Origin of the sequence: Novosphingobium sp. PC22D (genome assembly GCF_002556635.1) — a bacterium.
Classification (GTDB): Bacteria; Pseudomonadota; Alphaproteobacteria; order Sphingomonadales; family Sphingomonadaceae; genus Novosphingobium.
This window is the reverse complement of the sequence record NZ_MWMO01000002.1, coordinates 1-56,651: the sequence shown is the minus strand read 5'-3', so window position 1 is coordinate 56,651 and position 56,651 is coordinate 1. Positions and strand designations below refer to the sequence as shown.

The following is a 56,651-nucleotide window of genomic DNA, read 5'->3' as shown; positions in this document are numbered from 1 at the left end:
AACATGTCGCCGATGAGCCGCGCGCATTCCCAAGGTGCCCAGCGCTCAGGGGTAGAGCGCACGGCATAGTGCCGCACGTCGAAATGGTCGGGATAGCATTCGCCGACTTCGGGATTGCCCTCTTCGTCGCGGCCGGTCTCGCGAAAGCGCTCGGTCCTGAGGATCAGGCGATCGTCTTGGACCTCGAGCTCGATGTCGCGGCGGATGGCCTGGACATCGAGCGTATCATGCGGGTTCCACGCATGGATAGCGGTCTCGTGCGCGGTGGTCGGCGAGGTGAGCTCGTCGATCAGCGCCAGCAATCCGCCCGGGCGCAGCTCTTGCGCGTGGAGTCCGAGCGAATGGAGCATGCCCATCAACCCTTCGCGGCATTCGGAGAGTTCGGCATCGGTCACGCTGCCGGGCACCGGCACGCCAAGCGAGACGATCAGCCGGACGTTGCGCGCGTGGAAGGGCGCATGCGCTGAGCCCGAATTCCAGACGAGATCGTAAAGGCGCCTGGTGCGCGCCCTGGCGATCGCCTCGTAGATACCGCCCTGCTCGTAGCGCGGAGCGAACCAGGGGCCGACCACGCTGCCGATCCGCGGCGATGCGAAGTTCAGGACCTGGAGGCAGGCGCCCTGCGGCAGACCTTCGGAGAAGAACTGGCCAAGGATCTCGCCGGTCCGTTCGTCGGCCCCGATCAGCGGGGTGACTTCGAGCACGAAGCCCTTCGAGCGGGCATTGCGGTAGAACTTCGCCCCCTCGTCATAAACCCGGTAAGGCAGCCAGTCCGAGAGCATGTCGAGCCCGAAATGTGCTTGCGGATTTTCAGGCCGAGCCGTGTCGGCAAACAGGCCCCGCGAGAGTGCGTCGCGCGCGGCAGCAAGGGATAGCGTCACTGGCTCTCTCCTTCGGTCATGTCAGGGTGGGGGACCGGCTCGCGGGGAGGGGAAAACGAGCCAGGTCCCCCGGGTTCCGGCACGTCAGCGCCGGGCATCGCCGGAACGGGCTGCGAGGGGATGAACAGCTGTTCCGGCAATGTGTCTGTTGGTTGGAAATCGGTTGCGGGGTTGCTCTCGCGCGTCGCGGCAATAGTCGATGCCAGCGAGCGAAGGACTTCGCGGCGGCCCTGCGGGGCGCGCCAGCCTGTCCCTGCTTGTTCGGGCAGCGTCAGGTGAACGACGCGCGCCTCATGGTCGCGGCCCGCCGCGTCACGGTAGCCTGTCAGCACGACCTGCAGGCGGCGAACCGCTTCGCCGGTCGGGGTCACCGTCCAATGCGCGTCAACCGTGTCAGCCTTTTCGATGCCGGTCGCCCCGGCATCGATCGCGGAAGTCGGCGCGCAGGTCCCTTCGGGAGCGCGGCAGGCAAAGCTGCCTTTGACGTTGCCGCCAAGGCTGGCGCAGCCACTGGCCAAAAGGAGCGGCGCAGCGAGCACCATGGTGCGAAGGATCGGAAGCCGGCTCATTGCGCCACTCCCTTGCCTTCGGCGACGAAGCGGCGGATCGCCGCGGCATCGCGGTAGCCATGAAGCACCGCCCCATCGCGGGCGCGCACGATGACCGGAGTTCCGGCAAACCCGTTGGCTCTCGCAAAAGCTTCGTTGGCATCGAGCGCCTTGGCGTCCTTGCAGGTTTTGCCGGTCGCCGGCACCTGGCCGGCGTAGGCCGCATGGAGCGCCTTTGGCGGATCCTTCGCGCACAGCACCGCCTCGGAAATCTTGCGGCTTGCCGCGCCGAAGATCGAGATCGGTCGCTCTTCGACATGGACCCTGGCCTTGGCGAGTTCGCCCGCCAGGCGCTGGCAATACCCGCACTGGAAATCCGAGAAGACGACCAGGCGCTCGCCCTTGGGGTTGCCCCAGTGGATCGCGCCCGCAGCCGGAAGTGACGAGAGGTCGACATGGCTGGCGGCCGCCTGGATCGGTGCTTCGTCGCGTCCCGCCGGCGCGTCGCTGGCTACGCGTGCCGCACCGGCCGCAAGCAGGTCGGGATTGAGTTCGAGCAGGCGGGCGGCGGTCACGTCGCGCCGTTCTTCCATGTCGTAGAGACGGCCCACAAAAAGGTAGCGGGCGGTCTCGTCGATGTAGAACAGCGTGTCGCCCGAGACGACTTCGCACCAGGGGCCAAGCGTATCGCAGCTGATCGCATCGATCGGGGTCTTGGGCAGCCGCAGTTTCAGCGCCTGCGCGACATCGCTTGCCATGCCGGCGGCGCTCGCAGGCATGGCTGTGACGGCCGAGACGCCGAGCGTCAGCACGGCGGCGGCGCTCGAAAGGGCAAGGGCAAGGTGGGCGGCGCGGGCCTTCAGGCCCGGCCGGTGGTTATTGTAGTTCATTTGGAGGGGCTCCTGACGTGGACGCCGTCGAGAAAGACGATCTCGACCTCGATGCCGGTCGGCATCTCGACGACGGGTTGGTATTGTTCGGCGCGTTCGATGAGGTATCGGCTGACGGTGTCGGCGGCTTCGCCGGCACCTTGGCCAAAGCCGCCGGCGAGGATGTCGGTCGGCGACAGCGCCTCGCGCTGACCGTTGGCGCCGACCTGGCCGGTGAAGATGCTGTTGGCGTTGGCGGAAAATCCGCGCCCGAAGCCGCCAACGATCCCGGCCAGCAGCGCCTGGCTGACAAGGCTACCTTCGCGGCTGACCACGCGGCCACGCACACCCGACTTTCCGGCAAAGGAGATGAACCCCTTGACCTCGCTGACCGCGAAGCGGCCACCGGGCTGCGCGCAGGTCATGCGCACCAGCTTGACGTAGACCTTCTCGGCCGAGAGATCGCCGCGCGCCGCGCCATTGACGAGGCAGCCGGTAATGTCGGTGGTGAGCAGTTTGTTGCCGCGCATCACCGAGCGGGCCGGTCCGGTGATCCGGAGCACCACGGGAAGCGGATCGCTCTGGCTGGCAACGCCGGTCGAGGCGTCGACGCCCACGATGACCGTTGCCGGTGCGTAGCTGTTAGGCGGCAGGTAATCGCGGCTCGCTTCGAGCAGCAAGGCTGGCGCAGTCTCTGCCGCACGCGGCTTGCCGTCCTTGCCCGTCTCCGCGCCGAAACTCATCAGGCTGAGCTGCCCGCCCTGCGCCTCCGGTGCTCCTTGCGGAGGCTGGACAGCCCCGCCGGTGCCGACACCGGGGCCATAGGCCGGTGGTGGTGGCAGCGGCGGCGCAGCGGCCGGCGCCTTCGCAGCGTCGCTCAGCTGTGAACGCAGATTAGCGTTCTCGGCCGAGATCGCGTCGATCGCCGCCTGGCCGTCGGAGCGCATCTGGGCGTTCTCGCTGCGCAGGGCTTCGAGCTCCTGCTCGATTTCGGGGCGCGGCAGCTGGGCTTGCTGCAGATCCTTGATCGCGCGGCCTTGTGCATCGAGCCGGTTACCGTAACTCGCGACGAACTCGCGCTGCGAGAGGTTACGATTGACGAGGCCGCCGGTGTCGATCGTCGCCGCACCATTGGCATCACTGCCGCCCTCGTCGCCGTCGCCGCCGAAGATGAACATCCCGCCGCCGATGAGCGCGATGGCCCCGATCCCGGCGAGCAGCATCTTCTGGCGCTGCGCGATCTGCGAATTGAGGTTGCGCCGTCCGCTTTCACGCGCTTCCGGCGAGCCCGGCAGAGGCCTCTTTTCGGCGTCCTTCTGTGTTGCCTCGGCCATCAGTCGAGCCCTCCCTTGGCAAAGACAAGGAAGGCACTGGTCGCTTCACCGGGAGCGAGTGCATCGCGGCCATAAGCAAAGGCGAGCGCGCCTGCGGGACCCTCTCGCTCGGAGCCAAGCGCAAGGCTCTCCTTGCCGAGGTTGCGCACGAGGAAGCGCTGTCCGGTGAGTTCATCGCCCTGGTATTCGGCGACCAGCTGGACCTCGATCCCGCCGGTGCGGCGCGGAGCGGAGAGTTCAGCGCGAGCCGTGAACCCGGGCAGGACGGCATCGCTTGCCATCGCCTCGATCAAGCGGATCGCGGCGCCCTCGAGTCCGGTCTCGGTCTCCCATTCGGTAGCTGCGGATTTAGCGAGCGCGGGATTGGTGATGAAGAGCTGGGGCGCTTCTTCGCCGCCGAGGCGGCAGGCGAACTTGTAAACATAGCCCGCCTTGCTGGTCGCAAAAAAGCTGACCCGGGCAGCGGCAAATTGCGGGGGCACGGAGATATAGATGTCTCCGCGCACCGGCTCGTGCGTCACCTGGAAATCGTTGTAGGGAAAGCCGCTCGCGATCTTCGAGACATTGGCAAAGCCGTCATCGATGAGCGCAATCCGGGTGAGTTCGCCGCGGGCGAGTTCGCAGTCGATGGTCGCGTTGTCGGCCGCTTCGACGAACTGGTCGGCATGTGCCGGGACCGGCGCGAGCGCGAAGGCAAGGAAGGCGAGGCCGGTCAGCTTGAGCCCGTGATCGGGGCGCCGTGTCGCGCCGATCGCGAAACAGGCAAGGCCGGTTCCGGCAAGCGCAGCAGCGAGGGGAGATGGGAGAAGGCTCATTGGCCGGGTTCCTCCTTATCGGTGGGAAGTTGCTCGAAGCCGGCGAGCGCGAGGCTGAGGCCACGCTTCGCCCAGCGGAAACGGAAGGAGCGGCGCTGGCTCGCGATCACCTGCGCGCCGACAAAAGTCTTGAGCGTGCCGGTAACGGTCGAGGTCAGGTCCTTGGGATCGACATGCATTTCCGCGATCACGAAGGCCTGGCTGATGTCCGAGCCGCGCTGTTCCTCGACGATTCTGACGAGCTCGGCCTTGAGGCGGCCGTGCGCGGCGGGATCGGCGAGCTTCAGAATGTTCGCCATCCAGTAGTCGAGGCTTTCGGGTGCCCGGTTGAGGAGCATCAGCGCCGTGTCGCGGGTGACGAGCTCGAGATAGGGCGCGTCGATCCCGCCGCTCGAAACGGTGATCCGCTCGGCAGTGATCGGCACCAGCACAACCTGCTCGTCGCGGGTCACGGCGGCGCCAAGGCTGACCAGCGTGGTGAGGCCAAGGACACTTGCCAGCACGGCAAAGCGGTTGCGTTGTCGAAGGTAAGTCTGCGCCTGTTCGTGCGCGAATTCTGCTCGCATGGTTTGCCTCCCTCAGCCCGCCAGCAGGCGGCAGTGGGAGGGCGGCGTGGCTTTCAGCCCGAGAAAGCTCCCGGGCAGGTACCAGTACGCAGCATGCACCAGTGCCGAACCGGCGCCGCGTGCCTTTGCCTTCCGCAAGGCAAGCCAGGCCCCGGCGGCCAGGCCGATACCGATGAAGATATGCTGCGAGAGAATGCCCCAGGCGAAGGGAATGAGAATCCCTGCAAACTCGTCGATGGTCCAGAAGCCGATGAGCTCCGGGTCGTCGAGCCGCCGTGGAACGAGGTACCTGTCGGCCATGCCGCCCTCCTGTCGTGACCGGATCCGCTGATCAGATGACCGCGGTCACGACCGAGGTGACGATCGGCACGCCGGTGCCGACACCGATCCCGACGCCGACCGGCACCGCGACCTGGCCGAGCGAGAAGCGCCCGGAGGCGAGACCGATCAAACCGCCCGCAAGGCTGAGCACGGTGATGATCTTGCCGCCCGAGCCTTCGAGGAAGTCGGTGAACTTGGTCAACGCGGGGTCGAAGGTGGTGTCGGCGCCGGCAAATGCGGCACCGGCGCAGGCCAGCGCCACGCAGGCGGGAAGAATGTAGTCGCGGCCATGAGCACGGTTGAGCGTGCGCTGCTGGGCCGGAAGGGCAGTCTTGGTCATGGATGGAACCTTTCGAGGAATTGAACATCAGCCAGCGATGCGTTCGCTGTATGTTCTTTCCTCTTCCCGGAGCCGGGCTGTAGGAAATCGGGAACTGGATTTTGGGGCTGCCGATCAAGTAAAAAGCGACATCTGAAGGTGCGATGGCCGGGATTTGCGCCGGCCAATTGCGCTGCAGCGCCGACTGTGCCGGCTTTGGCGCGAAGCGTGCCGTCATATGCGCGAACACGACCGGAATTCGCGCGAATCACCGAAGGAAGCTGATTCGTTCCTTCCTCTATGTTCTCTTAATGTTCTTTTCGTTTTCCTACAGGCTTCCTTCGCGTTTAGCCGGTGATTCGATCACCTCCACCGGAAAGGATTCGCCGATGACCAACATGGCGCTCTTTGCAGAACAACAAGTTCGCGCCGACCTCGCCCGGCTGCTTTTGGCCGCCGTCGAAGCCAGCGGCCGTGCCCGCTGCGACATCGCGCGCGACGCGCAGATCCATAAGGATGCCCTGCGCCGCGTCCTTGCCGGCGAACGGTCGGCCAGCCTCGGCGAAGCCTTGCGCATTCTTGCAGCGTGCGGCGTCGCGCCGCACGCGCACTTGCTGCTGTTTCTCGTCAGCAGCGGCGATCACGCGATTGCGTGGCTGCAATCGGACCTCGCGCAATTCTTCGAGGACTTTTCCGGCGAACTGCCTTCAGCGCTCGAACGTGTCCTGGGCAACCAGGTTCACGATGTGAAGCCGCGCTGGGCTAAGGGCACGGCGCATCGTGTCGCCCGCCTGCTTTCCGATCACATCGACGAGCTTGAACGCAAGGACGCCCTGATTGGCGATGTCTTCGCCGGTACCGAAGGAGGCCATCGTGGGTGAAGAGATCGACAAGGAGGCAACAGAGCCCCGTCGGGTGACGCGTCTCGTTCGCTTGCCCGAAGTGCAGCACCGCGTCGGGCTTGGCCGTTCAACGATCTATCGCTGGATGGCCGAGGGCAAGTTTCCGAGGCCTGTGCAGCTCGGAGGATACTCGGTTGCGTGGGCGGAAAGCGAGATCGACGGGTGGGTGGCCGATCGTATTAAGCACTCGACATAGCCACCTCGACGTATCCCCTGTGACCAATAGAAAGAGCCCAGCTACCGTGCAGTAGATTGATCAGCTGGGGAGGGTGCCTCGCGAAGCCGGCGGGCGCGTTCGACAAAATGCTCCATCTGCGTGGCAGCGTGCAAGGTAAGCGGATGCGGCTTCGCATCGGCACGCGGGGATATGAATTCCGCGATTTCTTCGATTGCTGCCAGCTGATTGGCGCTGGCCTTCGACAGAAGGCCGAGCACCATGTTCTCAAGGGCGATCACCCTGATGCGCAACTGGATCATTTCGGCATCGGAAAGTGGCGGAATATCCCATTTCTCACAATCGGCAGCGAGCGCTTCCTGCGGCCCGCAGGGCAATGCCCCGCCTTCGTCTTCCCAGCGCGACAGCGCACCGGCTTTTCCCGTTTCCGACATATGCGGTTCCTTTCATAAGCACCGAGGCGATTGTCTGCGCGCTGCTCACATAGCACAAAGCCATGCCGGGACGCGCCTGGCACGGCGACAGCGAAGCCGGGCAAACGGAACCCCGCGCGTCGGGTTGGTTTGCACGCGGGGTTCCTGAACGGCCCCTTGGGGGCACCTGCGACCCGCAGGGCGTCGGGGGGAGGCGGGGCCGTCCTTTCCTGATCTTGCGATGTTCGTTTGTGTTTTTGCCGAGGGTATCTCCTGGATAGCCGTGTCACCGGGAAACGCGTCCGATCACATACCTTCCATGTCGTGATCGGCCATCGAGGACATGTCATGACCCGCATGGGGATCGGCCGGCTGGGTCGCCTCGCTCGCGGGTTGCGTGCGTGTTGCTGGAGGTGCGGGTGTGGCAGTTGCGCGTGATGCGGGAGAGGCAGCGTGCCGTGAGGCGGGCGTGGCGGCGCCATTTGTCGAAAGAGCGTCCTCCCGAGCGGTCGCTGCCTCATCTTTGGAGGGAGAGGCTGCCGGATCGGCAAGACCCGCCTCGGGTGCCGTGCCAGCCACCACCGCAGCTTCGCCCATAGGCGAAACCTCAGCAGCCGGTGTGCTCTCCTGCGCTTGGTCACAAGCGGCGAGAGCGAACGTCAATGGCGCGGTCGCGAGAAATGCTATCGCGGTGTTCGATTTCAGAATTCGCATGTTATTCAACTCCTTCAGAGCCACGAAACGCCAAGATGGTCCGGTCCGTGCGCGAGCTCGCCGCCAAGGAACCCCTGGATGAGAACGAGTGCCGCCATGGAGAAGATCGACGCGCGCAACCATGCGCGGCTCTGGCTCGGCCTGCTCGCGAGGTATGCCATCGCAATACCGAGAACCGCGATCAGCATACCGGTCCATCGATGGACTTGCATGACAGTATCGCCGCCGAACCACAGACCGGTGTGAATCCATCCGAACAGAACTGCGACGACTGCGCCGATTGCTCCGCCGTAGACGAGTACGCGCACCGCACTTTCCAGGCCCGCTCCTTTCCGGCGCATCACGAACAATTCGGTGGCCGCAGCCATGAAAAACAAGGCGATCGGGAAGTGGATCGTTGCCGGATGCAGCTTTTTCAGTACGGCCATGACGCCGGTTTCGCTCTCATCCGCATGGCCACCGGCCTCGTCATGGGCTGCGCCCGCTTCATCGTGCGCGCCGGAGGACTCGCCAGCATCCGCAGTCTCGCCCATCTGCGCCATGGCCGCCTGGTCGTGCACATCGCCATTGGTGGCAGCAGGCGCGGCGCTCGCCTCTTCGCCGTGCTTTTCGTCGCCATGAGCCTGAACGGGTCCGACGAAGAGCAGGCTTGCGGCGAGCAGCGCCAGAAATGAGGGGGCTTTCATGTCTCGTATGTCTCCCGACCCTGCAGTTAAAGTGCGACCTATGTGCCTGATACGCACGGCAGCCGCGTGCCCCTCGCATTAATTTGATAGTTCAGCGCGACTGAAGTGCGCCCGGGTGGTCACGCTTGCTGGCGGCATCATCGCGATCGTCGAACGCATTCGGCTCCTGGCCGCGTTCGGCCTGGCGAACGAGGGTAAGGCGTTCGCCCACGCGAATAAGCCCCATGGGCTCAGGCGAGCTTGCTCTTCTTTGCGCGGCGGCGCAGCCTCGGCATCCGGTTCGCCAGCAGGACGAAACCCGACAGGGCTATGATCGTGCCGCCAATGCCGAACAGCAGCAGCCACCAACTGTTGATGCGGTCGCGCTCGGTCCAGTCCATGATGTGGAGGCCCCAGATGAAATCGAACAGGCGCCATGTATCGCTGCGCGCCGCCCCGAGCGTGCCGCTGGCGGCATCGATGTAGATGCGCGTCGAAGCCTCGTCAGCATAGGTGACCTGCCAGGCCGGAAAAGGGCCGCGAAACTCGGTTCCGATGGGGTCATCGACGATCCGTGCGGCCTCGATGGTCGTGCGCGGCCCGGTCCATGCGCGCAAGGCGATGGATTTTGCCGTTGCCGCCGAGATGGGGGAGAGTTTACGCCCAGTCACCGGATCGTGGAGGCTCACGCTACCGTCAACCTTGCGGACCTCGGTCACGGCATCGCCGTCGAGCGAACGTGTCGTTACCGCTGCAAGAGTACCGTCGTTTGCGACCCAGGCCGGGAGCGGGGCATCGGCGGGCAGCGCCTCTTGTTCACGCGAAACGACATGTTCGGAGCGAACTTCTTCCAGGTCGAGAAACGACATGAGGGCGCCGGTTCCCATCCACAAGAGAACCTGGACACCGACGAAAATCGCCAGCCATTTGTGGATCTTGCTGCCGAGCACATGCAGGCGCAGCTTCAGCGACGGCGTTGCCAACCGGTGCTACCTCTTCGAAAGCCGTAATCAGTTGCGCGGCGCGCGCGACGAGGAATGGTACTGGACGATTCTCCACCCGTCCGCATCGTGAGCAAGCACCGATGTCGCCACGCCGTCGCGCTCGATCACCCGGCCATCGCTAAGTTCGATGCGATAGCCATACGTCTCATAGGCATGGGCCATGTGCCCCATCCGGGTGACGGTCAGCGTGGGGTCGGTAAAGGTGAAGCTCACAATCGCGTCGAGCTCGGGGCCCAAATGGTGCTCCATGTAATTGGCAAAGCTTCCTTCGGCCTTGCCATTCTCGAAGATCGCCGAGTCCTCGGCGAAGAGCGCGCGCATTGCCTGCGCGTCGCGCGCTTCAAGAGCGGTGCGATAGGCCTTGAGGGTTTCTTCAGCGCCCGCGACATCGTCCGCCGAAGCGTCCATCGCGTGCATCTGATGGTTCGCATGGGAAGAGTGGTCCATCTGCTGCGCGAAGGCTGGCAGCGGTATCAGCGTGGCAACAAGCGCAGTCGCCGCGATGCGTGTCAAAGGCTTGGTCATGGAAGTTCTATCCTTTTTGAGATTTCAGAACCAGAATCGCACACCGACGACATAATTGGTGACGCTCGGATCCTCTCCGGCGGCCCGCGCAAAATCCGCGCTGTCGCCGATGCGCCATTCCTGGGAAACGCCGACATAGGGCGCGAATTCGCGTGCGAACTCGTAGCGAAGACGCAGACCTGCCTCGATCCGGTCGAGGCCAGCGCCAATGCCGAGTTCGGGAATATCCTGAGCGGAAAGTGCGATTTCGGCACGCGGTTGAAGGATCAGCCGCTGCGTGATGCGCTGATCAAGTTCGCCCTCAAAACGCGCCGTCACATCGCCCTTGGTGGAGACGAAGGCCGCGGCATCGACCTCGAACTGGTAAGGCGCGATCCCTTGGATACCGATAACCGCGTGCGTGCGTTCCGGACCGGTCAGGTCCTGGCGAACACCCGCCTGGAAATCGAAGAAGGGCGCAATGGCGCGGCTCCAGAGCGCCTGGACCTCGGCGCCTTCTATGGGTTCGCCGAAGCTGCCCTCACCCTCGGACTTGAACCAGAATTTGTCGATGTCGCCGCCATAATATCCCTGGATGTCCCACAGATATCCATCCTTCCCCTCGCGGGCGCGGTACTCGAGCCGGTCGCCCTGAAACCAGAAGCGCATTCCTCCGTCGGTCTCGCGGACAAGCTCGCGGCGCGCTTCGTTCATGGCTTCCTCGCCCCAGATGGCGACCGCCGCGCGCGCTGGGCCGCTCCCTGCTTCTGGAGGAGGCGGCAGCAGCGGGATATCATCGTCCGAGCCCATCTGCATCGCCGAATGGTCCATGCCCTGCCTGTCCTGCGAAGGCGTCTCCCCATGGTTCATCTGGCTGTGATCCATCTGCCCATGGTCCATCGACGAACTGGCCTCCGCCTGACCCATCTCGCCGTGATTCATCTGCGAATGATCCATCGCGCCTTCGGCGGGCTTGCCCTGCGGCATCGAGCCGTGATCCATTCCTTCATGACTTTCGGGCGATGCCTGTGGACGGGCAGCGTCCACAGGCATTGTCATGCCAGAATGGCCATCCTGAGCGGTCATCGCACCATGATCCATGGTTGAGTGATCCATCTGCGAGCGGTCCATGGCGGCTTCAGGTTGAGCAGCCGGTTCGCATGCTCCATCTGCAACCGGATGCCCCATCGCGCGGTGGCGCTCGGCTTCTTCCTCGCACTTCGTCTTCGCGTCAGCCTGCGCCTCGGCGCTTTGCTGCGGCTCCGCCGGCGAATGACCGGCATGCTGCGCCGCCGCGGGGGAGGCGAGAACTGAGCCGGCTGCGACCGATGCGAGCAGGCTGACAATACGAATTTTCATGCTTCGCTCCCGTCGGGATTGGCGACCGTGACGATCTGAAACATCCCGGCATGCATGTGGTAGAGAAGGTGACAGTGGAAGGCCCAGTCGCCCGGCTCGTCCGCCGTCAGGTCGAACTGCGCGCTGCCACCCGGCTGCAGGATTACCGTGTGCTTGAGCGGTTGACGATCGGCCGGCGCGCCATTGACCAGCTCGAAGAAATGACCGTGCAAGTGAATGGGGTGCGCCATCATCGTGTCGTTGACGAGCTTCACGCGCACGCGCTCGTTATAGGCGAAACGGATCGGCTCGTCTGAGACGGCGGAGAACTTCTTGCCGTCGAACGACCACATGTAGCGCTCCATATTGCCGGTCAGATGAATTTCCATTCGCCGGGACGGCGTGCGGCCCTCGCGGTGTGGAGTCAGCGCGCGCAGCTTGCGATAGTCGAGCGTACGATGCGGCACATCGGCGAGACCGATGCCGGGATCGCCCATGCGGTCGACCGGGTTCATCGAGACCATGTCGAGACCGGGCCCGACCTTCACATCGGGCGGCAGAAGCGACGTGTCGCGCATCTGCATCCCCGACATGCCGGCCATGCCTGCCATCTCGGATTGGCCGGACGAACCATGATCCATCCCCGCCATGTCGCCGCCACTTCCGTGGTCCATGCCCGACATGCCGGCATCGCCAGACGAGCCGTGGTCCATGCCGCTCATGCCCATGTCGGCCATGGTCAGAAGCGGCGGATCGCGCAGCGGCGGAATGGCGGCGCGAGCGCCGGGTGCGCTCGCGAGTGTGGCAATACCCATGCCCGAGCGGTCCATCGACTCCGCGACCAGCGTGTAGGCTTGTTGCGCGCCCGGCGTCACGACGACGTCGTATGTCTCGGCCACACCGATCTGGAACTCGTCGACCTCCACCGGCTCGACGTTCTGCCCGTCCGCCTGAACGATGGTCATCGGCAGGCCGGGAATGCGAATATTGAAGAAGGTCATGGCGCCGGCATTGATGAAGCGCAGCCGCACGCGTTCGCCCGGGCGGAAGAGGTATTCCAGATTGTCGAGCGGGCCATGGCCGTTCAGAAGATAGGTATAAGCCGCGCTCGACACGTCGAGGATGTCCGTCGGCATCATGCGCATTTTCGCCCACATCCGGCGATCCTCGCCCGAAAGCGGGTAATCGTCGGTCCAGGTGTTCTGGTTGTAGTTGAAGTAGCCTTCGCCCTTCTTGAGCTTGTCGAAAATGGTGTGGGGCGACATGGCGCTGAATTCGCTCAGCACCACGATATATTCGCGGTCGGCCTGAACCGGATCGGGTCCGGCGGGATCGATCACGATCGCGCCGTAATGCCCGGCCTGTTCCTGCAGGCCGCTATGCGAGTGCCACCAGTAAGTGCCCGATTGGCGAACCGGAAACTCGGCGGTGAAGGTCTCTCCCGGTTTGACACCGGGGAAGCTCACGCCGGGCACTCCATCGAGCTGAAACGGCACGAGCAGACCGTGCCAGTGGATCGAAGTATCTTCCTCGAGCTGGTTATGGACATTGAGCCGGACGGTCGTGCCTTCCTGCAAACGCAACAGCGGACCGGGGATCGTGCCATTGACGGCGATCGCGCCGCCGCGCCTGTTGCCGGTCGCGAAGGCCGATCGGGCAACGGTGAGGTCGATATTGGGGCCGGATATCTCGTCCAGCCCCTTGCGGGCGTTACCTGCGAGGATGTCCGCGCCCCGTGCCCAGGCAGGCATCGCCCCGGCAAGGCCGAGCAGACCCATTCCTCCTGCTCCGGCTCCGAGAAACTTGCGTCGATTGACGGCGATCATAAAGGGCTCCTGACTTGGCGTTTACCGTTACTTACGCGCGCGCCCAGCCAACCCCTCAAAGTTTTTCGAAGCGCTCCTTCAGCCTGTTGCGCGCGCGATATACGCGGGTTTCGATCGCCTTTTCGGTCGTTCCGAGAAGATCGGCCGCCTCGGCCTGGCTACGCCCCTCGATGGTCACGAGCACAAGCGCTTCGCGCAGCCTTAAAGGCATTCGCGCGATCTCGGCCTGAACGAGATTGAGCTCTTCCCTGGAAACGGCCAACGCTTCAGGACCCGGCAAATCGTCGGCGATGGAATGGAGTTCGTCATCACCCGACAGTCCGAAAAAGCCTGCGACCTTGCGCCTGCGCAAACGGTCCCGGCAGCGGTTGAGGACGACGGTTGTCAGATAGGGTCCGATCGGCTTGTCCGGATCGAGCCGATGGCGCGTCAGCCACACCGAAGCGAGGCTGTCCTGAACAACGTCCTCCGCCTGAGAAGGAGAGGAAAGCATGCGTGTCGCGAGCGCGAGAAGCCGACCGGTTTCATGCTCGACGAGCTTGCTGAAAGCCCGCTTGTTACCGGCCCTCACCTGCGAGACAAGGGCCTCATCCGGATTGTCGCCCGCCCCCGACATGGCGCTTCAGTCGCGCGGGTCGCGGGTCAGGGCGTCGGAGACCTTGCGGTCGAACTGGCGTTGCTGCTCGGGTTCGAGAATTTCACGCATGTCGAAGACATGCCGTACCGTTGCTTTCTGCAGATCGCCCATACGCGCATGCACCTCGTCGATCGCGGCCGAAACCTCGGGACCGTACTCGTGCTCATTTTCCATCGCCTGGGCGAGCCGGGCATTGGCTGCGCGCGCCGATCCTTCGAGCCGTGCCCTTTCGACAGCGAAACGGGCCTCGAGCGCATCGAGACGCTGCTCCTGGTCGGCCGTCAGGGTGAGCTCGTCGTGCACGAAATCGTGGAGGCCGGAGCCGGCCTCGTGATTGGCCCAGCGATCCGCGGCAATCGCGCCGAGGCATCCTGCAAGTGCTGCGAGAAGCACCGCGAGAACGATATGCGTCGTCTTCAAACCCTATTGCTCCACATGGAGGAGCGCCGATGGGGACAGCTGTTCGCCGAGGATAAGACCCTCGCCAAATGACGCGGAAGACGTGCCATAGCCGCCGGGCCAACCGCTCGTTCCGGCGCCAGCTCCAAGCCCGACGACGAACAGACCGACGAAAAGGGCCGTCCGGCGGCGTCGGTCGGCGATTTCGCCAAGCTGTCCGGCGCGCTGCCAAACGCCATCCATGAAGTCGGCTGGGACCTCGTTGGCGGCGGTGGTGGAAAGCGTTCCGAGCACCGCATCAAGAGAGTGATTGTCACGCATCCGAAAAACTCCTGTGGGTTGCACGTGTCCTATACGCGCTCGCCTGCACAATCCCTTAAACTTCTTTTTTTGAGGGAATGTCCAGCGCCATACGTAACCGAGACGGGTCTGTCAGAATCGGGTCGAACCCGGGATGAATGGGAACCAGCTCGTGAACAATATCACCGCACCTGAAGATCACGGCGAATTTACGCCTCTTCTTGGCAAGAGCTTTCTGACGCCCCTTTACGACCGGGCGATCGGTCTGTTCACCCGCGAACATCTCTGGCGACAAAGGATTGTCGAAGAACTGCACCTTGTCCCCGGCGACCGGGTGATCGATGTTGGCAGCGGAACCGGCACTCTTCTCAAGGCCTTGATGACGGATTGTCCGGAAGCGGGTCTGATCGGTGTCGAACCCGACCCGGATGCGCTCGCGCTTGCGCGGCGCAAGTTTGGCGCGGGAGCCGATCTCGTGAAATGGCACAATGGCTTTCTCGAAAGCCTCAAGCTGCCCGCAGGGTGGCAGCCGAACAAGATCGTCAGCAGCCTCGTCCTGCACCAGGTCCCCTTGCGCAAGAAGCAGACAATCCTGGAAACCATCGAAAGCTTGCTCGTGCCAGGCGGAACCGTGTTGATCTCCGATTATATGAAGCAGGATAGCCCACTCATGCGGAGCCTCTTCCGGGCGACCGTCCAGTCTCTTGACGGCATAAGCGACACGCAGCCCAGCGCCGACGGCGAGGTCGAAAAACTATTCGCCGAAATCTTCACCGAGCCATGCCTGCTCCAACGGTTCCCGACGGCAACCGGGACGATCTCGCTATGGCGCGGATACAAGAAAGGAATTGCACAATGAATTTGAAAAAGCCTTCGCTGCTCCGGCGATCGATTAGCGGCGCGGCCTTGCTCGTGCTGGCAGCCTGTTCGAACGTGGCTCAGGCAGCGACCTATACGATGTTCAGGGACCCCGGATGTGGATGCTGTCTCAACTGGGCAGGCCATCTTGAAGATGGGATGAACGCGAAGGTGGCATCGGTCGATAGCAACGACATGGCGGCGATCAAGACAGCGCGCGGCGTACCGGAAGAATTGTGGTCGTGCCACACGATGGAGGTCGATGGATACATCATCGAAGGTCACGTGCCCGCCGAAGCCGTCGCCCGACTTTTGCGCGAGCGGCCCGACGGCGTTGCCGGTCTAGCGGTTCCGGGAATGCCTCTGGGATCGCCCGGCATGGAGGCCGGAAACCGGATCCAGCCCTATGAGGTCATCGCCTTTGGTCCGACCGGACAGAGCGTCTTCGCATCTTATCGGTGATTGTAAGGAACTGACGCCAGTGGCCGCGCGAGAAATAAGGGCGATGTCTCGTTGAAGAACAATCGCGCGGGAATAACACAGAAGCCCGGGACACCGGGACGGGCGCTAAGATGCCTGTCGATCATCCCGCTGGGTCCGGGGCCGGCTGCCCCGACGGTCCCGGACCCTTCCGTTTGCATAATTTTAGGACGCACGAAGTGGGAGAAATGCGATGGTAAAAGGATCAATCAAGAACTCGATATTCGCATGGGGCTGGACGCTCAGCGTGTTCCTGCTTGTCAGCTACCTCCTATGCATTGCCTTCGGAGTCCTCGCACCCGAGCGGTTTCACATGCACCAAGCCTGGGCTCCGTTGCTGCCATGGTTCGAATGGCTGACCCTGTCGGGATTTCTTGCAGGAGCGGTGGGCAGTTTTCTCTACGGCTGGTACATCGCACTCATCGCGGTCCCGCTGCACCGGTTTTTCCAGGCCCGGTTTTCCTGATTTGACGCGCTGAATATTAGGCGCACTCAGCGTGGACTGCCGTGCCTTGACGCGCCGCCATCGGCATCGCTGCAGGAAGAAAGAGCGCGCCGCCGGAAATCGATAGCTCAACGCGATTTCGGGGCCAGCCCAAGGATGGCTCATGCCCCGCCAGAAAATTTTTTGAGGGGTGAGCCGCTTCGCAACGTACTGCTTGTCGTGATGTTTCTCGGACGGGAGGACATCGACAGGGGAAAGACTTGCAGACAGATGGCAACGATCAACATGGGAAGAGTGCTGGATCGATAACGCTGCTTGGCGGTGTCGCAATGGGAACCGGCGTCATGATCGGCGCTGGTATTTTCGCACTGACCGGCCAGATTGCCGAACTGGCTGGACCGCTATTTCCGCTTTCTTTCATAGTCGGCGCCCTGGTCACTTCCCTAGCCGCCTACAGCTACATCAAGATGTCGAACCGCTGGCCCTCCTCTGGCGGCATCGCGATGATTCTTCAGAAGGCCTACGGACCGGGTGTTGTTGCAGCATCGGCATCGCTCCTGATGGCGCTGTCGATGGTCATCAACGAAAGCCTGGTCGCTCGGACCTTCGCGACCTATGCCTTGCGGCCCTTTGGGCTCGAGAGCAGCGGCATTCTGGTTTCCGTCGCGGCACTGGCGCTCATCGTCTTCGCCTATTTCGTGAATGCGGCAGGCAACAAATCGGTCAGCGGTTTCTCTCTCGTCATGTCGGCGATCAAGATCGGCGGCATCGCCCTGTTCGCGATTGCGGCGATCTGGGCCAGCGGCTTTTCGGGCGGCGCCTTCTCAGAGCCAGTCGCGCTTTCGGGTCTCGACGCGTTGCTCGCGTCGGTCGCCTTCTCGATCCTCGCGTTCAAGGGTTTCACCACCATCACCAACAGCGGCGGCGAAATCATCGATCCGCACCGAAATGTTGGCAGAACTATTATCATTTCGATCACAGTATGCGTGGTCGTCTACCTTCTGGTCGCGGTGGCGGTCGGAGCCAGCCTCAGCACTTCGGAAATAGCGCAAGCGCGCGATTACTCGCTTGCGGCAGCTGCGCGCCCCGCGCTCGGAGAGCTTGGGTTCTATTTCACAGTCGCAATCGCGATCGCAGCCACGACCTCGGGTGTCATCGCCAGCGTTTTCGCCGTTTCGCGAATGCTGACGATGCTGACCGAAATGAAGATGATCCCGCATAGCCATTTTGGGATGAAGGGACCGATCCGCAGTCACATGCTGGTCTATACCGTCGTGGTCGCCGGCACGCTCGCGGTCCTGTTCGATCTTTCGCGGATCGCCTCGCTCGGAGCGTTCTTCTATCTCGTAATGGACATGCTCGTGCATTGGGGCGTGCTGCGCGGTTTGCGGGAAGAAATAGGCGCGCGTGCCTGGATCCTCTGGTCGGCGCTCATGGCGGACGGCGTAGTCCTGACAGCTTTTGCCCTCGCCAAGCTCAAAACCGACCCTGCGGTCGTCGCCTATGCGGTCGCAGGTATTGCCGCAGTGTTCGGAGCCGAATGGTTCTATCTCCGTCGGAATCCTGCGCTGCGTGAAATGCCCGCCACACACGATGGAGATCATCGATGATCGCCGCACTAATTCTCGCCATTGCACTTTTCCTGGCCTCGGTCGGCGTGCATCTGTCGATCCTCGGCGCAGGGCATCGCATGCTCGACGCACCCGGAAATTTCTCCGCCAAACTTGGGGTCGCGCTTCTCGTCCTGGCATCGCACCTGCTTGTCGCGACGCTCTTCGCTGGCGGTTTCTGGCTGGGCGCGGAGCTGGGCCTCGGCGGGTTCGACAAGACGCCGGCGATGAGTGCGATGGACTATTTCTATTTCTCGCTGATCAACGTGACCACGCTGGGGCTCGGCGACATCTACCCGACCGAGCACCTGCGCGTCATTGCCGGCGTCGAAGCCTTGACCGGCTTCGCGCTCATCAGCTGCTCGGCACAATTGTTCTGGACCATGATGAAGGAAGGAGAAAACGCATGACTGAAAGCACATCCCACTCGGATAAGGGAGGGGGCGGGAACTACTGGCGATTCATGGCCATGGTATCGACCTCGACCGTGATCATGTTCTTCCTGATGTACGCCAACAGCTTCGACATGGACGACGTGTTCTGGAGCGAGACGCGCTTCTGGATGATGTTCGTCATGGGCGCGATGATGATGGTGGTCATGCTTCTCTTCATGTGGGGCATGTACAAGGACCGGACCAAGAACTTCATCATCCTGGGCGTCGGAGCCCTCGTATTCGCACTCGCGCTATGGCTCGTACGCAGCCAGACCACGGTCGACGACACCGAATACATGGCCGCGATGATCCCGCACCACTCGATCGCGATCATGACCAGCGAGAGGGCGAGCCTGAAGGATCCGCGGGTTCGCGAACTTGCGCAGGCCATCATCGTCGCGCAGCGGCGTGAGATCGCCGAGATGAAATATCTCATCGAGGACATCGAGGAGAACGGTCCACGCACCGAAGAACGCCTGCCCGAGGAGATGCAGCAATGAACAAGATCGCACTTCTGACGCTTGCAGCCCTCCCGCTGGCGGCCTGCAACACCAATACCGCGGTCGGCAATGATCGCGAAGCGCAGCTCGATCCTCCGGCGACGGCAGCTCCGATAGAGAGTGCTGCGAGCGCTCTTGCCAACCTCAGCCCCGGCCTCATGCTGCCCGAGACCATGAGCGAGGCGGACCTCGCCGCGCTGGGAGCCGAAAACACGTGCCAGTTCCGCCTGACCGAGGTCGCTTTTCCGTCATTCGTCTACGACAACAGCGGTCGCGGGGCCATCAAGATCAACGGCAAGCTGATCCCTGTTACGGCAAGCGCCTCGGGTGAGTATGCGAATGGTGAGCTTCGTATCCGTACGCGCATTCTCGATGACGAAGGAGACGCGGGCTTGCAAATGCAGGAGCTCATCGTCGCCGGCCCCCGGATGAAGGACGAGTTCGGGTTCTGGGGGTACACGACTTGCGGCAACAGCGAAGCGTGAACACGAGCGAGCGGGCGCCGGCTTCCGTCGGTGCCCGCTCCATAATCATGATCGGCCCGGCAAGCGCGGCCGAATTTACAATGAGGTGCTACAGTGGAAGCTGAGCCTGTGACCGATGCAGCCCCCCTTGCGGTCTTCGGTGCCGGAGGAAAGACCGGCACGGAAATATTGCGCCATGCGGTCCGCAAGGGCATCGCGGTACGAGCGTTCGAACACACCCTGCCCGAACCATCGGACAGGGTCGACAATGTCGAGTATTTCCAGTGCGACGTTCTCAATGACGACTTCAGCAGCGAGCTTGAAGGTTGTCGTGCGGTCATTTCCGCACTCGGTATAGGGTTCAGTCCATCCACGACGATCGATCCGCCTCCGCTTTACACGGAGGGAACCCGCAGGCTGGTGGAAGCGATGTCGACGACCGGCATTTCCCAGATCGTCGTGATATCGGCGGCGTTTGTAGAGCCGCAACCCAGCGTTCCTGCATGGTTCGAGCTCACGGCAAGACCAGCCTTGCACAATATTCTCGAACAGATGCGCGCCATGGAAGATCTTCTGGAGCGCGCGAAAGGCCTGAAATGGACGGCTGCGCGACCGGGCTGGCTCCTCGACGAACCCTATACGGGTGAAGCCGTCATTACCGACGAGCGTCTTGCCGAGGGTTGCTTTCGTTGCAGGCACGCCGACCTCGCGGCAGCCATGCTCGAATTCGTCTGCGAGAACACCTGGGTCAACGCTAAACCCGCTATCGCCCGGCCAGAAGCAGACCGCTTCGAGAACGTCTCGGCGCTCAAAGCCGAATTCGGGATCGACTAGATCGACGCGGGCTCGCGGAAACACTCTAACGACGAGGCAAAACATGCTGCTCGAGAAGATAAAGACCCCCGGCCTCTCCCACCTTTCCTATCTGATTGGTTCGCAGGGCAAGGCAGCGGTCATCGATCCGCGCCGGGACTGCGAGATTTATGTCGAGCGTGCCCGCGCCGAAGGGCTGGAGATCACGCATATCTTCGAAACGCACAGGAATGAGGATCTCATCACGGGATCGCCGGTATTGGCCAAAATGACCGGTGCCCGCGTTCTGCACGGTCCAAACCCTGCGGACGAGATTGTTTTCGCCGACACCGCGCGAGAGGGCGACGTTTTCGAGATCGGGAAGTTGCGGATTTCGGTGCTCGAAACTCCCGGTCACACCGACGATCATCTCGCCTTCGTCCTCCATGACGACGATTTTCCCGAAGGACCGGTCGGCGTGTTCACCGGCGATGCGCTCTTCGTTGGCGACGTCGGACGCACCGATTTCTATCCCGAGCGCGCGCGGGAGGTCGCGGGCCTCCTGTACGATTCACTGCAGAAGATTTGCGGTCTGGGTGACCAGGCGATCATTTACCCCGCGCATGGAGCAGGCTCGGTCTGCGGTTCGGGAATGGCGAACCGGGAATTCTCGACCATAGGCCACGAACGTCGCAACAATCCGCGGCTCCAGATAGCCGATCGCGAGGAATTCATCGAGGCGAAGCTCGCCGAGCATCATTACCAGCCACCCTATTTCAGACTGATGGAGCGTCTGAATGTCGAGGGAACATCTCCTGCGCCACGGATCCTGCGACCAAAACGTCTCATGCTCTCGGACATCCGCGAAATCGACGCCGACCATGTCGTCGACGTGCGGGATCCGCTTGCATACGCAAGCGGGCATCTGCCTGGTTCGATATGCCTTCCGGTCGGCATGATTTCGGCGTTTGCGGGCTGGTTCATCAGGGAGGGTGAAACAATCGCCCTCGTCGGATCGGCGGAAGACCAGCTGGCTTCGGCCATGACGCACCTTGTGAGGATCGGGCTCGACTCGATCGTCGGCGGCTATGTCGGTATCGTGCCGGCTGCAGCGCAAGGAATGAAGATGGCGAGCCTTCCGATGATCGGGACGAACGAGGTTCAGGATCGTCTCGAGCGCAAGCGCGACGACTGGACCTTGCTCGATGTGCGTGACCTCGATGAGCGGCGCAGCGGCGCGATCGAGGGATCGGACCACATCTACGTGGGCGAGCTCAATTCCCGCTTCGCCGAGCTCGATCGCGAACGCGCCTATTCCGTCATGTGTGCCAGTGGAATGCGTGCGAGTGTGGCGGCGGGCTGGCTGCAAAGCAAAGGATTTGGCAAGCTCGATATATATCTGGGCTCGATGGGTGCCTGGCAGCACGCGTCGTGATGAACCATCGCACCCGATGCGAGGTCCTTGTCTTGCGCTCTTCAAAGCTTTACGCTTTTTTTATGCGAGTCTTGCGCACCCTTGGACTGCTACTGATCGCCTGCGGGCTGTTCGTCCAGTCGGCAGCGCATGCATCTGCCCTGCCTCAGGCGGTCGATGCAGGCAAACCGGCCTGCGCCGAGATGGAGATGATGGCGGGCGCAGCTTCCATGGACGATCATGACGGCGTGCCTTGCAAGAACCTTCGGCTGGATTGTCTCGTGGCATTCGGCTGCATCCCGCCCCTCGTTCCAGGGGGTGATGCGACCCTGGTCGGTGAAATACCGGCGCAGGCTTCTCAGTTCAGCAGATTAGTCTCCAATTCGCTCGCGGCCCCAAGGCTGGGGCCAGAACCGCCACCTCCGCAATTTCCGGCATGACCCGCGTGCAGGCATAAGCCTGTGCGCTCCTGCCTCTGGATGGACGACCTGCGCTCGATGCGGGCCGGTGATCCGGAACGCGTGTCTGACGCGCTCCTTTTGCGGATGAACGATCATGCAACGAATTACTTGGACCGCGATTCCGGTCCTGCTGGCCCTCGCGCCGGCGAGTAATGCCCAGTCGGTGGGCTATGAAGAAGCTTTGCGAGCAGCAACGAGCGACCAGCCCCAGGTTCGCACAAGCGAGCTGCGACTGGACGCCCGGCGCGAGATCGCCGACGCTGCCGATGAACTGCCCGATCCGCGCCTTCGCGCGGGCATCCAGAACCTGCCGGTAAGCGGGCCGGCTGCGTTCGAGCTGGGTCGCCAGCTCCCTACGCAAATCCAAGTCGGTATCGAACAGGAGATTCCCAATCTCGCGAAACGTCGGGCCCGGTTCGGAATTGCGGACGCCGACATCGACCTTGCCGCAGCACAATTGCGTCAGACCCGTTACAGGGTACGCGTCGGAGCAGGAATGGCATGGATTTCGTTGGCTTATGCCCAACGGGCTCTGACCGTCGCCGACGATGCACTTGCTGAAATCGAGGGGCTCGTACCACTCGCGCGCAGTGCTGTCGCCGCCGGTTCGGCCAGACCCGCCGAAAGTCTGGAAATACGCCGTGCCGTGCTCGAAGTCGAGGATATGCGGACCAGGATCGAGGCCGACCGAGAGGCCGCTCAGGCCATGCTGTCGCGCTATACCGCTCTGCCGACCGCCACCGCGACCGGAACCATCCCTTCGGCCGATCTCGATCCCGAAGGTTTGCGGACCATGCTTCAAAGCAATCCGGAGCTCGTCGTGGCGCTTGCGCAGGTCCGCCAAGCGGAAGCGAGAAGCGATCTTGCCCGATCGGAAAGGCGTCCGGATTTCGGCGTCAATGTGAGCTATGGACGGCGCGATCCCGATTTTGGCGATGCAATCTCGGTGATGGGTTCGATCACGCTCCCGATTTTCGCGGACCGGCGCCAAAACCCGCGTATAGCCGCCGCCGAAGCCGAAGCGGCTGCGGCACAGTCGGCCAGAGCCGATCGGCTGCGTGAACTCGAAGCCCGGTTCGAAACCGATCTCGCGGCATGGCGCAGCGCTTATCGACAATGGCAGCGCGCGACCGACGAATTGCTTCCCCTTGCCGAAAGCCGCGTGGACCTCGAGCGCGCGAGCTTTGCCGCGGGCCGCGCGGAACTGCTCGACGTCATCGACGCCATCAAAACGCTCGCCGTGCTGCGGGTGGACATTCTGCAACGCGAGGAAGCGACCGTCGAAGCCGCCGCGAACCTGCGACTGACCTATGGGGAGTATGGCCGATGAGAGCCGCAATGGGAGCCGCGTGGGACAGGCTGTCGCCGCGCCAGAAATCCTGGACGATGGCAGGCACGGTCGCGCTCATCAGTCTTGCCGCCGGCTATGGTCTCTCGCAGCTCGGCGAAGGCCAGGGTGGTGCAAGCGACGCGGGCGGCAGTGCGACCGAATGCGAGGAGGTCCTTTACTGGTACGACCCGATGGTGCCGGGGCAGCACTTCGACGAGCCGGGCAATTCGCCCTTCATGGATATGCAGCTGGTGCCCAAGTGCGCGGGCGAGGAGGCCACTGCAGGCGTCAGGATAGATCCCGGCCTGGTGCAGAATTTCGGCATCCGCACCACTGAAGCCGAGTACGGCGTCCTCGAGCCGGAAATAACCGTCACAGGCGTTCTGGCCTACAACGAACGCGACGTCGCGATCGTCCAGCCACGTGCCGGAGGCTATGTACAAAGAACCTACGGCCGCGCGCCCGACGATGTCGTTGGACGGGGCGCGCCGCTCGCGGATATCCTGGTTCCCGAATGGGGCGGAGCGCAGCAGGAGTATCTGGCCGTCCTGAACAGCGGTGATGAAGAACTTGCGCAGGCCATGCGCTAACGCATGCGCCTTTTGGGCATGCCTCCAGGCCTGATCTCATCGGTAGGGCGCAATGGACGTCCGCAGTCCACGATCACCGTTACCGCGCCGATTGGAGGTGCCATCACATCGCTCGGCGTGCGTCCGGGAATGACAGTCATGGCCGGACAGACGCTCGCCGAGATAACCGGTTTCTCACCGATCTGGCTCGAAGCCGCGGTGCCTGAAACGCAGGCGGCGAATGTACGCGTCGGGCAACCTATCAGCGCGACGCTGACCGCATTCCCCGAGGAACGCTTCTCCGGACCCATTGTCGCTATCCTGCCGAGCGCGGAGGATGCAAGCCGTACGATCACCGTTCGTGCGCAACTGCCCAATGCATCCGGTCGCCTCAAGCCGGGCATGTTCGCACACGTCTCGCTGACCCCGGACACACGCCGCGCGCTGCTGGTGCCGTCCGAAGCCGTTATCAGGACCGGACGTCGAACCATCGTGATGGTGAAGCAGGACGAGGGCGGTTTCATGCCCGCCGAGGTCCGGATCGGCCGCGAAGCGGGTGGCAGGACCGAGGTTCTGGCCGGTCTGTCGGCCGGCGAACAGGTCGTGACATCGGGTCAGTTCCTGCTCGATTCCGAAGCAAGCCTTACCGGACTCGACGTCCGTCCGGTCGATCAGGCAGATGACGCTTCCACCGGCGGCGAGGACGAACCAGCGACCTTCGGTGCCACCGGCACGATCCAGTCGATCGCCAATGGTTCGGTGACGCTGCGGCATGGTCCTGTGCCCCGGCTCGATTGGCCCGCGATGACCATGACCTTCCGCACGAAGAGCGCGGCGCAAATGCGCGGGCTCGAGACGGGAGACAGGGTGCGCTTCACCTTCACCCAGCAGGATGCCGGCCCCCGGATCGAGTCTATCACGAGGGCCGGACAATGATTGCTCGGATAATTGATGCCTCGATCGCCAACCGCCTGTTTATCGTTCTCGCCGCCGTCGCGGTAACGCTGGCCGGTTTCTGGGCGGTGCGCACGACGCCGGTCGACGCGTTGCCCGATCTGTCCGATGTGCAGGTTGTGGTCCGGTCAAACTATCCGGGGCAGGCCCCCCGGATCGTCGAGGACCAAGTCACCTACCCCCTGGCAACGACCATGCTTTCGGTGCCGGGGGCGAAAACCGTCCGCGGCTACTCGATGTTCGGCGACAGCTATGTCTATATCATCTTCGAGGACGGTACCGACCTCTACTGGGCGCGATCGCGTGTGCTCGAATATCTCAACCAGGTGCAGGTCCGCCTGCCCGATGGCGTGACGAGCACGCTCGGCCCCGATGCCACCGGGGTAGGGTGGATCTACGAATATGCGCTGATCGATCGCAGCGGCGGACACGACCTTGCCGGACTGCGCAGCCTGCAGGACTGGTTCCTGCGCTACGAGCTCAAGACAATCCCCGGCATTGCCGAGGTCGCCAGCGTCGGAGGAATGGTCAAGCAATACCAGGTCGTGCTCGAGCCTTACCGGATGGCCTCGCTCGGCGTGACTCACGCCGAGATCGTGAGCGCAATCCAGTCCGCCAACCAGGAAGCGGGCGGCTCGATCGTCGAGATGGGCGAAGCCGAATATATGGTCCGTGCCTCGGGTTATCTCGGCGACCTCGACGATTTCAGGGCGATCCCGCTGCGCGCGGTGAGCGGCGGCGTTCCGGTCACGCTGGGCGACGTAGCGACGATCCAGGTCGGCCCCGAACTGCGCCGAGGCATCGCCGAGCTCAATGGCGAAGGCGAGGTTGCCGGCGGCATCATCGTCCTGCGCCAGGGTGCGGATGCAAGAAGCGCAATACAGGCCGTCGAACAGAAACTCGACGACTTGCAGGCAAGCCTTCCCGAAAGCGTCGAGATCGTCACGACCTACGATCGCTCTCAGCTCATCGATGCGTCTATAGAGAACCTCACCACGAAGCTCATCGAAGAGTTTATCGTCGTGGCGCTCGTATGCGCGCTGTTCCTCTGGCACGCGCGCTCGGCACTTGTCGCCATCATCACCCTGCCTTTGGGCGTGCTCGCGGCCTTCATCGTGATGCGCATCCAGGGCGTCAATGCCAACATCATGTCGCTGGGTGGAATAGCCATCGCGGTCGGTGCGATGGTCGATGCCGCCGTCGTCATGATTGAGAACGCGCACAAGCATCTCGAGCGATGGGAACACGAGAATCCCGATACCGTGCTCGCGGTGAAGGAACGCTGGCGGATCATCGCCGATGCATCGAAGGAAGTGGGACCGGCGTTGTTCTTCAGTCTGCTGATCATTACGCTGTCGTTCCTACCGGTCTTCACCCTGCAGGCGCAGGAAGGGCGGTTGTTCGCTCCGCTCGCTTTCACCAAGACCTATGCCATGGCGGCCGCGGCCATTCTGTCGGTAACGCTGGTGCCGGTAATGATGGGATGGCTGATCCGTGGGAAGATCCCTTCGGAGGATTCCAATTTTCTCAACCGCTGGCTGACGAAAATCTATCGTCCGGGGCTCGACTGGGTCATGCGGCGCCCAAAGGCAACGCTGGTGATCGCGGCGCTGATCTTCCTGACCACCGCGATCCCCTTCACCCGGCTTGGCGGCGAGTTCCTCCCGCCGCTCGATGAAGGCGATTTGCTTTATATGCCGAGCGCGCTGCCCGGCCTCTCCCCCGGCGAGGCTTCGGCGCTGCTGCAGCGCACCGATCGCCTGATCAAGTCGGTCCCCGAGGTGGAAACGGTGTTCGGCAAGGCGGGGCGCGCCGATACAGCGACGGATCCGGCTCCCCTGACGATGTTCGAAACGACGATCCGCTTCAAGCCGCGCGAGGAGTGGCGCGAGGGAATGACGCCCGATCTGCTGGTCGAGGAACTTGACCGGGTCGTCCAGGTGCCGGGCCTCGCCAATGTCTGGGTGCCGCCGATCCGCAACCGGATCGACATGCTCGCGACCGGGATCAAGAGCCCGATCGGGGTCAAGGTTTCAGGCGACGATCTCGATCAACTCGAACGCGTTGCACTCGATGTGGAGCGTATCGCCAAGACCGTGCCTGGCGTGAGTTCCGCCCTGGCCGAGCGGCTGTCGGGCGGTCGGTATGTCGATGTCGATATCGACCGGATGGCGGCCGCGCGATACGGGCTCAACATTGCCGACATCCAGCAGATCGTCTCTGGTGCAGTTGGCGGTGCCAATGTCGCACGGACCGTCGAGGGGCTGGCGCGCTATCCGATCAATGTGCGCTATCCCCGCGAAATCAGGGACAGCGTCGAGGAACTCAGGGCCTTGCCGGTTCTGACGCCGTCCGGCCAACAGATCACGCTTGGCACTGTCGCCCGTATCGCCGTCAGCGACGGTCCGCCCATGCTCAAGAGCGAACAGGGCCGACTGACCAGCTACATCTACGTCGACGTCCGGGGCCGCGATCTTACCTCGGTGGTCGCCGATCTGCAGGAGGTCGTCGCCGCGGGTGCCGATCTTCCTGCCGGCGTCAGCCTGTCCTATGCGGGCCAGTTCGAATATCTGACGCGCGCATATGAGCGACTGAAGGTCGTGGTTCCCGCGACGCTCGCGATCATCTTCCTGCTGCTATATCTCATTTTCCGGCGCTGGGACGAAGCCTTGCTGATCATGGGCACGCTGCCCTTCGCGCTGACGGGCGGATACTGGTTGCTCTATCTGATGGGCTACAACCAGTCGGTGGCGACTGCGGTCGGTTTCATCGCGCTTGCCGGCGTCTCCGCCGAATTCGGCGTGGTGATGCTGATCTACCTGAAAGCCGCACTGGAGCGGCGGCGCGGTGATCTGAGCGCCGAAGAAGTAGACGAGGCCATCCGGGAAGGCGCGCTCCTGCGCGTGCGGCCCAAGGCGATGACCGTCGCAGTCATCCTTGCCGGTCTCTTTCCGATCCTGATCGGCACGGGCGCGGGCTCGGAAGTCATGAGCCGCATCGCCGCGCCGATAGTCGGCGGCATGATCACCGCCCCGCTCCTGTCCATGTTCCTGCTTCCCGCCGCTTATCTGTTGTTGCGGCGCCCCCGTCCGGAAAAACCGGCCAATTCTCAAGGAGAAGAAGAATGCGTACCCTAACCTACATAATCCTGCTCGCGGCACCGCTGGCGCTTGCAGCCTGCGATGCTGCGGACGATACCTCCGAGACCATGATGCCTGACGAAATGGCGAACTCGGACAGTATGCCCATGTCAGGCGAAATGCCGATGGCGGAGGAGACCGGCGGCGAGCAGAGCGCCAGCGCGGAGGGAACGGTTACAGCCATCGATCCCGAGGCGGGCACCGTGACCATCGAGCATAGTCCGGTCGAAAGTATCGGATGGCCGGCAATGACCATGGCCTTCGAAGCCGACGCGCAGATCCTCGAACAGGTCAGTATCGGTGAGGGAATAGCCTTCGAATTTCGTACTGGAACCGAAGGCAGTGTCGTTACCTCGGTGACGCCGCGATAGAAAAATAAGTGGGAGGTGCTCGGTCGCGCCGGCGCCTCCCACGCCAAAGCAGGTGAATATGCCAGGTATCGACAGGCCCAACTTTCAGGATCGCCGCGACTTCATGAAGAGCGTCGGCCTCGCGGCGACGAGTTTCGCGGTGCTGCCGCTAGTGGGTTGCGACACGCAAAGTAGGATGTCGCTCGATCGATCAGGCGCTAGCAATCCCCTCGCCATACCTGAGCTACAGGCAGGAACCATCGAACGGGGGGAGCGTGTCTTTCGCCTGTCCCTGACATCGGGCGAGAAAGACTTCGTGCCTGGCACTCCGTCTCCGACAATCGGTATCGACGCATCCTATCTCGGACCGACCCTCGAAATGCGTCGCGGCGAACAGGTTCGATTTCACATCGACAACAAGCTTGCCGAAGATGCGACCGTCCACTGGCATGGCTTCGAACTTCCCGCCACCGCGGATGGCGGGCCGCACCAGCTCGTGCGGCCCGGCGAGCGCTGGAGCCCGTCCTTCGAAATACGCCAGCGCGCGTCGCTATACTGGTATCATTCGCATTTACATCAGCGGGCGGGACCACAGGTCTATGCCGGTCTCGCAGCCCCGATCTACGTGCGCGACGAGGAAGAGGATCGCCTCGATCTGCCGAGCCGGTACGGTGTGGATGACATACCGCTCATCGTGCAGGATCGCGTGATCGACAGCTCGGGCCGCCTCGTTTACCCGCTCAACATGCACTCGCGGATGATGGGAGTGCTGGGCGAGCACATCTATGTGAACGGAACGGCCAATGCCGTTTTCGACGGCGCCGCCGGCCCGCTGCGCCTGCGGCTTCTCAATGGATCGAATGCGCGGTTCTACACCTTCTCGCTCGAAGGTGATCGTCCGATGCAACTCATCGCAAGCGATGGCGGCCTGCTTGCCGCACCCCGGAAGGTTCGAAGTCTTACCCTTGCCCCAGGCGAACGCGCACAAGTGATCGTCGACCTTTCCGAAGGGCGCCCGCTGCGCCTGAATGCCAGCAGTCCTGATAACGCCATGGGCATGATGGCCGGAGAAGGCGGGGGTATGATGGACGGCGGAATGATGGGAAACCGGACCGGTCGCGAGAGGCAGGGCCGCACCTTTTCGATCCTCGATATGCGTCCCTCCGGCGCGTCGACTTCAGTTATGCTTCCGCCCACCCTGGCCGCGCTTGCCGCGCCGGACCCCTCGCTCGCCGTTCGCAGCCGCCGTTTCGTGCTCGATATGGGCATGATGGGTCGAGGCATGTCGATCAACGGCGAGACCATGGACATGGACGTCATCAATCAACGCGTACCGGTGGGTCAGTGGGAAATATGGGAAATCGCTAACGCTTCGATGATGGCGCATCCCTTTCATATTCATAACGTGCAGTTCCGCTTGCTCGACCGGGACGGTCGGCCTCCGCGGGCGGAAGAGGCGGGCTTCAAGGACACCGTTATCGTCAACCCGCGTGAACAGGTCAGGCTGCTGTTGCGGTTTGAAGAGAATACCGATCCCGACAATCCCTACATGTATCACTGTCATATCCTCGAGCACGAGGACGCAGGCATGATGGGGCAGTTCGTGGTCACGGCCAATTAGGGGAGAACGACAGATGAGCGATGGGCACAATGCAATCGAGGGTACGGCGACCGACCCCGTTTGCGGAATGAGCGTGAAGATGGACGGCGCCCGCTTCATCGATCGACACGAGGGTGGCGACCATTACTTCTGCTCCTCGCGCTGCCTCGACAAGTTCCGCGCGGATCCGGAGATGTATCTTTCGAAGGCGCACCTCGATGCTGTCGAGGATGTCCCGGAAGGTACGATATACACCTGTCCGATGCATCCGGAGATCCGGCAGCCGGGGCCGGGCTCCTGCCCGATATGCGGGATGGCCCTCGAACCCGAAACGGTCACCTTGAACGAGGGCCCCGATCCCGAACTCGTCGACATGCGGCGAAGGTTCTGGTGGAGCGCGCTCTTCACCCTGCCGCTCTTCGCCTATGCGATGGGCGACACGATCCCGTCGCGACCGTTCGATCAGGTCATCGAACCCGCTTTCGCGCAGTGGCTGCAGCTCCTGCTGGCCACTCCGGTGGTGCTTTGGGGCGGCTGGCCCTTCTTCACCCGGGCGCTGCAATCGGTCCGGACCATGAACCTCAACATGTTCACCCTGATCGGCTTCGGCGTCGCCATCGCTTATCTGTTCAGCCTTGTGGCAACCCTCGCCCCGGACATCTTCCCCGAGGCTTTCCGCGATCATGCGGGCCGGGTCGGCGTCTATTACGAGGCCGCAGCGGTTATCACGACCCTCGTGCTGCTCGGGCAGGTGCTCGAGCTCAAGGCGCGCGGATCGACATCGAGCGCCTTGCGAGCGCTTCTCGAACTCGCGCCCCCGACCGCGATGAAGATTTTCGGTCGCGGAGACGAGCGCGAAGTACCGCTCGATGAATTGACGTCTGGGGACCTGCTGCGCGTGCGTCCGGGCGACAAGGTCCCCGTCGATGGCACGCTCGAGGATGGAAGCAGCGCCATCGACGAGTCCATGATCAGTGGCGAACCCATTCCCGTCAAGAAAAGCGCGGGCGATCAGGTAATCGGGGGCACTGTCAACCAGACCGGCAGCTTCACCATGCGCGCGACGCAGGTCGGCGCGGACACCATGCTCTCGAAGATCGTGCAGATGGTGGCGGAGGCGCAGCGCAGCCGGGCACCGATCCAGCGGCTCGCCGACCAGGTCACCGGATGGTTCGTGCCCATCGTCGTCCTTGTCGCTATCGTGAGTTTTGTCGTCTGGGCCATCTGGGGACCGGCACCGGCCCTTGCCTACGCGCTCGTCAACGCGGTCGCCGTTCTGATCATCGCCTGTCCCTGCGCGCTCGGACTGGCGACGCCAATGTCGATCATGACCGGCACCGGCAAGGGAGCCCAGCACGGCATCCTGATCAAGAACGCCGAAGCGCTCGAAACGCTGGAAAAGATCGATACGCTGGTTGTCGACAAGACCGGCACACTGACCCGGGGCAAGCCCGATCTTGTCGACGTAAAACCGCAGTCAGATTTCGACGAGCAGGAGTTGCTGAGCCTTGTCGCTGCTGTTGAGAGAGGAAGCGAGCATCCGCTCGCCCACGCGATCGTCGAAGGGGCTCAAAGCAGAGGCGCTGCCATTCTCGACGCTTCCGATATCGAGTCAGTGACCGGCGAAGGCATCCAGGCAAATGTCGACAAGCGCCGGGTCGCGATCGGGAATGAAAAGATGATGGAGCGCATAGGGGCGCTCGAAGAAAGCTGGCGGTCCTCGGCCAATGAGGGTCGAAGCCTCGGACAGACGGTGATGTTCGTGGCCGTGGACGGGGCACCGGCAGGCCTTATCGCTGTCGCCGATCCGATCAAGGAAACCAGCCGCACCGCTATTACCGCGCTGCATGAGCGCGGCATCAAGATCGTGATGCTTACCGGCGACAGCGAAGCCACCGCGCGTGCGGTAGCAAGCCAGGTCGGTATCGACGAAGTCGAAGCGAATGTCTCGCCCGAGGACAAACATCGCAAGATCGAGCAGTTGAAGAGCGAGGGTCGCCGGGTCGCTATGGCCGGCGACGGCATAAACGACGCACCCGCGCTTGCCGCTTCGCATGTCGGCATCGCGATGGGAACGGGTACCGATGTCGCGATCGAAAGCGCGGGCGTGACATTGGTGCGCGGCGACCTCGTCGGCGTTGTTCAGGCGCTCGTCCTGTCTCGGGCCACTATGCGCAACATCAGGCAGAACCTGTTCTTTGCCTTCGCCTATAACGCGCTCGGCATTCCGGTCGCCGCAGGTGTTCTCTATCCGTGGACCGGGTTGCTTTTGAACCCGATGATCGCGGCCGCGGCGATGAGCCTGTCCTCGGTATCGGTGATCGGCAACGCCCTGCGCCTGCGCGGCCTCGCTCTTCCCAAATTCGATACCTGAGCGATGGGCACGGGAGGGAGATGGCAAGAGTGACGGATTAGACGATGCAGGATCAAAACCAAATCTCTGAGAAATCGCGCGAATGGCGCGGTGCTCATCCAGCGCTCTGGATCGCGATATTCGGAATTCTTATCGCATTCGCCTGGGAGATGCTTCAGCTTCCTTTCTACCAGTCGGGAGATCTGTCGCCTGCCGAGGCAGCACGTCGCTGCGGCCTGGCCTCGTTCGGCGATGCCGGGATCATGGTGGCCGCTTATCTCGGCGCCTCTGTCGGCAGTGGTAAAACGCCGTGGCTCGTAGACTGGCCGATCTCGCGTTTGGTCGTGTTCCTGGGAATCGGCCTGGCCATTACTGCCATGGTCGAAGTGCTGGCTGTCGGTGCCGACTGGGGGTGGTCCTATAGTGCAATCATGCCGCTTGTGCCCGGGACCAAAATCGGCCTGGTACCGATCGTGATGTGGGTCGCGGTTCCCACCGCCACCTTGTGGCTCGCGCGCCGTCTCGGCACCGGACCCCGCTGATCGCAAACCGGGATCTCCTATCCCTCGACAGCTGCCGGCTGCGGTCCCGATGGTGATCGACTTACCCGAAATCCGGCAATCAGGGCCAGCAGCGTGAGCAATTGCGCGCCGATCGTCTCGACCGTCGGGAAGAAGCCGAGTTCGGCGAGGCGCGGCAAGCCGGCGATGAAAGTGGCGGAAAGAACTCCGGCCTCCTGGAAAGCGCCCACGCCCTTGCCCGCGAGAATGACCGCAAGGATCGCAATCAGGATAGCACTGTAGCGGAAGAACTGGGTGATCGGCAGTTTGCGGCTGTAGCGCAGCATGGCCCAAGCAATGAGCGCCAGCAGCGCTACTGCCGACAAGGCACCTAACAGTATGATGCCGCTGCTCTGCGGGTTCCACAGGGCAGCGTAGAACAGGATAGTCTCGAAAGCTTCGCGGTAGACCACGACAAAGGCGAGCCCGAAGAGAAACCATGCCGATCCGCGCGAAAGCGCCTTGCCCATTTTTTCCTGGATATAGCGCCGCCACTCCTCGGCCTGGGATTTGCCGTGCATCCAGATCCCGACCGATACGAGAATGACAGCCGCAAGCAGCGCGCCGATCCCTTCGGTCATCTCGCGGCTCGCCCCGCTGATGCTTACGAAGTAGGTTGCTACGACCCAGGTGGCGACACCTGCGAAAAGAGCAGCGATCCAGCCACCATGGATATAGGGCAATACCTCGGAGCGCTGCGACTTTTTCACAAAGGCGATCATGGCGATCACAACCAGAAGTGCTTCGATCCCCTCGCGCAGCAGGATGGTGAACGCCCCGAGAAAGGTCGAGATTTCGCTGGCCGCCTCAGGAGCCAACGCTCCCTCGGCTCTGGCCAGCAGACTATCGATGCGAGCCCTTAGTTGCTGTAGTTCGGATGGATCCGCACCGGACTCTATTCCGGCCCGAAATTGCCCGAGCGCCTGTTCTACCTCGCGCATCAAACCGCCATCGCGCGTTGCAAGGAGGGCCTCCAGGGGTTCGAACCCGTCGAGATAGGCAGAAAGGGCAAGCTGCCGCGCTTCTTCACGGTCGCCAGCCCGATAGGCTGACAGGCTGCGATCGAGCGTATCGCGAACGAAAGCGAGCGAACCTGTGTCATTTGCCTGTCCCACCGCATTGGGATTGGCGCGAAGATAGGCCATGACGGCGAGCGCACGGTCCTCTCCGATCTCCTCGGCCAGACTTTCCGGTGTGAGCGCGGCGAGCGTCTCGAGATCGGGGACAAGCTGGCGTATGCCATCATCTTCCCGCCAGATACGCTCGCCTTTGGCCACATCTTCAAAAGCAATGCTGCCGGCATAGAATGCAAGCGCCCAGCGATCCTCGTCGGACAGCGATGCGAAGCTGGCCATGGACGTTCCTTCAAGCCCCTGCGTGATGACCTGGTAAAGCCCGAACGCACTGCGCTGCCGTGCCCGGTCGATATCGGTAAAGTCTATCGGCGGGGGATCGAGCGCCTGCATTGCGGCCGGTGGCGCACTTCCGGCGGCGCCGTGACACGAGGCGCAGTTCTGCGCGAAGAGAGTGCGGGCGCGGACAAGGTCGGGCGCCTGCGAAGGGGCGAGCGGAACCGGGTAGGCTGTCAGCAACGAGGCTGCCAGCGCGCGCGCGAAGCGCCCAACTTGCTCGGCAGGTTCCTTGTTGGCGATCAGAGCTCGCAGCTGGTCCGATCGGCGGATGAGTGCTTGATTGTCTTTAGTGTCCGGAAATGCAGCGACCTGCCGCGCCACGACATCGGAAAACTCCACCATTTCGCGATATTCGAATTCGTCGGCAACACGTCCCTCGGAAACCGCGGAGGCGTAGTCGACCGCGATATAATCGAGCAGACGCCAGGTGGTTCGCACATCGGGTTCTTCCGCGTTCGCGGTGACGGACAGACACAGCGCAAGCGCCAGCAGAATGAGCCGCAGTGCCGGATGGACGGTGGCGGAGACGATGCGATGCATGAGGGGTCTCTATATCTGTTGCAATTAATTCGCAATAGCAGAGTCTAGACGGAAACGTATTTCCCTCAATCCGCAATCGCGGGCATATTCTGGAGTTTAGGTAGAGCGCAGTTCGCCACGTGCCTGTTTGAAGACTTCGGCACTTCCCCACACCGCCAGTCCTGCCATGATGCTCGCCACAACCAGATCGGGCCACGCACGGCCGGTGCCGAAAACGCCAATCGCTGCCGCCAGCACGGCGATATTACCGATCGCGTCGTTGCGCGAACAGATCCACACCGAGCGCATGTTCGCATCGCCCGAGCGATACCGGAACAGCATCGCGGCGACGGCGAGATTTACCGCCAAAGCAAGAGAACCGATGGCGCCCATCGTTCCCGGGTCGGGCGACGCCCCGACAAAAAAACCCCAGATGGCCGAGCCGAGCACCCACAGGCCGAAAGCCAGCATGGTCGCCGCCTTTACGAGAGCCGCACGCGCGCGCCAGACGAGCGCCATGCCCGCTACGCCGAGACTGATAGCATAGTTTGCCGCATCACCGAGAAAGTCGAGCGCGTCGGCCTGCAAGGCGCGCGAATCCGCAGCAATGCCTGCCACGATCTCCACACCGAACATGATTGCATTAAGGCCCAGCGCGATCCACAGAATGCGCCGCCATGTCGGATCGTTGTTGTTTGCACCGCCCTCATCGGGACCGCAGCAGGTCTTTCCCATTTACTCGACTCCTTGCGTCGATCCGCCCTATGCACCTTGTAGTAACTACAAGGTCAAGCCGCAGGAGCCTTTGTCATGAGAATTGGTCAACTTGCCCGGATAACCGGCGTCAAATCCGAAACAATCCGCTTCTACGAGCGCGAAGGTATCCTCGCTGCCCCTCCGCGCACGAAGGCCAATTATCGCGACTATGGACCTGCAGAGGAAGCGCGCCTTAACTTCATACGGCGCGCGCGTGATCTCGGCTTCTCGATGGCACGCATCAGGGAATTGCTCGATCTCTCCGATGATGCCGACCGGTCCTGCGCGGGCATTGACGCTCTGGCCAGAAGCCATCTCGGCGAAGTCGAGCGCAAGATCGCCAGCCTGGAGGCGTTGCGGACGGAGCTTGGGCGCATGATCGCTGCCTGCGAGCAAGACACGGTAGGCGATTGTCGCATCATCGATGCACTTGCCGGTACCACCGAGCCTTGATGCCCGCGCCTCGTGCGCCAGTTCGGTCAGGCTCGCCGATGCACGGCTTTTGTCCGCCGCCCCTAAGAGACTTAACTTCGGGAAGGCCGACGAGTGCGAAGCTGCCCGTGTCGCCATCCCGGGTCTGTCGAACGGGTTATGATGCTGCTGTCGGCCAGTTCCAGACGGCCATTTTTTCAATGCTCATATCCTCCATCGTGTAGGCGATCCCGCCGACGCCAAGCCCGGAGCGGCGCAGCCCTGCAAAAGGCATCCAGTCGACGCGGAATGCCGTATGGTCGTTCACCATCACCGCCGATCCCGTCAGAGACCTGATGCAATGATTGGCGATTGACAGCCGATCGCTGAATACAGCGGCCTGAAAGGCGTAAGGCAGGGCATTGGCCTGCTCGATAGCCAGGTCGATATCGTCATAGCCATACACGCAGATCACGGGGCCGAAGATTTCTTCCTGGGATACCTTGGCGCTTTCCGGAGGATCAACAATGACGGTCGGGGAGAAAAGAGTGTCACTCAGACGGCTTCCCCCGCACACCAGGGTGCCTCCTGCTGCGATGGCTTCATCGACCCAGCGTTCGACGCGGTCAACTTCCTCCGTTCGGATCAGGGGTCCGCATTGGGTCTCAGCATCGGCGGGATCGCCCACGACCAGCTTTTCGGCAGCTCGCCCTAGGTCATTGGCGAAGTCTTTCAATTCTGCAGCAGGGACGAATACGCGCTGCACGGAAACGCAGACCTGACCCGAATGATAGAACCCGCCTTTTAGCAACGAGGCGATCACTGCTGCGCGCTCCACGCCGCTGTCCACGATTACCGGCGCCGCACCGCCGTGCTCGAGAGCAATGCGGGTTCCCGGCGCCAGCTTCGAGCGAAGCATCCAGCCGATTTTCGCAGAACCGATGAATGAGAAGAACGCCGTGCGCGGATCGGTTACCATTCTTTCGGCGACATTGTTGCTGCACGGAGCGAACCGGCACCAGGCCCCGGGCAGGCCGGCTTCATGGAGAATGCCCACGAAGCTCTGGCATGAAAGAGGCGTTTCCAGCGCAGGCTTGATGAGAACGGGGCACCCGGCTGCTACCGCCGGTCCAACCTGATGGACGATTAGGTTGAGCGGGTGATTGAATGCCGAGATCGCCACGACAGGACCGATCGGCTCGCGGAAGGTATATGCCGTCCTTCCCGCACCCGCTTCTGTCAGGTCCATGGGGATCTCGTGACCGCCGCCATCGCTGAGCGCCTGAACGCACAAGTCGACGCTGTTGATCGCGCGACCGGCTTCCACGCGCGCATCGACCAGGGGTTTGCCGCCCTCCCTGACGATCTGGAGAGCCAGATCCTCGGCTCGTTCGCGCATGATATCCGCAGCCCGCCGGAGGATGGCGACACGCTCGTGCACGGCAAGCCAGCCATGGCGGTCGCGGTGGAGCAACTGCGCTTCATTCAGCCATTCATCGATTTGAGCCCAGCCAACAAGCGGTACTTCTGCAATCGGCGAGCGGTCGAAAGGATTGTGAACGATCGTTTTCATAGCTCACACACCTTTGCGCCGAGTTCATCAATCAGCACCTTCTTGTTTTCGGAATAGTCGACGGGCAGATCGACAAGGTGCACGCCGCCAGCCTCGAATGCGGCGTTCAGGACCGAAACCAGATCCGCACTTCGCTCGACACGGTGGCCGGTCGCTCCATAGCTTTGTGCGTAGGTGACAAAGTCGGGATTGGAAAAGGTCAGGCCGTAGTCCGGAAAGCCAAGCTGGTCCTGCTTCCAGCGGATCATCCCGTATGCTGCATCATTCAGAACGAGAACGACAAGGTTCAGTCCAAGCCTGACGGCCGTTTCCAGTTCCTGCGAGTTCATCATGAACCCGCCATCGCCGCATACCGCGAGCACTCTGCGCCCCGGCGCCAGCATCGCAGCCATCATGGCGGATGGAAGGCCAGCACCCATCGTCGCCAATGCATTGTCGAGCAGGATGGTGCCAGGCTCGTGGGCGATGTAGTTTCTGGCGAACCAGATCTTGTAGATGCCGTTGTCGAGCGCAACGATATCATCGCGCGCCATTACGCTGCGTACGTCGGCAACCACGCGCTGGGGGACCATTGGAAAACGTTCGTCGTCGCTGGTCTCGGAGATGTGCGATGCAATCTCGTGATGCAGGGCGGTATAATAGCTGCGGTCGCACTGCAGCTTGCCATCCAGGCGGTTTCCCAGCCGCTCGACCGATCCGGCGATGTCGCCGATGACCTCGAGCTGCGGGAAGTAGACCTGATCGACTTCGGCTGCCTTGTAATTGATATGGATGACGGTCTGCCCGCCCGGCTCCATGAAGAAGGGCGGCTTCTCCACCACGTCGTGACCGATATTGACGATCAGATCGGCCTTTTCGATTGCGCAGTGAACATAATCGCCCGACGATAGCGCCGCGGTGCCCAGATAGAGCTCGCTATCTTCATCGACCACGCCCTTGCCCATCTGGGTGTCGAAGAAGGGAAAGCCGGTATCAGACACGAATTTGCGCAACGCTTTCGAAGCGCGGCGGCGGTTCGCTCCGGCACCGATCAGGAGCAATGGCCGCTCAGCCGCGATGATGCGCTCGGCCGCTTCGTCGAGCGCAGCATCTCCGGCGACCGCATAACGCCTGTCATGCGGCGGTATGACCGGTTCGATCGTTTCCTCTTCAGCGATATCTTCGGGCAGTTCCAGGAGGACGGCTCCGGGTCTTTCTTCCTGCGCCAGGCGGAAACCTTCGCGAACGAGAGAGGGGATGCGGTTGCCGTTCACAATCTGGGTCGAAGCCTTGCAGAGCGGAGTGAACAGGGAAACGACATCGACGATCTGGAACTGGGCCTGTTTCGATGTCTTTATCGGCTTCTGTCCGGTAATGATGACAAGCGGAAAGGCCCCGAGCGCGGCATAGGCCGCCGGTGTGGTCAGGTTCGTCGCCCCAGGCCCGAGAGTCGCCAGGCACACACCTGCCTTGCCGGTCAGGCGGCCATAGGTCGTCGCCATGAAGCCAGCGCCCTGTTCGTGACGGGCCAGAACCAGCGTGATGGCGGAAGTTCGCAGCGATTCCAGAAGATCCAGGTTTTCTTCGCCTGGAACGGCGAAAACATATTCGACGCCCTCGGCTTCGAGTGCGGCGACCATGAGATCGGATGCTTTCATTCGTTGGTCCTCATTTTACGAGTTGCAGGGCGGTTTATGCCGTGCGCTGCCAAGCTGCTTGCCCACAGCGACCGACCCGATCGCCGCGCTTGTCAATGGTCGTGGTCATGGTCGTGGTGATGGTTCTTCTCGACCTGATGGTCCGGGATCATGTCCGGATCACACTCCGCAGCGAGACAGGCTTCGAACGTTGCATGGGCGATGGCGTGCTGCGTCTCGAGCATACCGCGAGCCCGCGCCTTCACATCCTCGAAAGCCTGCAGCGAAGATTCGGCAGGAACGATATGCGCCTCAAGCGCGCGATAATGCTCACTGATGCTCCAGACATGGACGTGATGGACGTCGGCCACGCCTTCTGTGTCACGCAGGTCGCTCACAATGCGATCGAACTCGCTTTCGCCCGGCACCGCACCCATCAAGAGCCGCACCGTGCGAGGCAACAAAGTGACGCCCTGCCAGATCACATAGGCAGCAATGACCACAGTGATGATCAGATCGGCAATATAAAGTTCGTATCGCAGAATGAGTACGCCAGCCACGATCACACCGACCGAAGCCAGCGCATCGGACACATTGTGCAGAAAGGCGGCTTTCATGTTGAGGGAGTTCTTCGAGCTGGCGTAAACCATCACCGCCGTAACCACGTCGATCACCAGCGCTATCCCGGCGACCCAGATTACGGTCCACCCCTCAACGGGTTGAGGGTCTGCGAAACGGTTGATCGCCTCGACGAGCAGATAGAAACCGATGATAAGCAAAGTCGTCAGATTGATGAGCGCCGCGACGACTTCCGCACGAGCATAGCCGAAGGTCATAAGCTTGTCGGCTGGCCGGCGCCCGATCCGCCTCGCAAACAGAGCCAGTCCAAGCGATGCCGCGTCGCTGAAATTGTGCAGCGCATCGGCGATCAGTGCGAGCGAACCCGACAATATCCCCCCGATGATCTGGGCGACAGTCAGCAGGACGTTGAGGGCGACGGCCAATACAAGGCGGCCGTCGCTCATGCTTTCTTCGCCGTGACTGTGCCCGGCATGACCGCCCGATTGTGCCACTACCTGCCTCCTTTTTCTGTTCTCTTGGTCGTCGTAACGGACTGCGCGGGGGAATGCTGGAACGTGCTGTTCGAGACATCGAGTTCGCGCGACAGTTCTCCAAGCGCCGAGATCGCGAGGCCGAGCAGCGCGAACCCTCCGACGAATGCCAGGAGCGTAATATGATTGGCGGCGACCGATCCGGTTCCCATGCGAAGCAGCGCGCGCGCCGATGCAACTATAAGAAAGCCCGGGATAATAGCCGCTAGCCAACCTCGCCCGTTGTCGGTGAATCCGTGCAGCGCCCAAAAGGTCAAGAGAGCGATCCCGATGAAAAACAGGGAAAAGAGGACAAGTAGCGCAAGCTGGTCCATCCTGCTCACTTGGGCGGATCGGTATTCATCGATCGCCTGGCGTCCTATTTCCAGGTTCGCAAAAACAAGCGCTGCAGACACCGCCATTGCTGTCGTCGCGGATGCAGCAGCGGCAGCACCCAAGATAACGCTGTAAGGCAGGATATCGGACGCCATCGACACCGAGATGCGACGTACCAGGGTTGGCCTATCGGAGCATCGCTCAGGTCCGTCATCATCCGGTCTGAGTTTTGCGTATCGACCAAGCTCGTTGAAAATCAGAAGCAGCAGGCCGCCCGCCAGCATCAAACCAGTGAGTGTCCAGCGGGTGAGAGGAGATTGTCCCAGCGGAAGAGTTAGCAAGACGGCAAGGGCGGCAAAAGCACCCGAAACGCCGCCCGGCAGGAGCGGATGCAGGAAGCTCCAACTGCCTTTTGCCAATTTGCCGTCAATCATGACCCCGATGCCTGATAGCATCGCCAGGACAAGGACCCGCGAAAGGTCCTGCGCGGCAAACAAGGTATCGATTAGCGTCAATTCCTCTTCTCGCCGTGGACGGTTCCCGCCTCGTCGTGCACATCCATATGCGTATCGCGCAGGATCTGCACTCCGCCGTAAAGCGCTATGCAGGCGACCGCTATTCCGACCACTAGGTCGGGCCAGTTGGCACCGGTAATCAGCACAACGATGCCGGCGATGATGATCCCGCCATTGGAGATGAAGTCGTTGAAGCTGAAGGTTGTCGCCGCCCGCATATTGACGTCCTTGTTCTCCACCTTCTGCAACAGGCGCAGGCAATAGAGATTCACCAGTCCCGCGACGAACGCCATCGCCATCATCAGCATGCCGCCCGGATCGGAACCTTCCACGAACCGTCGGTAAGCATCGAAAATGACCCCAGCGGAGAAGACCAGCAGCATGATGCCGGAGAAACGCGCGGCCCCGCGTTTCCAAGTCCGCGAGCGGGTTAGCGCAAGCAGGCTGAGCGCATAAACGATTGCATCCGATGAATTATCGAGGCCGTTTGCCAACAGCGCGTTGGAATCGGCAAAATATCCGACCGCGAAGAAGCCGATCGCGATGGCGACGTTAAGCCACAGGACAACCCACAGGGTCTTGCGCTTTTCGGGCGACCCGGCATCGACCTCATGTCCGCCACTCATGCTGCGTCCTCCCCGGTTTGTACCCAGCTTTCCGCATGACTACGCTGTGATGGCCGGAAAAACTTCATTTCGGCGCGGAAGAGTGAGGATGACAATTTCCAGCCCCGCTCTTCCCATTTGCTGTCGCCGATCATGGCGATCCGGCCGAAACAATCCTTATGCCGGATGTCGAACTTGAGATCGCGCCAGAGACCTCCGAAGTTCCAACCCGAAAAGTCAGGCGCGAGCTCGATCACCATCGGGACGGTACCGGCCTCGCGCTCTGCGATATGTTCGAATTGGGGAATAAAGCGGTCATAGGCTTCATCCCCCAGCCTGCCTCCGGCGCGTATCCAGAGCAGTCCGTTCTCTTCCTTCAGTGCCAGCACCGTTTTTTCCTTTCCCGATCGGTCATGCGATGTCCTTCAGCTCGCGCTGCTCATCGCTTGTCACGTTGCGCCGCAGCCGGTCCCACCAGCGCTGTCGCCAGGTCCGGTCATCTTCTCTGGTACTGAAAACCAGCTTCAAAATTGCGGGCAAGACGAAGAGGGTCAGAGCGGTAGCGGTGATCAACCCTCCGATGACCACTGTCGCCAAAGGACGCTGCACTTCCGCGCCGGTCCCCGTCGCAATCGCCATCGGCACGAAGCCGAGCGATGCAACGAGCGCGGTCATGAGAACCGGCCTCAGGCGCGCCAGGCCACCGGCCACGATGGCGTCATCGAGCGCCATGCCCTTGTCGAGCCGCTGACGGATCGCAGTCACCATCACGAGCCCGTTCAAGGTCGCTACGCCCGACAGGGCGATAAAGCCTACCGCCGCAGAAACCGAGAATGGCATCCCGCGCAGGGCCAAGGAGAATATTCCGCCTGCCAGGGCCAGCGGGATCGCGCTGAACACGGCGAATGCCGGCACCCAGCCCCCGACCGCCATGTAGAGCAACAGGAGAATGACCGCGAACGCGATGGGAATGACGATCTGAAGTCTTTCCTGGGCAGCTTGGAGGTTCTGGTATTGACCGCCCCACTCGATAAACGCGGCAGCGGGCAGTTCGACTTGCGCCGCAACCCTTTCCTGCGCCTCTTCGACGAAAGACCCGAGATCGCGCTCCCGCACATTGGAGGAGACGATGACCAGTCTGCGTCCCTGTTCCCGGCGTACCTCCGCGAGACCATCCACCACACGGAACTCGGCAACCGAGCGTAGCGGTATGGTTGCCCCGTTCGGGAGAAGCACCGGCAAAGCACCGAGCTGGTCGAAATCGTCGCGGGTCGCGTCCGACAACCGCACAACCACATCGAAGCGGCGATCGCCTTCGAAAACGAGGCCCGCAGGCCGACCGCCCAGTGCGATCGCCACCGATTGCGCAACGTCTTCGACCTTCAGCCCGTAACGGGCAATCGCTGGCCGATCGAAGGCAATATCGAGGGTGGGGAACCCGGTCACTTGCTGGACCTTGACGTCCGCGGCGCCGTCGACATTGCGCAGCACGCCCGCAACCTCGTTCGCCGCCGAGGTCATGGCGCTGAGATCGTCTCCGTAGATCTTGACGGCAACATCTCCGCGAACGCCTGCGATCAATTCGTTGAACCGCAATTCGATCGGTTGGCTGAACTCGTAAAGGTTGCCGACGAGACTGCTGAGGGCGCTCTCCATTTGCGCGACCAACTCGTCCTTGGCGAGGTCGGGATCGGGCCATTCCTCACGGGGTTTGAGGATCACGTACGCATCGGAAGCGTTCGGCGGCATCGGGTCACTGGCCACTTCCGCCGTGCCCGTCCGCGAAAAGACGAGCTCGACCTGCTCAAACTGCTCGAGCCGGTCCTCGACCCGCCTTTGCATCGCGAGCGAACGTTCGAGCGATGTCGAAGGAATACGCAGCGATTGCACGGCGATGTCGCGCTCGTCCAATTGCGGTGTGAACTCGCTCCCGAGGAAGCTGAACACGAAGGCCGCAAAGGCGAAGATGCCGACGCCCATGCCGATGACCGGCCAAGGGCGGGTGATCGCCCTGCGGACCAGCGGTCCGTATCGCTCCTTGGCGATCCGGATCGGCTTGACCTCCTTTTCCGTCAGCTTCTTGTTGAGCAGGATGGCGATCATTGCCGGGACGAAGGTCAGCGACAACACGAACGCCGAGGCGAGCGCGAGCATGACCGTGATCGCCATGGGCGAGAAGGTTTTGCCTTCGACCCCGGTAAAGGTCAGAAGCGGTGCGAAGACGAGAAGTATGATCGCCTGCCCGTACACAGTCGGCTTGATCATTTCCTGCGCGGCAAGCCGCGTTTCCGTCAACCTTTCGCCCAGTGTGAGAAGCCGGCCTTCGTGTTCCTGCCGGGCCGCGAGCCTCGCGACACTGTTCTCGACGATGATGACGGCACCATCGACGATCAGGCCGAAGTCCAGCGCACCCAGGCTCATGAGATTGCCCGACACGCCGAGCCGGTTCATTCCGATCGATGCCATCAGCATGGAAAAGGGAATGACCAGCGCCGCGATGATCGCTGCCCGGATGTTGCCCAGCAGCAAGAACAGGATCGCGATCACCAGAAGCGCGCCTTCAACGAGATTCTTCTCGACGGTCGCGATCGTCGCATCGACCAGCGAAGACCGGTTGTAGACGATCTCCGCGACAATTCCTTCCGGCAGGGAGCTGCGAACTTCCTCGAGCCGTTCGGCCGCCTGGGCCGACACGGTGCGGCTGTTCTCGCCCGCGCGCATGAGCACGGTGCCCACGACCGCTTCATCGCCGTTCAGCGACGCCGCGCCCGTTCGCAGGTCGCCACCGATGCTGACCGTGGCGACGTCTCCTACGCGAATGGGGACTCCTTCGCGTGTAGAAACGACCGCCTGCTCGATATCCTCGACACTGCCGAGGCGCGCATCAACTCGGGCGAGGAGGGCTTCGCCTGCCCGCTCGACGAAATTGGCCCCTTCGGCGAGATTGGCCGCTTCCAGCGCATCGATCACTTCGTCGAACGATAAACCGTACCCGGTCAATCGCGCGGGATCGGGTTGGACAAGGTATTGCTTTTCGAAGCCGCCGATCGAGTCGACACCCGCCACACCGTCGACCGACCGCATGAGGGGGGCAACCACCCAGTCCTGGATGGTTCGCAGATAGGCAGCCTTGGCAACATCGCTGTCGAGCCGGTCGCCACGTTCGGTCACAAAGCTCCCGTCGGACTGCCAACCGACCGCTCCGCCCAGCGGTGCTTCCTTGCCGTCAGGAAACTCGTACTCGATGGTATACATGAGCACTTCGCCCAAGCCGGTCGAGATGGGTCCCATCACCGGTTCGGCACCCTCGGGTAGGGAGGCACTTATGGGCGTCAGCCGTTCGTTGACCTGCTGACGCGCAAAATAGATGTCGGTCCCTTCCTCGAAAATCGCGGTCACCTGGCTGAACCCGTTGCGCGATATTGAGCGGGTCATCTCCAGACCCTCGATACCGGCAAGCCCGGTTTCAACGGGATAGGTGACCTGCGTTTCGACTTGCGAAGGCGACAGGGCTGGTGCCTCGGTGTTGATCTGCACCTGTACATTGGTGATATCGGGCACGGCATCGATGGGCAGGCGCAGCAAATTCACCACGCCATAGATTGCCACACCGAGCGTCAGTACGACCATCGCCCAGCGAAAGCGCACGGCGACGTCGAGGATCCCGCCGATCAGGCCATGGCGGTGGGAGCGATCCGCGTCCTGCATGTGATCAGTGTCCATGCTCGGCCTCCTCCTTCTCGAGTTCAGCCTTCAGCAAAAAGGCATTGGCGGTGGCGATCCGCCACTGCGCTTCGAGACCGGACTCGATGACCACGCGTCCTCCCGAACGCGCACCGGTGACCACCGGACGGGCTTGAAACCCGCGGCGCGTGCGAACGAAGACCACTTCTGCGCCATCGATTGTCTGGACGGCACTTTCCGGCACCGACATGCGGCCTGTATCGACCTCACCCGAGGGGCGGATACGTGCCTGCAGGAAGGCCCCGGGTTGCAGACCGGGGATCGGTCTTGCCAGCGACAGGACCGCCGTAGCGCTGCGGCTTTCGGGATCGAGCGAGGGAGTGACAGACCGCACGCGCGCACCCACTTCCCGGTTGTCCGCGATTTCCAGCGTCGCCTCGTCGCCAGGCTCGATGCGGCTTGCTTCAGCCGACGGGAGGGCAACCTCGACCTGCATGCCGCTCGGATTCACGACCTGATAGAGTTCTTCCCCGGCATCGACGAAGGAGCCGAGAACGATAGGCGCCGAGGTCACTCGGCCTGCGAGCGGGCTCGTGACCGCAAGGGAGCGCCCGTCGCCGCTAACGCCCGCCGCGGAGACTGCCGCCTGGGCGCGCGCAAGTTCCGACTGGGCGACCTGCAGATTTGCTCGCGCGGCCTCGAGATCCTGCCGTGCGGTGACATTGGCCTCGAACAGGCGGCGCTCCCGATCGTAGGCAGCGGACAGTTCGTTGACCCTCGCGCGCGCTGCGCTCAACTGCGCTGCGAGAGCAGCCGCGTCGGCGCTCTCGATGCGGGCAATCGTCTCGCCCTGCCTCACGTAATCGCCCAGCGTTTTGCCGACACTGCGGACCACGCCCGCCGCGCGGGCATCGATGCGGGCACTTGCCGTCGGGCTTGCCGCGACGGTGGCCGGGAAGACCAGCTCGACCGCCGATCCCTGGCCGACGATTTCGACCACTATCTGGGACGCTTCAATTTGTTCGGCGCCAAGCAGGACAAGGCCTTCGGGAAGCTCGACCTCCTCACTCGTCTCCTCGGCGATTTGGTCAGCTTCGTTATCGGGCCACAGCATGAGCGCCGCGACTACAAAGAGAATCGAAAGGCCGATCGCAACGGCCAGACGTTTACGGTTCATCGGAAAATACCTCATTGTGCACCGAGCCAGATCAGTGTCGCCGCCAGGCGACCACGATCTTCCTGAGCTTGAATCAAAGCTTCACGGATGGTGTCACGCGCTTCGGCCGCAGCCAGAACTTCGATCAGCGGAAACCTGCCGTTGCGGTAGCCAATCCGAACGAGGCGCAAGGCTTCTTCGGCTTGGGGCAAGGACGTCTCCGCGAGGGTCTCGACCCGCGCTTCGGCTGCCAGAAATTGTCCGCGGGCCTGCGTGACCTCGAGTTCGAAATCGGTGCGGGCAATTGCTTCCCGCGCCGTCGCGGCGCGAAGCCGCGCTTCGGCAGCGGCGATGTTTCCCTGGTTGCGATTACGCAATGGAAGCGGGATCGAAACCCCCACGAGAAACGCCTGGTCTCGACTTTCCTCGAACCGTCGGACTCCGGCGGATATTGCCGGATCCGGAATGCCGAGAGAGCGTTCCCGGGCGATCGCGGCATCCGCGGCCTCGCGTTCGGCACGGGCGACCTGAAGTCGTAAGGCCGAAGGTGACGCGAGCAGCGTCGCCGGAGGTTCGATCTCGGGGAACACCGAAGGCACGTCCGTAGCAGGTGTTGCCTCGCCCCAAAGCGCGGCGAGCGCGTTCCTCGCCGTACTGTCGGCAGCCAGGGCCGCTTCAAGCTCCGCGAGCGCCTCCGCAAGTGCCGCTTCGGCACGAAGCGATCGCAGAGGAGGCTCCCGCCCAACATCGACCAGTACGCCTGCGATCCTGGCAAGCTCGCGATTGCGCTCGACTATGTCCCGCGCGAGTTCCAATCGGGCTGCCGCAGCGACGGCTTCGACATAGCGTTCGCGCACCGATCGCCCGAGCTGAGCAACCGAGAGCGCTCCTGAAAGGGTCGCGACGCGCGCTTCCGCCTGGGCGGCGCGGACGCGCGCTCCCCGTTTGCCGCCCAATTCGAGCCGCTGGCTCAGGGACAAAGTATACTCGGTGGCCTGCAATCCCGAAAACGCGCCGCTCCCGGCAATGTTTTCGGCTTCGAAAGCAATTTCTGGGTTGGGCCGCAGCCGCGCCTGGTCGACTAGGGCCCGCGCCGCGTCGGCTTCGGCCCGCGGTCCGATCAGGCGCGGATTTTCTGGGGGCTCATCTGCGCTGTCGACGATGCCCGCACGAGCGAGCGCAGCTTCGAGCGTCAGAAGCTCACGCTCCTGCGCCGCCACGGTCGTGGCTTGAGCGGCGAGGAACAGCCCTCCAAGGAGGACCCCTCGCCAATGAATGGCTGACATTTTTCGAATATTCCTCTGCTGACGATCCGAACTGCGCTGCGGCATGTAGCGCGGTGACGGTCGTCAGGCGCGAGGGGGGCGCTTCAGTCGGTCGGCAATGTCGAAAGCGAGCGCTTCGGCGGGAGGCGCATCGGGAACCACAACCAAGTGAGGAACCGAATTCTTCTGCACGGTGCTGGCAAAGCTCGCCCCATGATGACAATGGCCGTGCCCACACACGCCGTGTTGCTCGGTCGGCGCATCCGGATCGCCCGGAACTTCGTCAGTAGCTGCGGATGACGCGGACGCGCTGTCGAGCGAAACCAGAACGGGCGTGCTTCCGGGCGCCACTTCGGCGCCGCAAGCAGCAGCATCCGCCGCCGTCACGAACACCATCGCGACCAGCATGAGCAGGACGACGAAAGGATGCAGGACAAGGCGACGATAGCTTGTGGTCATGGATTCCGACGGCTCCTAGCAAACCGGATCAAGATTGCAAGCTCCGTAACACGATGAAGTATAAGTCTTTTGTTATAGTATAACAGTCCTCGAATACTGTTTCGGTCTTTTAGAACGGCGCGATCAGGCCGCGCGAAGCTCGGGATGCGGATGCTCGCAGCGATGAACTTCGATCGTGACGTGCACATATTCTGCATGCTCTGAAAGTCGGCTGGCATAATTGTCGGGCGCGAGCGGATCATCGGCGATGAGCGAGGCGATGACTGCATACTTGCCGGGACCGATCCGCCAGATGTGCAGATCGCCGATCGCGGCGTCCCGGTCCTCGAGCGCCTCGCGCACCTCTGTGTACCGTTCAGAGGCCGCTTCGGCGTCGACAAGCACGGCAGCGGTATCGCGCAGCAGTGACCATGACCAGCGCCCGATCACGAATGCACCCACCAGCCCCATTGCCGCGTCCATCCATGCCCAGCCGAGGTACATGCCGGCGAGAAGGGCCACGATAGCCAGGACCGAGGTCAGGGCATCGGCAAGCACGTGGAAATAGGCGGAGCGCAGATTGTTATCGGCATGCGCATGGTCGTGGTGATGATGATGGTCATGATCATGCCCATGGTGATGATTGGCACCAAGCAGCCAGGCACTCGCGAGGTTCACCACGAGGCCGAGCACGGCGATCCAGATCGCCTCGGTATAGGCAATCGTGAGCGGACTGACGAACCTTTGAGCCGATTCAACCGCGATCCCGATTGCGAAGATGGCGAGGACAAGCGCGCTCGCGAAGCCGGCGAGGTCGCCCACCTTGCCGGTACCGAATGTGAAACGCGGGTTGTTCGCATGGCGCTTGGCAAACCAGTAGGCGAAGGCCGCGACGCCCAAGGCACCTGCATGGGTCGCCATGTGGATACCATCGGCGAGAAGCGCCATCGATCCAGTCCACAGCCCCGCAACAATTTCGATCACCATCATCGCGGCGGTCAACGCGACAACATAGCGCGTGCGCTGCTCATGCGCGTCGTGCGAAGCGCTCAGAAAGTTGTGATCATGGGCGAGCGGTTTAGAGTCGGCGTGGTGCATGCGAGGCTGATAATCGGTATTACGGAAGGGCGAAACCTGAATGGAGCTTTCGACTCCGAGACCGAGGTGAATTTCGGACCTAGTAATTCCTTCCCGTCAGTCAGACCGAGAATCTGGTATTGCGAAAAGTAGGACCTCACTTCTCGCGATATCCGCTGCATTTACTCTCAATCCTACCTGTGCGATGAGCGTCAGCGTTTGAAAATCAACAAGATACGACAGGTATCCTATCGGTCCGATTCTGTTCATCCCGGGAAGGTCACAAGCTGGCCATGAATGCAAAAGTCATCACGAATTTCCAGCTTGGCAGCCGCGAATCCTCCTCGGCGCCGGATGTCTTGCCCTTGGCTACAGAGCATGCGCTGCAATCCGCCGGAGCTGCTTTCCATGCGCTCGCCGACACCATGCCGCAGATGGTTTGGTCGACTCTTCCCGACGGCTCCCACGATTATTACAATGCGCGCTGGTATGAATTCTCGGGTGTCCCTGTCGGATCAACCGACGGCGAAGGATGGGCCGGGATGTTTCATGAGGATGACCAGGCCGATGCATGGAATAAATGGAACCACAGCCTCGCTACCGGCGAACCGTACGAGGTTGAATATCGCCTGAGGCATCACAGCGGTGATTATCGCTGGATGATCGGTCGTGCGCTGCCGATCCTCAACGAGCAGGGTGAGATACAGCGCTGGATCGGCACTTGTACGGATATCGACGAGCAGAAGCGCACCGCCCTCCAAAACTGTTTGAAAGCGTCCAGGTCCTCAACGGCGCCAGCGCCTTCCTGAACGGTGCAGCACCGGGCGGATCGGGACTTGGCGGAAGCGTCAATCTGCAGCTCAAGAGGGCCGGAGACACCGACCTCAATCGCGTAACCGTTTCAGCCAGCGAGAATGCCCACTTCGGCGGCAGCTTCGATGTCGCTCGCCGCTTTGGCCAGAACGGCGAATGGGGCGTTCGCCTGAATGCAGCCTATCGTGACGGCGAAACGTCGATCGACCGTGAAGATCGCCGCACTCAGGTCGTGGGCGGTGCGATCGATTATGACAGTGGCCCGCTACGGGCAGCTCTCGACCTGGCGTTCCAGAATGTCCGGATCGACGCCTTGCGGCCGAAGGTCACCGTCGGAAGCGCAACGATCCCCGCCGTTCCCGATGGCGATGCGAACTATGCGCAGGATTTCACCTACACCGAACTGCGCGATGTTTTCGGCGCGCTGGCCGTGGAATACGATCTTGCCGACAATGCATTGGCATACTTCAGGGCCGGTGCGCGCGACGGGCGCGAGGAAGGCATTTACGGCGGCATTACCGTTCTCGATGCCGGTAGCGGTGCTGCCAGCGGCACGGCGCTGTTCGTCCCGCGGACCGACAATAACGAAGCGGTCGAAGCTGGCATCCGCGTGAAGTTGGGCGAAGCGATCACCCACGAGTTCAATTTCGGCGGCAATGCCAGCTGGCAGGTGAACCGCAACGCCTATGATTTCCGTTACGGGCCTGGTTTTGCCGGCTACGCCACCAATATCTACGACGCCCCGCAGGCCGAACTGCCGTCTTCGGCCCTCGTCGGCGGCGACCTTGAGGATCCCTTCCCGATTTCGCGGACGCGGCTCTGGAGTGCTTTCGCATCGGACACGATCGGGATGATCGAAGACCGTTTGCAGGTCACGGCGGGCCTGCGCCTGCAATCCATCAATGTGAAGAGCTACAGCTATTTCGGCGGCGACCTGGCGACCGAATACGATGAAAGCGCAGTCACGCCCGTAATCGGCGTGGTCCTCAAGCCCTTCGATGGCCTGTCGCTATATGGCAACCGGATCGAGGCGCTCCAGCAAGGTCCGACAGCGCCCCTCGATCCGGCGCTCGTCAGCAATCCGGGAGAGGTGCTCGCGCCCCGCAAGTCGCTGCAGTACGAGGTTGGAGGCAAGCTGGCACTGGGCGATGTCTTCGTCGGTCTCGGCGCCTACCGCCTTGAGCGACCGGGAGAGGGTGTGCTTGCCGACGGCAGCTTCGGATACCTCGGGGATCAGACGCACCAAGGCATCGAGTTCACGGTCAACGGCGATCTGACACCCAGCCTGAGACTGATCGGCGGCGCAGCTCTGACCGATGCGAAGCTCGTCAGCGGCAACGAGGTACCTGGCGTTTCCGAATACACCGCCAATGCAGACTTGGAGTGGGACTTGGGCTTTGTGCCTGGCGCGACGATCACAGCGCGTGCAGTGCACACGGGTCCGCAGTGGGTCGATGCCGCCAACACGCTCGAACTCGATAGCTGGACGCGTATCGATCTCGGTGCGCGCTACGTCTTCGCGGCGGACGACACGCCGGTCACGCTCCGCCTTTCGGCCGATAATATCACGAACGAAAAGTACTGGGCCAGCGCGTTCGACGTCTTTTCTGCCGCACTGCTGCAAGGAACCCCGCGCACAATCAAAGCCAGCATCTCTGCCGACTTCTAAGTTGGGCTGCGATGGGTCCGCTAGTGGTCAGTCCGGTCCTGGTCGACAAGGCGCAGATAGCGGACATTCGGCTTGCGACCCGTGAGCGGACATTGGTCGCATTACACCGCTGTGTGAAAGCAGTCGTTGGGTTGGAATGGAGAGAACTCCGGCGATCGGGTGCTGCTCAACCCAACATAGATCCGGCGTCGGAGGCAGCTGTAGGGTAAGCAAACATAGTCGATTTAATATCGTCCGCATTAAGCCCATGTCGGATGGCTAAGCCGAAGATATTGATCAGTTCGTCAGCGTCAGGGCCGACCAGGTGAGCCCCAAGGATGCGTCCTGTTCCAGTTTCGACCAGCACCTTGTGGCCGTAGATCTCTTCGTTCAGCCGCCTTGCCGAAAACCAACCTGGGTGCGATCCAGCATTCACCGTGAAATCCAAACCTGCCTCGTGCGCCTCGCTTTCCAGCATTCCGACCCGCGCCGCCGGCGGCTCCGTGAAAAGTGCACTAGGAACCCCACAATAGTTCGGAGCTCGGCCGCTATCTTCGAGTATGTTCTCAAGAACCACTTTGGCATCATGACTGGAGACCGGAGTCAGTGGCGGACCATTTGCAGCAGCGTCACCCGCCGCGAAGACTTTGGGGTTGCTTTGGCTTCGTAGTTGAGCGGTAAGCACCAAGCGACCCTCGTCACAGGCGACGTCTCCCGCCCCCAGATCGAGCGAACCGATCGCAGGGACTCTTCCGGCAGCGTGCACCACCAAGTCCCCTTCGATCCTGCGGTCGCCAGCATGGACGGTCAGAACGCCGCCTCTCTTCGCTACGCTGTTCACCTCGGCGTCCACGATTTCAATGCCGAGATCGTCGAAACTCGGCATGAGCCAATCGACCGTGTCAGGGTCGAAGGCTTTCAGAATGCGGCCTCGTTGGATGATGGTCACCTTTGCACCTGCCCGCGCCGCGAGGTGGGCAAATTCCGCAGCTATGTATCCACCGCCGACGAATACGATCCGATCTGGAAGGGTTTCGAGTTCTAGGAATGCATCGCTGTGGGTCAGCAACGGCTCGCCTTCGATGCCAAGTGATCGAGGCTCCGCCCCCGTCGCGATAAGAGCGTGGGAAAAACACAGTTCGGTCTCGCCTATCACGATCCGGCCGGGGCCAGCGAAGCGAGCCGTGCCGTGGAAGGTCGCGACGCCCTTTCGCTCGTAGCGAGCTTCCTGCTTTTCAGGGACGGGGTCGGTGAAGCTGCGCTTGAATGCCTGGAGGTCACCCCAGTCAATCGAAACAGAACCTTCGATACCCTTCCCCTTCAATCGCCTGTGTGCAGCGAGCGCTTCCTCTCCACTCACCATCATCTTTTTCGGATCGCACCCTCGGAGCGCGCATGTGCCACCGTAGGGCCTGTAATCGATAACCGCGCAACGCTTCCCGGCGTCGGCCATCTGGTGGACCGCGACCTGCGCAGCCGTTCCCGATCCGATCGCAATGAAATCGAAAGCCTCAGCCATTGCAGCAGTCCCCTTCCTGTATCGGAGGACAGCGAACTGTGCCGTAGGAGCAGAACACGCAGCAATCGCCGTGGAGCGGCTTGAGACGCACGCCGCAGCCCGTGCAAGTGTAGAAGAACATGCAGGCGTTGGTCGGCATTTCCATGTCTTCTTCATGACCGCATTCGGGGCAGCGCAAGCGCGAGATCAGGATCGGATCAGCCATAGAGGAAGGCACCTGTCAGCAGCGCAGCACCGATGGCAATCCCTATGGCGGTCAGCGCTCGATAGGTCGGTGATCCGCATGCACTGTCCGCCGGGCATGTTTGTGCCTGCCTAAACTGCCAGAGCAAACGGAGGGTCGCAGCGAGGAGAAGAGCCGACGCGAGGGTCAGCAGGGGGAGGCGATAGGGGGCTACGACAGGCGAGATGCTGCCAAGCCACGCGGAACCCACACCAACTGACGTAAGCGTCAATGGGAGTGCACAGCAAGCAGCTGCTCCGAAGGCAGCAAAGACACCGCTGCCCGCCGCTAATCCGTTCCACCAAGTGCTGAAGCTGCGCACCAGTCGTCCCTTTCCAAAACCCGATTCCCGCAATTATTTACAGTCTGTAGCAACTACAGACTCAAGGGGTTTCGTGTGAAAATCGGTGATGTATCGAAACAGACCGGATGCAAAATCGAGACAATCCGATATTATGAGCGGATAGGAGTCATCGACCCGCCTCCACGAAGGGGCGCTTACCGCGACTACGGTCCTCGGGACATCGAGCGGCTGCGTTTCGTTCGGCGTGCGCGCGAACTCGGCTTCTCCCTTGAAGAGGTGCGGGCGCTGCTCGACCTCACACCGGGGCCCGATGTGCATTGCGATCAAGTGCAATCAATCGCGGAACAGCATCTCGGGAACGTCCGCGCCAAGCTGGCGGACCTCGCGCGCATGGAAACTGCTCTGACAAAATTGATCAGGCAGTGTGGCACTACCAGTGATGATCGGTGCCCGGTATTGGAAAGCTTAGCCGGCGAAGGCTAATCCAGCAGATCCAAGCTACGGACCAACGTTCCATCCAACACTCACAATTGACTCAGCCTGCCAGAGCAGAAAAGCAAGCGGTCCGCTTTCGGGCACCTTGCTATGCGCGGGCTACGTCCAGAATCCGGGCGTATTGTGTTGAAAAACTCTGCCACCCGTTTTGGTCGGTAACACTAGAACTTTGGCACGCCTCGTAGTGTAACAATGATTCAAGCGGCAAGCTCACTCTGAATTTTTGTTGCCCGAAATTAACCTCCGGCGCGGCGGGGCCGACTTTTTCAACACAATACGGGCGTAAAGCTGACATTGATATCGCCCAACTCGCATAGGGAGAAATTGAATTTGGAGTCCCGAAAAAGGCATCGAACCAATGCATTAGACGGCTTTTGAGGGCCTTTTGAGGGCTTTTTGGAGACGACCGAATTCCTAGCTATCTGATAACACGTAAAAAATTATTTCGAATGTGATGCCTCTTCTGGGCACCATTAGCTTAAAGCATTGAAATACATAGAAAAATGGGATACTTTGAGGACTCACATTGGTTCTCCAAATTCTTGTCTCGGCTTGTCTTTTCCCTTCTCTTTCAATGCCTATCGGTCTCCAGCGTTCGAATCATCGATAGTCCCGGATCATTCTGGCTTGAAATTCTTGCGGGCCTTTCTATGGGCCTTCTGAAAATCCGAATTAGGAGGCCCGCATCGTCATTCCCGTGAGGAACGCCTCTTTCCTGTCTCTTGAGCGATTGCCACGCTTGGGGAAGTTTGGGGAGCGGTCTAGGCAACTTACCCTGCAATTCGTATGAATTGAGGAGATGCTGCGTAAATCTTGCATTTCCGGTCTTTACCCTGCATTTTCGTGAAATCGCAGATTGCAGGGTAATACATGAACTTCAAACCGTTTTCCGACGAACAGGCAAGGGTGATCGTCAATCTCGAGCAGACCTACCAGGTCTGGATGGAGGCCCTGCGTGCGCTGAATGAGATGCCCTACAACATGCGCATTAAGGAGGTTTCTGGTCGAGAATATCTTTATGAGGTTACAGATCGGCGCGGATCGATGAAGAGCAAGGGCCCGCTCGATCAGGAAAAGCAGGCTGAATTCGACGTTTACAAGGCTGAGAAGGCAGAGCTCAAGGAACGTCTTTCAGGAAGCAAGGACGCGCTCAAGGAACAAGCGAGCCTGTACCGCGCGCTGCGTCTCCCAATGCTCCCGGCGGAGGCGGGCAAGATCCTGCGCGAAGCTGACCGCCTTCGTTTTCTTGGACATCAGGCCATGGTAGTCGGCACCAACGCTCTGATTGCATATGCCTTGGAGGCAAATGGATTCATTCGAGATGCGCCCGACACAACACTGGATTTTGACATGGCGTTGACCGGAATCGAGGCTGATGAGGACCGACCAACCTTATGGAAAGTGCTTAAAGAAGCCGACTTGACCTACTCGGTGAACACCGAGCGGCCTTTCCAGGCACGCAACGCCAAGGCATACGAGGTGGAAATTCTTTCGGCCCCTAGCCGCATTAGCGGACAAGTCTTGCAGGACCGACCTCGGCCCATACCGCTACCCGAACAGGAATGGCTGTTGAATGGACGACCGGTCGACCGCGTCGTTGGTGTACGCGACGGCGAAGCTGCGCGCATGGTTGTTCCCGATCCGCGATGGTTCGCCTTGCAGAAACTGTGGATGGCAGAAAAGCGTGAGCGCGATCCGCAAAAGAAGCCCAAGGATCGCAAGCAAGGAAATGCCGTGCTTGATGCAGTCTGGGTTGCCATGCGGCATTACCCATTGGATGAAGAATTCTGCAAAGAGCTGCCCGAAGTATTGAAGCCGCATTTTGAACGATGGGATGCCAAGAAACCGCAGCGCGATTAAGCGATCCGACGCCGGCTCCCTTGTTATCGGTTGCTTTCAGGTCATCGGTAGGTGTCGCCGTACTAAGCTTTCCGGGATCACTGTCGTAGCGATGGTGACAGAAACTGGGCCGATTGCGGACTGTCGGCTTTTTGGGAAATTTGTACGGATATTACATGTAGCGGCGCGAGGCTGGTCGGAGCGAGAGTCTCGCGCTGAATTTTGTCTTCCGACATGCGTTGTGAGCGGGGTGGGTTATTGCGCCGTCGCTCTCCAGTTGAATAGCCCCTAGATTTGTGGACGCCTTCTTTCCTAAATTTGAGGACAGGAGGCGACGATGGGGAAAGCTAATTTCAGCGACGAGTTCAAGCGTGATGCGGTGGCCCAGATCACCGAGCGCGGCTACCGGGTGACCGAGGAGCGCGACATCCTAAAAAAAGCCACCGCGTATTTGACCTTTGGCCACTTCGTTCCGCCAGGGATGCAAAGTGAGATACGCGTTCGTTGCCGAG

General features: G+C 61.8%; 54 protein-coding genes and 3 pseudogenes (1 of these 57 running past the window's edge). 24 read left to right on the top strand and 33 right to left on the bottom strand.

Going from position 1 to position 56,651, the window contains the following annotated elements; translation table 11 throughout:
• The 8 genes in view from traC to B2G71_RS03920 are tightly spaced (at most 31 nt apart) and all read right to left on the bottom strand, a layout consistent with a single transcriptional unit that may run on beyond the window.
• Positions 1–881: the start of a type IV secretion system protein TraC gene (gene traC, locus B2G71_RS03955; RefSeq protein ID WP_098104459.1), read on the bottom strand. The gene continues 1,663 nt to the left of window position 1, outside the view; the window shows 881 of its 2,544 coding nt (coding positions 1–881); its start codon is at positions 879–881; the stop codon falls past the left edge of the window.
• On the bottom strand, positions 878–1,450 hold the full coding sequence (locus B2G71_RS03950) for a hypothetical protein (RefSeq protein ID WP_098104458.1): 573 nt from the start codon (positions 1,448–1,450) through the stop codon (positions 878–880). The genes traC and B2G71_RS03950 overlap by 4 nt, the downstream gene beginning before the upstream one ends.
• Positions 1,447–2,319, bottom strand: coding sequence for a DsbC family protein (locus B2G71_RS03945; RefSeq protein ID WP_098104457.1), 873 nt, complete (start codon positions 2,317–2,319; stop codon positions 1,447–1,449). The genes B2G71_RS03950 and B2G71_RS03945 overlap by 4 nt, the downstream gene beginning before the upstream one ends.
• Positions 2,316–3,632, bottom strand: a complete 1,317-nt coding sequence (locus tag B2G71_RS03940) for a TraB/VirB10 family protein (protein WP_098104456.1) — start codon at positions 3,630–3,632, stop codon at positions 2,316–2,318. The genes B2G71_RS03945 and B2G71_RS03940 overlap by 4 nt, the downstream gene beginning before the upstream one ends.
• Positions 3,632–4,447, bottom strand: a complete 816-nt coding sequence (locus B2G71_RS03935) for a type-F conjugative transfer system secretin TraK (RefSeq protein WP_098104455.1) — start codon at positions 4,445–4,447, stop codon at positions 3,632–3,634. Before B2G71_RS03935 ends, B2G71_RS03940 begins: the two co-directional genes overlap by 1 nt.
• On the bottom strand, positions 4,444–5,013 hold the full coding sequence (locus B2G71_RS03930; RefSeq protein ID WP_098104454.1) for a type IV conjugative transfer system protein TraE: 570 nt from the start codon (positions 5,011–5,013) through the stop codon (positions 4,444–4,446). The genes B2G71_RS03935 and B2G71_RS03930 overlap by 4 nt, the downstream gene beginning before the upstream one ends.
• A gap of 12 nt (positions 5,014–5,025) precedes the next feature.
• The gene (gene traL / locus B2G71_RS03925) at positions 5,026–5,313 is read right to left on the bottom strand and encodes a type IV conjugative transfer system protein TraL (RefSeq protein ID WP_006834208.1); all 288 of its coding nucleotides are present in this window, start codon (positions 5,311–5,313) and stop codon (positions 5,026–5,028) included.
• A gap of 31 nt (positions 5,314–5,344) precedes the next feature.
• Positions 5,345–5,674, bottom strand: a complete 330-nt coding sequence (locus B2G71_RS03920; RefSeq protein ID WP_098104453.1) for a hypothetical protein — start codon at positions 5,672–5,674, stop codon at positions 5,345–5,347.
• A 143-nt stretch (positions 5,675–5,817) separates the two neighbouring features.
• Here B2G71_RS03920 and B2G71_RS03915 point away from each other — a divergent pair, with 143 nt between their 5' ends.
• Positions 5,818–6,534 (top strand): hypothetical protein, encoded by a 717-nt coding sequence (locus B2G71_RS03915; protein WP_230279345.1) that lies wholly within the window; start codon positions 5,818–5,820, stop codon positions 6,532–6,534.
• Positions 6,497–6,751: an AlpA family transcriptional regulator gene (locus B2G71_RS03910; protein WP_206049321.1), complete on the top strand. Its 255-nt coding sequence runs from the start codon at positions 6,497–6,499 to the stop codon at positions 6,749–6,751. The genes B2G71_RS03915 and B2G71_RS03910 overlap by 38 nt, the downstream gene beginning before the upstream one ends.
• A 41-nt stretch (positions 6,752–6,792) precedes the next feature.
• Here the strand turns inward: B2G71_RS03910 and B2G71_RS03905 are convergent, their stop codons facing one another.
• From B2G71_RS03905 to B2G71_RS03865, 9 genes are all read right to left on the bottom strand, one after another.
• Positions 6,793–7,164, bottom strand: coding sequence for a hypothetical protein (locus B2G71_RS03905; RefSeq protein WP_098104451.1), 372 nt, complete (start codon positions 7,162–7,164; stop codon positions 6,793–6,795).
• A 707-nt stretch (positions 7,165–7,871) separates the two neighbouring features.
• The gene (locus B2G71_RS03900; protein ID WP_009823986.1) at positions 7,872–8,543 is read right to left on the bottom strand and encodes a DUF2231 domain-containing protein; all 672 of its coding nucleotides are present in this window, start codon (positions 8,541–8,543) and stop codon (positions 7,872–7,874) included.
• 230 nt (positions 8,544–8,773) lie between these two features.
• On the bottom strand, positions 8,774–9,505 hold the full coding sequence (locus B2G71_RS03895) for a PepSY domain-containing protein (RefSeq protein WP_009823988.1): 732 nt from the start codon (positions 9,503–9,505) through the stop codon (positions 8,774–8,776).
• Positions 9,506–9,532: 27 nt separating this feature from the next.
• Positions 9,533–10,051 (bottom strand): nuclear transport factor 2 family protein, encoded by a 519-nt coding sequence (locus B2G71_RS03890; RefSeq protein ID WP_082924209.1) that lies wholly within the window; start codon positions 10,049–10,051, stop codon positions 9,533–9,535.
• Between the two features lie 24 nt (positions 10,052–10,075).
• Positions 10,076–11,389 (bottom strand): copper resistance protein B, encoded by a 1,314-nt coding sequence (locus B2G71_RS03885; RefSeq protein ID WP_066761575.1) that lies wholly within the window; start codon positions 11,387–11,389, stop codon positions 10,076–10,078.
• Positions 11,386–13,194, bottom strand: a complete 1,809-nt coding sequence (locus tag B2G71_RS03880; RefSeq protein ID WP_066761574.1) for a copper resistance system multicopper oxidase — start codon at positions 13,192–13,194, stop codon at positions 11,386–11,388. Before B2G71_RS03880 ends, B2G71_RS03885 begins: the two co-directional genes overlap by 4 nt.
• A gap of 55 nt (positions 13,195–13,249) precedes the next feature.
• On the bottom strand, positions 13,250–13,810 hold the full coding sequence (locus B2G71_RS03875; protein WP_066761573.1) for a sigma-70 family RNA polymerase sigma factor: 561 nt from the start codon (positions 13,808–13,810) through the stop codon (positions 13,250–13,252).
• A 6-nt stretch (positions 13,811–13,816) separates the two neighbouring features.
• Complete coding sequence (locus tag B2G71_RS03870; RefSeq protein WP_008603940.1) at positions 13,817–14,251, bottom strand: periplasmic heavy metal sensor; 435 nt, start codon at positions 14,249–14,251, stop codon at positions 13,817–13,819.
• A gap of 3 nt (positions 14,252–14,254) precedes the next feature.
• Entirely contained in the window at positions 14,255–14,551 is a 297-nt protein-coding gene (locus tag B2G71_RS03865) for a hypothetical protein (RefSeq protein WP_066761572.1), read from the bottom strand.
• A gap of 133 nt (positions 14,552–14,684) precedes the next feature.
• Here B2G71_RS03865 and B2G71_RS03860 point away from each other — a divergent pair, with 133 nt between their 5' ends.
• The 16 genes and pseudogenes from B2G71_RS03860 (at position 14,685) to B2G71_RS03785 (ending at position 32,826) form a co-directional block, all read left to right on the top strand.
• A complete protein-coding gene (locus B2G71_RS03860; RefSeq protein ID WP_066761569.1) occupies positions 14,685–15,389 on the top strand; it encodes a class I SAM-dependent methyltransferase in 705 nt (234 codons plus the stop codon).
• Positions 15,386–15,850: a DUF411 domain-containing protein gene (locus B2G71_RS03855; protein ID WP_066761567.1), complete on the top strand. Its 465-nt coding sequence runs from the start codon at positions 15,386–15,388 to the stop codon at positions 15,848–15,850. The genes B2G71_RS03860 and B2G71_RS03855 overlap by 4 nt, the downstream gene beginning before the upstream one ends.
• A 211-nt stretch (positions 15,851–16,061) precedes the next feature.
• Positions 16,062–16,334, top strand: coding sequence for a hypothetical protein (locus B2G71_RS03850; RefSeq protein ID WP_010240151.1), 273 nt, complete (start codon positions 16,062–16,064; stop codon positions 16,332–16,334).
• A 239-nt stretch (positions 16,335–16,573) separates the two neighbouring features.
• Positions 16,574–17,923, top strand: coding sequence for an APC family permease (locus B2G71_RS03845; RefSeq protein ID WP_066761565.1), 1,350 nt, complete (start codon positions 16,574–16,576; stop codon positions 17,921–17,923).
• Positions 17,920–18,333, top strand: coding sequence for a potassium channel family protein (locus B2G71_RS03840; protein ID WP_054527894.1), 414 nt, complete (start codon positions 17,920–17,922; stop codon positions 18,331–18,333). Before B2G71_RS03845 ends, B2G71_RS03840 begins: the two co-directional genes overlap by 4 nt.
• Complete coding sequence (locus B2G71_RS03835; protein ID WP_172807445.1) at positions 18,330–18,857, top strand: DUF305 domain-containing protein; 528 nt, start codon at positions 18,330–18,332, stop codon at positions 18,855–18,857. Before B2G71_RS03840 ends, B2G71_RS03835 begins: the two co-directional genes overlap by 4 nt.
• Positions 18,854–19,342, top strand: a complete 489-nt coding sequence (locus B2G71_RS03830) for a DUF6692 family protein (protein WP_066761563.1) — start codon at positions 18,854–18,856, stop codon at positions 19,340–19,342. Before B2G71_RS03835 ends, B2G71_RS03830 begins: the two co-directional genes overlap by 4 nt.
• 108 nt (positions 19,343–19,450) lie before the next feature.
• A complete protein-coding gene (locus tag B2G71_RS03825) occupies positions 19,451–20,155 on the top strand; it encodes an NAD(P)H-binding protein (protein ID WP_066761559.1) in 705 nt (234 codons plus the stop codon).
• A 43-nt stretch (positions 20,156–20,198) separates the two neighbouring features.
• Complete coding sequence (locus B2G71_RS03820; RefSeq protein ID WP_066761557.1) at positions 20,199–21,548, top strand: MBL fold metallo-hydrolase; 1,350 nt, start codon at positions 20,199–20,201, stop codon at positions 21,546–21,548.
• A 534-nt stretch (positions 21,549–22,082) separates the two neighbouring features.
• The gene (locus B2G71_RS03815; RefSeq protein ID WP_098104450.1) at positions 22,083–23,318 is read left to right on the top strand and encodes a TolC family protein; all 1,236 of its coding nucleotides are present in this window, start codon (positions 22,083–22,085) and stop codon (positions 23,316–23,318) included.
• 8 nt (positions 23,319–23,326) lie between these two features.
• Positions 23,327–24,823 (top strand): annotated as a pseudogene (locus B2G71_RS03810) (efflux RND transporter periplasmic adaptor subunit).
• On the top strand, positions 24,820–27,978 hold the full coding sequence (locus B2G71_RS03805; protein WP_066761551.1) for an efflux RND transporter permease subunit: 3,159 nt from the start codon (positions 24,820–24,822) through the stop codon (positions 27,976–27,978). The pseudogene B2G71_RS03810 and the gene B2G71_RS03805 overlap by 4 nt, the downstream one beginning before the upstream one ends.
• Positions 27,966–28,352 carry a copper-binding protein gene (locus tag B2G71_RS03800; protein ID WP_066761550.1) on the top strand — a complete coding sequence of 129 codons (387 nt, stop codon included), beginning with the start codon at positions 27,966–27,968 and terminating at the stop codon, positions 28,350–28,352. The genes B2G71_RS03805 and B2G71_RS03800 overlap by 13 nt, the downstream gene beginning before the upstream one ends.
• A gap of 58 nt (positions 28,353–28,410) precedes the next feature.
• Positions 28,411–29,952 (top strand): multicopper oxidase domain-containing protein, encoded by a 1,542-nt coding sequence (locus B2G71_RS03795; RefSeq protein WP_066761549.1) that lies wholly within the window; start codon positions 28,411–28,413, stop codon positions 29,950–29,952.
• Between the two features lie 13 nt (positions 29,953–29,965).
• Complete coding sequence (locus tag B2G71_RS03790) at positions 29,966–32,305, top strand: heavy metal translocating P-type ATPase (protein WP_066761546.1); 2,340 nt, start codon at positions 29,966–29,968, stop codon at positions 32,303–32,305.
• Between the two features lie 44 nt (positions 32,306–32,349).
• Entirely contained in the window at positions 32,350–32,826 is a 477-nt protein-coding gene (locus tag B2G71_RS03785) for a hypothetical protein (protein ID WP_067696355.1), read from the top strand.
• A gap of 17 nt (positions 32,827–32,843) precedes the next feature.
• On the opposite strand, the gene B2G71_RS03780 is transcribed toward B2G71_RS03785, so the two are convergent.
• Positions 32,844–34,796 (bottom strand): cytochrome c/FTR1 family iron permease, encoded by a 1,953-nt coding sequence (locus B2G71_RS03780; protein WP_066761544.1) that lies wholly within the window; start codon positions 34,794–34,796, stop codon positions 32,844–32,846.
• Between the two features lie 96 nt (positions 34,797–34,892).
• Positions 34,893–35,510 (bottom strand): cation transporter, encoded by a 618-nt coding sequence (locus B2G71_RS03775; protein ID WP_008603825.1) that lies wholly within the window; start codon positions 35,508–35,510, stop codon positions 34,893–34,895.
• A 75-nt stretch (positions 35,511–35,585) separates the two neighbouring features.
• Between B2G71_RS03775 and B2G71_RS03770 the strand changes: the two genes are divergently transcribed.
• A complete protein-coding gene (locus B2G71_RS03770) occupies positions 35,586–35,984 on the top strand; it encodes a helix-turn-helix domain-containing protein (RefSeq protein ID WP_008603824.1) in 399 nt (132 codons plus the stop codon).
• A 136-nt stretch (positions 35,985–36,120) separates the two neighbouring features.
• On the opposite strand, the gene B2G71_RS03765 is transcribed toward B2G71_RS03770, so the two are convergent.
• The 11 genes from B2G71_RS03765 to dmeF form a co-directional block, all read right to left on the bottom strand.
• Positions 36,121–37,515, bottom strand: a complete 1,395-nt coding sequence (locus B2G71_RS03765; RefSeq protein WP_066761539.1) for an aldehyde dehydrogenase family protein — start codon at positions 37,513–37,515, stop codon at positions 36,121–36,123.
• Positions 37,512–39,152, bottom strand: coding sequence for an acetolactate synthase large subunit (locus B2G71_RS03760; protein ID WP_066761537.1), 1,641 nt, complete (start codon positions 39,150–39,152; stop codon positions 37,512–37,514). Before B2G71_RS03760 ends, B2G71_RS03765 begins: the two co-directional genes overlap by 4 nt.
• 92 nt (positions 39,153–39,244) lie before the next feature.
• On the bottom strand, positions 39,245–40,204 hold the full coding sequence (locus B2G71_RS03755) for a cation diffusion facilitator family transporter (protein WP_066761535.1): 960 nt from the start codon (positions 40,202–40,204) through the stop codon (positions 39,245–39,247).
• Positions 40,204–41,073, bottom strand: coding sequence for a hypothetical protein (locus B2G71_RS03750; RefSeq protein WP_141521486.1), 870 nt, complete (start codon positions 41,071–41,073; stop codon positions 40,204–40,206). Before B2G71_RS03750 ends, B2G71_RS03755 begins: the two co-directional genes overlap by 1 nt.
• Positions 41,070–41,699, bottom strand: a complete 630-nt coding sequence (locus B2G71_RS03745) for a cation transporter (RefSeq protein ID WP_054522854.1) — start codon at positions 41,697–41,699, stop codon at positions 41,070–41,072. Before B2G71_RS03745 ends, B2G71_RS03750 begins: the two co-directional genes overlap by 4 nt.
• On the bottom strand, positions 41,696–42,067 hold the full coding sequence (locus tag B2G71_RS03740; protein ID WP_066761531.1) for an STAS/SEC14 domain-containing protein: 372 nt from the start codon (positions 42,065–42,067) through the stop codon (positions 41,696–41,698). Before B2G71_RS03740 ends, B2G71_RS03745 begins: the two co-directional genes overlap by 4 nt.
• Before the next feature lie 22 nt (positions 42,068–42,089).
• The gene (locus B2G71_RS03735) at positions 42,090–45,353 is read right to left on the bottom strand and encodes a CusA/CzcA family heavy metal efflux RND transporter (RefSeq protein ID WP_141521514.1); all 3,264 of its coding nucleotides are present in this window, start codon (positions 45,351–45,353) and stop codon (positions 42,090–42,092) included.
• A 37-nt stretch (positions 45,354–45,390) separates the two neighbouring features.
• Complete coding sequence (locus B2G71_RS03730; protein WP_066761529.1) at positions 45,391–46,539, bottom strand: efflux RND transporter periplasmic adaptor subunit; 1,149 nt, start codon at positions 46,537–46,539, stop codon at positions 45,391–45,393.
• Positions 46,540–46,550: 11 nt separating this feature from the next.
• A complete protein-coding gene (locus tag B2G71_RS03725; RefSeq protein WP_240530001.1) occupies positions 46,551–47,849 on the bottom strand; it encodes a TolC family protein in 1,299 nt (432 codons plus the stop codon).
• Between the two features lie 18 nt (positions 47,850–47,867).
• Positions 47,868–48,242, bottom strand: a complete 375-nt coding sequence (locus tag B2G71_RS03720) for a hypothetical protein (RefSeq protein ID WP_066761525.1) — start codon at positions 48,240–48,242, stop codon at positions 47,868–47,870.
• A 123-nt stretch (positions 48,243–48,365) separates the two neighbouring features.
• Positions 48,366–49,319 (bottom strand): CDF family Co(II)/Ni(II) efflux transporter DmeF, encoded by a 954-nt coding sequence (gene dmeF / locus B2G71_RS03715; protein WP_098104448.1) that lies wholly within the window; start codon positions 49,317–49,319, stop codon positions 48,366–48,368.
• Positions 49,320–49,711: 392 nt separating this feature from the next.
• Here dmeF and B2G71_RS03710 point away from each other — a divergent pair.
• Positions 49,712–50,044 (top strand): annotated as a pseudogene (locus tag B2G71_RS03710) (PAS domain-containing protein); the annotation flags it as partial.
• On the top strand, positions 50,020–51,780 hold the full coding sequence (locus tag B2G71_RS03705) for a TonB-dependent siderophore receptor (protein WP_240530000.1): 1,761 nt from the start codon (positions 50,020–50,022) through the stop codon (positions 51,778–51,780). The pseudogene B2G71_RS03710 and the gene B2G71_RS03705, both read left to right, overlap by 25 nt.
• Before the next feature lie 166 nt (positions 51,781–51,946).
• On the opposite strand, the gene B2G71_RS03700 is transcribed toward B2G71_RS03705, so the two are convergent.
• Genes B2G71_RS03700 through B2G71_RS03690 form a run of 3 tightly spaced genes read right to left on the bottom strand, consistent with a single transcriptional unit; the run spans position 51,947 to position 53,823 of the window.
• Positions 51,947–53,278: an NAD(P)/FAD-dependent oxidoreductase gene (locus tag B2G71_RS03700; RefSeq protein WP_046903607.1), complete on the bottom strand. Its 1,332-nt coding sequence runs from the start codon at positions 53,276–53,278 to the stop codon at positions 51,947–51,949.
• Positions 53,271–53,483 (bottom strand): GDCCVxC domain-containing (seleno)protein, encoded by a 213-nt coding sequence (locus B2G71_RS03695; protein WP_053833516.1) that lies wholly within the window; start codon positions 53,481–53,483, stop codon positions 53,271–53,273. The genes B2G71_RS03700 and B2G71_RS03695 overlap by 8 nt, the downstream gene beginning before the upstream one ends.
• Positions 53,476–53,823 carry a mercuric transporter MerT family protein gene (locus B2G71_RS03690; RefSeq protein WP_082347936.1) on the bottom strand — a complete coding sequence of 116 codons (348 nt, stop codon included), beginning with the start codon at positions 53,821–53,823 and terminating at the stop codon, positions 53,476–53,478. The genes B2G71_RS03695 and B2G71_RS03690 overlap by 8 nt, the downstream gene beginning before the upstream one ends.
• A 75-nt stretch (positions 53,824–53,898) precedes the next feature.
• Here B2G71_RS03690 and B2G71_RS03685 point away from each other — a divergent pair, with 75 nt between their 5' ends.
• The 3 genes and pseudogenes from B2G71_RS03685 to B2G71_RS23665 all read left to right on the top strand — a co-directional run.
• On the top strand, positions 53,899–54,288 hold the full coding sequence (locus B2G71_RS03685; RefSeq protein ID WP_046903606.1) for a helix-turn-helix domain-containing protein: 390 nt from the start codon (positions 53,899–53,901) through the stop codon (positions 54,286–54,288).
• Positions 54,289–55,170: 882 nt separating this feature from the next.
• Positions 55,171–56,160, top strand: coding sequence for a GSU2403 family nucleotidyltransferase fold protein (locus B2G71_RS03680; RefSeq protein ID WP_066761518.1), 990 nt, complete (start codon positions 55,171–55,173; stop codon positions 56,158–56,160).
• Positions 56,161–56,476: 316 nt separating this feature from the next.
• A pseudogene (locus B2G71_RS23665) lies at positions 56,477–56,651 on the top strand (transposase); the annotation flags it as partial.

What these genes read in the sequence shown, in the direction of transcription:
- B2G71_RS03950 (WP_098104458.1), bottom strand. Translation starts at nt 1,450, where the DNA reads ATGAGCCGGCTTCCGATCCTTCGCACCATGGTGCTCGCTGCGCCGCTC.
- B2G71_RS03945 (WP_098104457.1), bottom strand. Translation starts at nt 2,319, where the DNA reads ATGAACTACAATAACCACCGGCCGGGCCTGAAGGCCCGCGCCGCCCAC.
- B2G71_RS03940 (WP_098104456.1), bottom strand. Translation starts at nt 3,632, where the DNA reads ATGGCCGAGGCAACACAGAAGGACGCCGAAAAGAGGCCTCTGCCGGGC.
- B2G71_RS03935 (WP_098104455.1), bottom strand. Translation starts at nt 4,447, where the DNA reads ATGAGCCTTCTCCCATCTCCCCTCGCTGCTGCGCTTGCCGGAACCGGC.
- B2G71_RS03930 (WP_098104454.1), bottom strand. Translation starts at nt 5,013, where the DNA reads ATGCGAGCAGAATTCGCGCACGAACAGGCGCAGACTTACCTTCGACAA.
- traL (WP_006834208.1), bottom strand. Translation starts at nt 5,313, where the DNA reads ATGGCCGACAGGTACCTCGTTCCACGGCGGCTCGACGACCCGGAGCTC.
- B2G71_RS03920 (WP_098104453.1), bottom strand. Translation starts at nt 5,674, where the DNA reads ATGACCAAGACTGCCCTTCCGGCCCAGCAGCGCACGCTCAACCGTGCT.
- B2G71_RS03915 (WP_230279345.1), top strand. Translation starts at nt 5,818, where the DNA reads ATGGCCGGGATTTGCGCCGGCCAATTGCGCTGCAGCGCCGACTGTGCC.
- B2G71_RS03910 (WP_206049321.1), top strand. Translation starts at nt 6,497, where the DNA reads ATGTCTTCGCCGGTACCGAAGGAGGCCATCGTGGGTGAAGAGATCGAC.
- B2G71_RS03905 (WP_098104451.1), bottom strand. Translation starts at nt 7,164, where the DNA reads ATGTCGGAAACGGGAAAAGCCGGTGCGCTGTCGCGCTGGGAAGACGAA.
- B2G71_RS03900 (WP_009823986.1), bottom strand. Translation starts at nt 8,543, where the DNA reads ATGAAAGCCCCCTCATTTCTGGCGCTGCTCGCCGCAAGCCTGCTCTTC.
- B2G71_RS03890 (WP_082924209.1), bottom strand. Translation starts at nt 10,051, where the DNA reads ATGACCAAGCCTTTGACACGCATCGCGGCGACTGCGCTTGTTGCCACG.
- B2G71_RS03885 (WP_066761575.1), bottom strand. Translation starts at nt 11,389, where the DNA reads ATGAAAATTCGTATTGTCAGCCTGCTCGCATCGGTCGCAGCCGGCTCA.
- B2G71_RS03880 (WP_066761574.1), bottom strand. Translation starts at nt 13,194, where the DNA reads ATGATCGCCGTCAATCGACGCAAGTTTCTCGGAGCCGGAGCAGGAGGA.
- B2G71_RS03875 (WP_066761573.1), bottom strand. Translation starts at nt 13,810, where the DNA reads ATGTCGGGGGCGGGCGACAATCCGGATGAGGCCCTTGTCTCGCAGGTG.
- B2G71_RS03865 (WP_066761572.1), bottom strand. Translation starts at nt 14,551, where the DNA reads ATGCGTGACAATCACTCTCTTGATGCGGTGCTCGGAACGCTTTCCACC.
- B2G71_RS03860 (WP_066761569.1), top strand. Translation starts at nt 14,685, where the DNA reads ATGAATGGGAACCAGCTCGTGAACAATATCACCGCACCTGAAGATCAC.
- B2G71_RS03855 (WP_066761567.1), top strand. Translation starts at nt 15,386, where the DNA reads ATGAATTTGAAAAAGCCTTCGCTGCTCCGGCGATCGATTAGCGGCGCG.
- B2G71_RS03850 (WP_010240151.1), top strand. Translation starts at nt 16,062, where the DNA reads ATGGTAAAAGGATCAATCAAGAACTCGATATTCGCATGGGGCTGGACG.
- B2G71_RS03840 (WP_054527894.1), top strand. Translation starts at nt 17,920, where the DNA reads ATGATCGCCGCACTAATTCTCGCCATTGCACTTTTCCTGGCCTCGGTC.
- B2G71_RS03835 (WP_172807445.1), top strand. Translation starts at nt 18,330, where the DNA reads ATGACTGAAAGCACATCCCACTCGGATAAGGGAGGGGGCGGGAACTAC.
- B2G71_RS03830 (WP_066761563.1), top strand. Translation starts at nt 18,854, where the DNA reads ATGAACAAGATCGCACTTCTGACGCTTGCAGCCCTCCCGCTGGCGGCC.
- B2G71_RS03820 (WP_066761557.1), top strand. Translation starts at nt 20,199, where the DNA reads ATGCTGCTCGAGAAGATAAAGACCCCCGGCCTCTCCCACCTTTCCTAT.
- B2G71_RS03815 (WP_098104450.1), top strand. Translation starts at nt 22,083, where the DNA reads ATGCAACGAATTACTTGGACCGCGATTCCGGTCCTGCTGGCCCTCGCG.
- B2G71_RS03805 (WP_066761551.1), top strand. Translation starts at nt 24,820, where the DNA reads ATGATTGCTCGGATAATTGATGCCTCGATCGCCAACCGCCTGTTTATC.
- B2G71_RS03800 (WP_066761550.1), top strand. Translation starts at nt 27,966, where the DNA reads ATGCGTACCCTAACCTACATAATCCTGCTCGCGGCACCGCTGGCGCTT.
- B2G71_RS03795 (WP_066761549.1), top strand. Translation starts at nt 28,411, where the DNA reads ATGCCAGGTATCGACAGGCCCAACTTTCAGGATCGCCGCGACTTCATG.
- B2G71_RS03790 (WP_066761546.1), top strand. Translation starts at nt 29,966, where the DNA reads ATGAGCGATGGGCACAATGCAATCGAGGGTACGGCGACCGACCCCGTT.
- B2G71_RS03785 (WP_067696355.1), top strand. Translation starts at nt 32,350, where the DNA reads ATGCAGGATCAAAACCAAATCTCTGAGAAATCGCGCGAATGGCGCGGT.
- B2G71_RS03780 (WP_066761544.1), bottom strand. Translation starts at nt 34,796, where the DNA reads ATGCATCGCATCGTCTCCGCCACCGTCCATCCGGCACTGCGGCTCATT.
- B2G71_RS03775 (WP_008603825.1), bottom strand. Translation starts at nt 35,510, where the DNA reads ATGGGAAAGACCTGCTGCGGTCCCGATGAGGGCGGTGCAAACAACAAC.
- B2G71_RS03770 (WP_008603824.1), top strand. Translation starts at nt 35,586, where the DNA reads ATGAGAATTGGTCAACTTGCCCGGATAACCGGCGTCAAATCCGAAACA.
- B2G71_RS03765 (WP_066761539.1), bottom strand. Translation starts at nt 37,515, where the DNA reads ATGAAAACGATCGTTCACAATCCTTTCGACCGCTCGCCGATTGCAGAA.
- B2G71_RS03760 (WP_066761537.1), bottom strand. Translation starts at nt 39,152, where the DNA reads ATGAAAGCATCCGATCTCATGGTCGCCGCACTCGAAGCCGAGGGCGTC.
- B2G71_RS03745 (WP_054522854.1), bottom strand. Translation starts at nt 41,699, where the DNA reads ATGAGTGGCGGACATGAGGTCGATGCCGGGTCGCCCGAAAAGCGCAAG.
- B2G71_RS03730 (WP_066761529.1), bottom strand. Translation starts at nt 46,539, where the DNA reads ATGAACCGTAAACGTCTGGCCGTTGCGATCGGCCTTTCGATTCTCTTT.
- B2G71_RS03725 (WP_240530001.1), bottom strand. Translation starts at nt 47,849, where the DNA reads ATGCCGCAGCGCAGTTCGGATCGTCAGCAGAGGAATATTCGAAAAATG.
- B2G71_RS03720 (WP_066761525.1), bottom strand. Translation starts at nt 48,242, where the DNA reads ATGACCACAAGCTATCGTCGCCTTGTCCTGCATCCTTTCGTCGTCCTG.
- dmeF (WP_098104448.1), bottom strand. Translation starts at nt 49,319, where the DNA reads ATGCACCACGCCGACTCTAAACCGCTCGCCCATGATCACAACTTTCTG.
- B2G71_RS03700 (WP_046903607.1), bottom strand. Translation starts at nt 53,278, where the DNA reads ATGGCTGAGGCTTTCGATTTCATTGCGATCGGATCGGGAACGGCTGCG.
- B2G71_RS03695 (WP_053833516.1), bottom strand. Translation starts at nt 53,483, where the DNA reads ATGGCTGATCCGATCCTGATCTCGCGCTTGCGCTGCCCCGAATGCGGT.
- B2G71_RS03680 (WP_066761518.1), top strand. Translation starts at nt 55,171, where the DNA reads ATGAACTTCAAACCGTTTTCCGACGAACAGGCAAGGGTGATCGTCAAT.